This is a genomic window from Brevibacillus borstelensis (assembly GCF_037834415.1).
In the GTDB taxonomy this organism is placed as follows: domain Bacteria; phylum Bacillota; class Bacilli; order Brevibacillales; family Brevibacillaceae; genus Brevibacillus; species Brevibacillus borstelensis_A.
In genome coordinates this window covers 57672-115342 of sequence record NZ_JAUMSJ010000004.1, presented here as the reverse complement: position 1 = coordinate 115342, position 57671 = coordinate 57672, and the positions used below count along the sequence as shown (strand labels likewise).

At 53.2% G+C, this 57671-nt stretch carries 49 protein-coding genes and 1 pseudogene (1 of these 50 only partly in view); 40 read left to right on the top strand and 10 right to left on the bottom strand.

Going from position 1 to position 57671, the window contains the following annotated elements:
* Positions 1–86: 86 nt before the first annotated feature.
* The 21 genes from Q3F21_RS05935 (at position 87) to Q3F21_RS05835 (ending at position 26057) form a co-directional block, all read left to right on the top strand.
* A complete protein-coding gene (locus Q3F21_RS05935) occupies positions 87–779 on the top strand; it encodes a hypothetical protein (RefSeq protein ID WP_340250547.1) in 693 nt (230 codons plus the stop codon).
* Positions 780–805: 26 nt separating this feature from the next.
* Positions 806–1282: a DUF5590 domain-containing protein gene (locus Q3F21_RS05930; protein WP_340250546.1), complete on the top strand. Its 477-nt coding sequence runs from the start codon at positions 806–808 to the stop codon at positions 1280–1282.
* A gap of 160 nt (positions 1283–1442) precedes the next feature.
* Positions 1443–1964, top strand: a complete 522-nt coding sequence (locus Q3F21_RS05925) for a hypothetical protein (RefSeq protein WP_340250719.1) — start codon at positions 1443–1445, stop codon at positions 1962–1964.
* Entirely contained in the window at positions 1957–3468 is a 1512-nt protein-coding gene (locus tag Q3F21_RS05920; protein ID WP_340250544.1) for an AAA family ATPase, read from the top strand. Before Q3F21_RS05925 ends, Q3F21_RS05920 begins: the two co-directional genes overlap by 8 nt.
* A gap of 109 nt (positions 3469–3577) precedes the next feature.
* On the top strand, positions 3578–6385 hold the full coding sequence (locus Q3F21_RS05915) for a WIAG-tail domain (RefSeq protein ID WP_340250543.1): 2808 nt from the start codon (positions 3578–3580) through the stop codon (positions 6383–6385).
* Between the two features lie 268 nt (positions 6386–6653).
* Positions 6654–7943: an asparagine--tRNA ligase gene (gene asnS, locus Q3F21_RS05910; protein ID WP_340250542.1), complete on the top strand. Its 1290-nt coding sequence runs from the start codon at positions 6654–6656 to the stop codon at positions 7941–7943.
* 108 nt (positions 7944–8051) lie between these two features.
* The gene (locus tag Q3F21_RS05905) at positions 8052–8747 is read left to right on the top strand and encodes a DnaD domain-containing protein (protein WP_340250541.1); all 696 of its coding nucleotides are present in this window, start codon (positions 8052–8054) and stop codon (positions 8745–8747) included.
* 145 nt (positions 8748–8892) lie between these two features.
* On the top strand, positions 8893–9216 hold the full coding sequence (locus Q3F21_RS05900; protein WP_340250540.1) for a hypothetical protein: 324 nt from the start codon (positions 8893–8895) through the stop codon (positions 9214–9216).
* Complete coding sequence (locus Q3F21_RS05895) at positions 9197–10375, top strand: glycosyltransferase family 4 protein (protein ID WP_340250539.1); 1179 nt, start codon at positions 9197–9199, stop codon at positions 10373–10375. Before Q3F21_RS05900 ends, Q3F21_RS05895 begins: the two co-directional genes overlap by 20 nt.
* A gap of 124 nt (positions 10376–10499) precedes the next feature.
* Positions 10500–11546, top strand: coding sequence for a glucose-1-phosphate thymidylyltransferase (locus Q3F21_RS05890; RefSeq protein ID WP_340250537.1), 1047 nt, complete (start codon positions 10500–10502; stop codon positions 11544–11546).
* Positions 11543–12364, top strand: a complete 822-nt coding sequence (locus Q3F21_RS05885; protein WP_340250536.1) for a glycosyltransferase family 2 protein — start codon at positions 11543–11545, stop codon at positions 12362–12364. The genes Q3F21_RS05890 and Q3F21_RS05885 overlap by 4 nt, the downstream gene beginning before the upstream one ends.
* On the top strand, positions 12361–13311 hold the full coding sequence (locus tag Q3F21_RS05880; RefSeq protein WP_340250535.1) for an NAD-dependent epimerase/dehydratase family protein: 951 nt from the start codon (positions 12361–12363) through the stop codon (positions 13309–13311). Before Q3F21_RS05885 ends, Q3F21_RS05880 begins: the two co-directional genes overlap by 4 nt.
* 15 nt (positions 13312–13326) lie before the next feature.
* Entirely contained in the window at positions 13327–14403 is a 1077-nt protein-coding gene (locus tag Q3F21_RS05875) for a glycosyltransferase (RefSeq protein ID WP_340250534.1), read from the top strand.
* 9 nt (positions 14404–14412) lie between these two features.
* Complete coding sequence (locus Q3F21_RS05870) at positions 14413–15702, top strand: UDP-glucose dehydrogenase family protein (RefSeq protein ID WP_340250533.1); 1290 nt, start codon at positions 14413–14415, stop codon at positions 15700–15702.
* A gap of 121 nt (positions 15703–15823) precedes the next feature.
* A complete protein-coding gene (gene pepF, locus Q3F21_RS05865) occupies positions 15824–17635 on the top strand; it encodes an oligoendopeptidase F (RefSeq protein ID WP_340250532.1) in 1812 nt (603 codons plus the stop codon).
* Between the two features lie 284 nt (positions 17636–17919).
* Positions 17920–19143, top strand: a complete 1224-nt coding sequence (locus Q3F21_RS05860; RefSeq protein ID WP_340250531.1) for an efflux RND transporter periplasmic adaptor subunit — start codon at positions 17920–17922, stop codon at positions 19141–19143.
* Between the two features lie 2 nt (positions 19144–19145).
* Complete coding sequence (locus Q3F21_RS05855; protein ID WP_340250530.1) at positions 19146–22235, top strand: efflux RND transporter permease subunit; 3090 nt, start codon at positions 19146–19148, stop codon at positions 22233–22235.
* A 163-nt stretch (positions 22236–22398) separates the two neighbouring features.
* On the top strand, positions 22399–23187 hold the full coding sequence (locus tag Q3F21_RS05850; RefSeq protein WP_340250529.1) for an SDR family oxidoreductase: 789 nt from the start codon (positions 22399–22401) through the stop codon (positions 23185–23187).
* A 41-nt stretch (positions 23188–23228) separates the two neighbouring features.
* Positions 23229–23720, top strand: a complete 492-nt coding sequence (locus Q3F21_RS05845; protein ID WP_340250528.1) for a YajQ family cyclic di-GMP-binding protein — start codon at positions 23229–23231, stop codon at positions 23718–23720.
* Positions 23721–23804: 84 nt separating this feature from the next.
* Positions 23805–24278, top strand: coding sequence for a hypothetical protein (locus tag Q3F21_RS05840; protein WP_340250527.1), 474 nt, complete (start codon positions 23805–23807; stop codon positions 24276–24278).
* A gap of 99 nt (positions 24279–24377) precedes the next feature.
* The gene (locus Q3F21_RS05835; protein WP_340250718.1) at positions 24378–26057 is read left to right on the top strand and encodes a fatty acid CoA ligase family protein; all 1680 of its coding nucleotides are present in this window, start codon (positions 24378–24380) and stop codon (positions 26055–26057) included.
* A gap of 111 nt (positions 26058–26168) precedes the next feature.
* Here Q3F21_RS05835 and leuD read toward each other — a convergent pair whose 3' ends face one another.
* Together leuD and leuC are read right to left on the bottom strand one after the other, a co-directional pair.
* Positions 26169–26759, bottom strand: a complete 591-nt coding sequence (gene leuD, locus Q3F21_RS05830; protein ID WP_340250526.1) for a 3-isopropylmalate dehydratase small subunit — start codon at positions 26757–26759, stop codon at positions 26169–26171.
* The gene (leuC, locus tag Q3F21_RS05825) at positions 26756–28186 is read right to left on the bottom strand and encodes a 3-isopropylmalate dehydratase large subunit (protein WP_340250525.1); all 1431 of its coding nucleotides are present in this window, start codon (positions 28184–28186) and stop codon (positions 26756–26758) included. The genes leuD and leuC overlap by 4 nt, the downstream gene beginning before the upstream one ends.
* A gap of 115 nt (positions 28187–28301) precedes the next feature.
* Between leuC and Q3F21_RS05820 the strand changes: the two genes are divergently transcribed.
* The 5 genes and pseudogenes from Q3F21_RS05820 (at position 28302) to Q3F21_RS05800 (ending at position 32441) form a co-directional block, all read left to right on the top strand.
* Entirely contained in the window at positions 28302–29189 is an 888-nt protein-coding gene (locus tag Q3F21_RS05820) for a LysR family transcriptional regulator (RefSeq protein ID WP_340250524.1), read from the top strand.
* A gap of 83 nt (positions 29190–29272) precedes the next feature.
* A pseudogene (locus Q3F21_RS05815) lies at positions 29273–29623 on the top strand (thioredoxin family protein); the annotation flags it as partial.
* 31 nt (positions 29624–29654) lie between these two features.
* Complete coding sequence (locus tag Q3F21_RS05810) at positions 29655–30581, top strand: RluA family pseudouridine synthase (RefSeq protein ID WP_340250523.1); 927 nt, start codon at positions 29655–29657, stop codon at positions 30579–30581.
* Between the two features lie 41 nt (positions 30582–30622).
* Complete coding sequence (locus Q3F21_RS05805) at positions 30623–31732, top strand: YheC/YheD family protein (protein WP_340250522.1); 1110 nt, start codon at positions 30623–30625, stop codon at positions 31730–31732.
* Positions 31733–31991: 259 nt separating this feature from the next.
* On the top strand, positions 31992–32441 hold the full coding sequence (locus tag Q3F21_RS05800; RefSeq protein WP_340250521.1) for a hypothetical protein: 450 nt from the start codon (positions 31992–31994) through the stop codon (positions 32439–32441).
* 189 nt (positions 32442–32630) lie between these two features.
* Here the strand turns inward: Q3F21_RS05800 and Q3F21_RS05795 are convergent, their stop codons facing one another.
* Together Q3F21_RS05795 and Q3F21_RS05790 are read right to left on the bottom strand one after the other, a co-directional pair.
* Positions 32631–34079, bottom strand: coding sequence for an amidase family protein (locus Q3F21_RS05795; RefSeq protein ID WP_340250519.1), 1449 nt, complete (start codon positions 34077–34079; stop codon positions 32631–32633).
* Between the two features lie 148 nt (positions 34080–34227).
* On the bottom strand, positions 34228–35160 hold the full coding sequence (locus Q3F21_RS05790) for a rhodanese-related sulfurtransferase (RefSeq protein ID WP_340250518.1): 933 nt from the start codon (positions 35158–35160) through the stop codon (positions 34228–34230).
* Positions 35161–35434: 274 nt separating this feature from the next.
* On the opposite strand from Q3F21_RS05790, the gene Q3F21_RS05785 reads away from it, so the two are divergent.
* On the top strand, positions 35435–36073 hold the full coding sequence (locus Q3F21_RS05785; RefSeq protein ID WP_340250517.1) for a hypothetical protein: 639 nt from the start codon (positions 35435–35437) through the stop codon (positions 36071–36073).
* A 104-nt stretch (positions 36074–36177) separates the two neighbouring features.
* Here the strand turns inward: Q3F21_RS05785 and Q3F21_RS05780 are convergent, their stop codons facing one another.
* From Q3F21_RS05780 to Q3F21_RS05765, 4 genes are read right to left on the bottom strand one after another with little or no spacing between them, the layout of a single operon-like run.
* Positions 36178–36876 (bottom strand): TenA family transcriptional regulator, encoded by a 699-nt coding sequence (locus tag Q3F21_RS05780; protein ID WP_340250516.1) that lies wholly within the window; start codon positions 36874–36876, stop codon positions 36178–36180.
* Between the two features lie 9 nt (positions 36877–36885).
* The gene (locus Q3F21_RS05775; protein WP_340250515.1) at positions 36886–37890 is read right to left on the bottom strand and encodes a hypothetical protein; all 1005 of its coding nucleotides are present in this window, start codon (positions 37888–37890) and stop codon (positions 36886–36888) included.
* Positions 37887–38960 carry a DUF3419 family protein gene (locus Q3F21_RS05770; RefSeq protein WP_340250514.1) on the bottom strand — a complete coding sequence of 358 codons (1074 nt, stop codon included), beginning with the start codon at positions 38958–38960 and terminating at the stop codon, positions 37887–37889. Before Q3F21_RS05770 ends, Q3F21_RS05775 begins: the two co-directional genes overlap by 4 nt.
* The gene (locus tag Q3F21_RS05765) at positions 38953–39702 is read right to left on the bottom strand and encodes a hypothetical protein (protein WP_340250513.1); all 750 of its coding nucleotides are present in this window, start codon (positions 39700–39702) and stop codon (positions 38953–38955) included. Before Q3F21_RS05765 ends, Q3F21_RS05770 begins: the two co-directional genes overlap by 8 nt.
* 311 nt (positions 39703–40013) lie before the next feature.
* On the opposite strand from Q3F21_RS05765, the gene Q3F21_RS05760 reads away from it, so the two are divergent.
* The 3 genes from Q3F21_RS05760 to Q3F21_RS05750 all read left to right on the top strand — a co-directional run bounded on the left by Q3F21_RS05760 (position 40014) and on the right by Q3F21_RS05750 (position 43953).
* Entirely contained in the window at positions 40014–42263 is a 2250-nt protein-coding gene (locus Q3F21_RS05760) for a ribonucleoside-diphosphate reductase subunit alpha (RefSeq protein ID WP_340250511.1), read from the top strand.
* 89 nt (positions 42264–42352) lie between these two features.
* Positions 42353–43384 carry a ribonucleotide-diphosphate reductase subunit beta gene (locus Q3F21_RS05755; protein WP_340250510.1) on the top strand — a complete coding sequence of 344 codons (1032 nt, stop codon included), beginning with the start codon at positions 42353–42355 and terminating at the stop codon, positions 43382–43384.
* 32 nt (positions 43385–43416) lie between these two features.
* Positions 43417–43953 (top strand): deoxyuridine 5'-triphosphate nucleotidohydrolase, encoded by a 537-nt coding sequence (locus Q3F21_RS05750; RefSeq protein ID WP_340250509.1) that lies wholly within the window; start codon positions 43417–43419, stop codon positions 43951–43953.
* A gap of 88 nt (positions 43954–44041) precedes the next feature.
* Here the strand turns inward: Q3F21_RS05750 and Q3F21_RS05745 are convergent, their stop codons facing one another.
* Positions 44042–44344 carry a DUF3846 domain-containing protein gene (locus tag Q3F21_RS05745; protein WP_340250508.1) on the bottom strand — a complete coding sequence of 101 codons (303 nt, stop codon included), beginning with the start codon at positions 44342–44344 and terminating at the stop codon, positions 44042–44044.
* 142 nt (positions 44345–44486) lie between these two features.
* Between Q3F21_RS05745 and Q3F21_RS05740 the strand changes: the two genes are divergently transcribed.
* The 6 genes from Q3F21_RS05740 to Q3F21_RS05715 all read left to right on the top strand — a co-directional run bounded on the left by Q3F21_RS05740 (position 44487) and on the right by Q3F21_RS05715 (position 51434).
* On the top strand, positions 44487–45119 hold the full coding sequence (locus Q3F21_RS05740; protein ID WP_340250507.1) for an MOSC domain-containing protein: 633 nt from the start codon (positions 44487–44489) through the stop codon (positions 45117–45119).
* A 260-nt stretch (positions 45120–45379) separates the two neighbouring features.
* A complete protein-coding gene (locus Q3F21_RS05735; RefSeq protein ID WP_425341218.1) occupies positions 45380–46408 on the top strand; it encodes a sulfate ABC transporter substrate-binding protein in 1029 nt (342 codons plus the stop codon).
* Between the two features lie 140 nt (positions 46409–46548).
* The gene (gene cysT / locus Q3F21_RS05730) at positions 46549–47385 is read left to right on the top strand and encodes a sulfate ABC transporter permease subunit CysT (RefSeq protein WP_340250505.1); all 837 of its coding nucleotides are present in this window, start codon (positions 46549–46551) and stop codon (positions 47383–47385) included.
* A 12-nt stretch (positions 47386–47397) separates the two neighbouring features.
* Complete coding sequence (gene cysW / locus Q3F21_RS05725; protein WP_340250504.1) at positions 47398–48264, top strand: sulfate ABC transporter permease subunit CysW; 867 nt, start codon at positions 47398–47400, stop codon at positions 48262–48264.
* Entirely contained in the window at positions 48261–49337 is a 1077-nt protein-coding gene (locus tag Q3F21_RS05720; RefSeq protein WP_340250502.1) for a sulfate/molybdate ABC transporter ATP-binding protein, read from the top strand. The genes cysW and Q3F21_RS05720 overlap by 4 nt, the downstream gene beginning before the upstream one ends.
* 483 nt (positions 49338–49820) lie before the next feature.
* Positions 49821–51434, top strand: coding sequence for an ABC-F family ATP-binding cassette domain-containing protein (locus tag Q3F21_RS05715; protein ID WP_340250501.1), 1614 nt, complete (start codon positions 49821–49823; stop codon positions 51432–51434).
* 144 nt (positions 51435–51578) lie between these two features.
* Here Q3F21_RS05715 and Q3F21_RS05710 read toward each other — a convergent pair whose 3' ends face one another.
* Positions 51579–53216 carry a PucR family transcriptional regulator gene (locus Q3F21_RS05710; protein WP_340250500.1) on the bottom strand — a complete coding sequence of 546 codons (1638 nt, stop codon included), beginning with the start codon at positions 53214–53216 and terminating at the stop codon, positions 51579–51581.
* Between the two features lie 155 nt (positions 53217–53371).
* Between Q3F21_RS05710 and Q3F21_RS05705 the strand changes: the two genes are divergently transcribed.
* The 4 genes from Q3F21_RS05705 to Q3F21_RS05690 form a co-directional block, all read left to right on the top strand.
* Positions 53372–53572, top strand: coding sequence for a DUF3311 domain-containing protein (locus Q3F21_RS05705; protein ID WP_340250499.1), 201 nt, complete (start codon positions 53372–53374; stop codon positions 53570–53572).
* Positions 53569–55071: a sodium:solute symporter gene (locus Q3F21_RS05700; protein ID WP_340250498.1), complete on the top strand. Its 1503-nt coding sequence runs from the start codon at positions 53569–53571 to the stop codon at positions 55069–55071. The genes Q3F21_RS05705 and Q3F21_RS05700 overlap by 4 nt, the downstream gene beginning before the upstream one ends.
* Before the next feature lie 16 nt (positions 55072–55087).
* A complete protein-coding gene (locus tag Q3F21_RS05695) occupies positions 55088–56704 on the top strand; it encodes an amidohydrolase (RefSeq protein ID WP_425341216.1) in 1617 nt (538 codons plus the stop codon).
* A 73-nt stretch (positions 56705–56777) separates the two neighbouring features.
* Positions 56778–57671: the 5' portion of a hydantoinase/carbamoylase family amidase gene (locus Q3F21_RS05690; RefSeq protein WP_340250496.1), read on the top strand. It continues 366 nt past the right edge of the window; the window shows 894 of its 1260 coding nt (coding positions 1–894); the start codon lies at positions 56778–56780; its stop codon lies beyond the right edge, outside the window.

The window sequence follows — 57671 nt, the reverse complement described above, 5'->3', positions numbered from 1 at the left end:
TCGTATGTTTAGCAAGTTTTCCGTCCTGTTCTAAAACCTTCCCACCGTTCATACGCATAAGGAAAAAGGGACAGGGGTGAACGGACTTGTATATCAAGCCCAAACAGCTTTGGTGGCTTCCGTCTTTGTTTCTCGTCCTGTTTGCCTTGGGCACCTTGCTTGGCGAGCTTCACAATCGTTTGGACATAAAAGAAGCCCATGTGATATCGACGACGCAGCGGGAAGAAGCTGACCGGGCGATCGTTGCCAGTCTGCTGGATCAGGCAACCAAAGATACGGAGCGTCCTTTCTCCGTTTTCGTTAAGGATTACGTATTAAGCGGAAAATACAAGGGAGAAAATTTTCAGCTGGCCGGAGACATAGCCGGACATCGCTTTGAACTGCAAAAAGCAGACGAGCAGGTCAATGTGGCGATAGACGGTGAGCTCCAGGACCATATGGGACTGCCGTATTCGCTCTATACGCCCCATCAGCACGCGGCTATTCTGAAGAGCAAGCTTGAGCGCGTAGCGCCGCTGCCTGTCGCGGACGGCTCCGGTCAGGGCTGGCAAGGGTATCGTTTAAATGTGCCTCCGAATGAAATTACAGATCTGCTCTCGATGTGGCTGGGCCCATCCTTTCCGATCCAGGACATGACGCCGCGGCTGGCCAATCAGATTGCCGTCGAGTATCAATTATGGTACGATGGACCGACACGTGTACTGCGTCAATTGGAGGTTTATTTACAGATGCAGACAGCAGCCGGACTCAAGCAGGACCAGCTTCGTTTTCGGTTGTAATGTAAAGGGGAAAAGGAGTTAAACCCGTGTATGCGAGAATCATTACAGGAATAGTCGCAGTTATTCTGCTAATTGTGCTCGGCTCGGCCTATCACCTGGGGGCAACGGTTCGGGGAAAACAGAATGATTTCGAGGCCCAGGTACGACAATGGGTCAAAGATCGAACAACAATCGAACAAATCGATTCCATAGACGAGTATCGCGGAAACCAGTCATATGCGGTGGTGCTGGGCAAAAACCAGGCCGGAACCCCTGTAGTCGTCTGGTTGACAGCAGATACGATCGCTTTTGATTCCCTGGAGAAAGCCGTAACCCGCGAAAGTGTGGAAACTGCCGTAAAAAAAGGTTTTCCCGGTGGCACTGTACGTCATATTGTACCGGGAATTGACGAAAAAAACCGCTTTTGGGAGGTAACGCTGCAGGATGAAAAAGGGCGTTTTCACTACTTGCATTACCATCTGTTTACTGGCGCCCTCCTTACGTCCTACGTCGTTTCTCCATAGTCAGACGAGCTGCCCTTCCATGTCGGAAGGGCTTTTTTCTTTCCCAGCAACTGTAAGCAAAAAATGATATATCGATATGATATACTAAAACCGTTGACAAAAGAGATAAAGGCGACAGATCATAGACATTCTTTGATAGTTTGGGGGGAAAACTGTGCAAATGCGCAAAGGAGCGATTGGACTCTCACTGCTGGCGACGCTGCTTCTTTTGTTCGGCGGTTGGTTCTTGTATCAAAAAATAGAAGTGGAAGAGCCCATTCGCAGCCAGATCGGACAATTGCAATCAGCAAAGCTGGCTGACATACATGTTGGCAAGGAAAACATTCAAATAGATTTGAACGTAACGCATCCGGAGCTGTTTCCGCAGGAATATCGCAAGCTGATGCAGCAAGCAAAAGAAATGGCAGGGGGAAAAGAGATTCAAATCACCCTTGGCAACCAGTCGAAAGAGCTGGAAAAAGTCTGGATGAACGGTTTGTTTTCGTTTACGGAAGCGGTTGATTTGCATCAGTACAGCCGGATTCCGCAATTGGTGAGCGACTGGAAAGCAGCCTATCAATTGGACGAAGCGGCGGCCCAGATGGATGCAGACAATGTATACGTATACCTGAAACGGGGGGCGGACGACTACTATGCGATCGTCCCTCGTTCGTCCGGAAGTGAGGTGGCGATTCGTGGGTAAGGAAATTGTTTGCGGTGCGATACCGGCCATACTTGTTTTTCTGTGGTTCCTAGGCATTAATATAACGCCCCTGCTCGTTTTCGGGGTCGTGCTGCTTGCCCTCTACTTTTTGGTCGTCCGGCAAGGCCAAGGGAACATCTCGTTTGGCGGAAAGGGGAAGCAAACGAAAAACCTGGTTCCGAAGTCAACCGTTCAGTTTGCCGAGATCGGCGGTCAGGAGAGAGCAAAAAACGAGCTGAAGGAAGCGCTTGATTTTTTGAAGCACAGGGATCAAATCGCCCAGTACGGCATTCGTCCGCTGAAAGGCGTGCTGATGACAGGCCCGCCCGGGACAGGGAAGACATTGATGGCAAAAGCGGCGGCAAACTATACCAATTCTGCCTTTGTCGCTGCATCCGGTTCACAGTTTGTGGAGATGTACGTCGGTGTCGGGGCCCAGCGTGTCCGCGATCTGTTTAAAGAAGTAAAGGCGCTGGCTGAAAAGAACGGTCAGGACAGCGGCATCATCTTCATCGACGAGATCGATGTCATCGGCGGTAAGCGCGACGGGCAGCAGCAGCGCGAGTACGACCAGACCTTGAACCAGCTGCTGACCGAGATGGATGGCATCGGCACGAGCGAAAAGCCCCGCATTCTGATGATTGCGGCGACGAACCGAAAAGACATGCTCGATTCGGCGCTGCTTCGTCCCGGACGTTTCGACCGCCATATCAGTGTAGATTTGCCGGACAAGACGGCACGGGAGCAAATATTGGAGATTCATACAGCCAATAAACCGCTTGCGCCCGATGTTTCTCTGGAGCAAGTGGCTCAGGAGACATTCGGATTTTCGGGAGCGCAGCTTGAAAGTGTAGCCAATGAAGCGGCTATCTACGCCATGCGTGAGAAAAGCAAACAAATCGAAGCGCGTCATTTTGCCTTTGCCGTGGACAAAGTGATGATGGGGGAAAAAGTCGACCGGGAAGCTTCGGCAGAAGAGAAAAAGCGCGTCGCCCTGCACGAATTGGGCCATGCGATTGTAAGCGAGACGGTTCGACCCGGCTCGGTCTCCCAGGTGACACTCAGCCCTCGCGGAAAAGCATTGGGATACGTCCGGCAAAATCCGATGGAAGATCGGTACTTGTACACCAAGGAAGCTTTGGAAAAGCAGATCATGGTTTGCCTGGGCGGGGCCGTCGCTGAAGAGATTTACTACGGCGGACGCAGCACCGGTTCCAAAAACGATTTCGAGCAAGCGCTGAATATGGCGCAGGAAATTGTCCAGAGCGGCATGTCCAACCTGGGTATTGTTCACCTGCAGTTTGTAGCCAAGGAACGGATTCACGATGAGGTCGAACGCATACTGGAAGACCTTCTGGAGAAAACCCGAACGTTACTCAACAAGTACGACTCTGTTTTTCAAGAGGGTCTCCATACTTTGCTGAAGGCAGAAGTCCTGCATGGCGATGCATTCCGCGGCTTGCTTGCTTCTGTTTCCACCTCCAAAAAGGAGCTGGCGGTATAACGCCGGCTTCTTTTTTCTTTGCATTATTTTACGTAGACGGTGCCCAATTGGCCCTAAGGTGAATATCCTACAACAGGACATGGACGATTTCAGGAGGGAAGAATATACCATGGCGAAGGTGAACCGTCGAAAAACAAGCAAAACGTTGGGGAAAAGGTCTGACAGGCTGGAACTCCCTTTGCTGCAAACCGATATGGACGTGGACTGGCTGGAGGATTTGGAGGCCGACCGGCCAATAGCAAGCGGGGGACAAGAGGCATTCACAGTGTCAACCGTGAAAAAAGAGCCTGATGCTGTAAAGCCGCCGCTGCAAAAAATTCCGAAACAGCAAGTGAATTCAAATCAGACTACTTTTTCGAAAGTACTCAGGGAGCGCCGGGACGAGACGAACAATTCGGTTATCTATACGGATGATTTGACCGATCAGGCTGTCACAACCGAAAAAATCGCCAATCGGGCCGTAGACGCATCCAAAATCAAGCCGGGGACAATCGATAACAATTTGCTGAAGGATTACGCCGTAGACAGTTCCAAGCTGGCTGACCGGGCTGTAACCTCGAACAAGATTGCGCCGGAAGCGATCCAGGCTGCGCATATCGGCAAAAATGTGATCAATGGCGAAATGCTGCAGGATCGCTCCATTTCGGGCGACAAGCTGCAGAACAACAGCATTGCAGCCGACAAGCTTGCCGACAAGACGATTGACTCAATCAAATTTGCCGAAAATGCGATCCAGACAAAACACATACAGGAGCAAGCCATCACGACCGAACTTATCCAGGATCAGGCGATTACCGCAGAAAAAATCAAGATGGGAACCATTCAAAAAGGAAATTTGGCCAACTATATCATCAACTCCGTCAAATTGGAGGACAACGCGGTCAGCAATGAAAAAATTCGCGATGGAGCTGTGACCAGCAGCAAGATCGACGAGGATGCGATCGAGCCGCACCACATCAAGCGCGGTGCGATCCAGCACGAACATTTGAATGAGCGAGCCGTTGACGCCAGCAATATCATGCCGGGCAGCATTCAAGAGCAGCATCTGGGTTCATTCAGTGTCCAATCGCAGCACTTGTCGCCAGAGTCAGTGACGGGCCAAAAAGTGGCGCCGTATGCAATCACAACCGAACACCTCGACGAGAATAGCATCACCTCCAGTAAATTGGCCAAAGAGTCTGTAAGCGGCGTTCATCTGCAAGCATCAGCCATTCAGACGGCCCACTTGCAAGATAATTGCGTCACGCAAAAGAAAATCGGCGATGCGCAGGTCACGACCAGCAAGCTTGCCGACAAGGCTGTCAATGCCGACAAATTGGCTCCGCGTGCTGTCAACAGTCATCATTTGGGCGAGGGAACAGTTGATTCGAAACATTTGGCTGATGGCTCCGTGACCAAGGAAAAGCTGGCAAAGGGGGTCGTCGATGCTTCTCATCTCAGTGAGCGCGTTATCAGCAATGTCCATTTAAAGGACAATATCGTTCAAACCCATAATTTGGCCGACCACGTCATTACCACTTCCAAGCTTGCGGCAGAATCCGTTTCGACCGACAAGGTAACCGAACTGAGCATAACGACGACCAAATTGGCCGACGGAGCTGTCACCTCCGCCAAACTGGGCAGCGAGTCGATCAAAACAAGGCATCTTTCCCGAAATATCGTCACGGATGAGAAGCTGGCCGATAAATCTGTACATTCAAAACACCTGACCAACAACGCCGTCCAAACCGAACACTTGCAAAATCAGGCGGTCACTTCTGAAAAGCTTGCTCCCAGCAGCGTGACCCGTGAAAAACTGGTCGCGCGGAGTGTGGACGGCACGAGACTTGAGCTTCAATCGGTATCAGGCGGGCACGTGGAGAAAAACACGCTTACCGGAGAGCATCTGATCGCCGGTTCCATTACGACCGACCATCTGTCTCCCGGCAGCGTACAGGGCATTCACATCGCCAACAGAGCCGTCGACTCGCAGCATGTAAAACCGCTGTCTATTACAACAGAGAAGCTTTGCGAGGAGGCAATCGTCACCTCCAAAATAGCGATACGCAGCGTGACCAGCGAAAAAATCGGCTTGTTTGCCATCTCCACGGATCACATCGAGGATCGCTCGATCACAAGGGACAAAATTACTCCGGGAGCGATCAGGGCGGAACATCTCCTGGATAATTCGATCGGCAGCGGTCATCTGATGGAAAAAAGCGTGGGTGCCAAACATCTGATGCCTGACAGCGTAACGGGCGAACACATCGGCGAAGGAACAATCACCGCCGGCCATTTGGCGGATGGCGCGATCACAGCCGATAAACTGGCGTTTGCACCGGTCGAGGCCAGTCGGCCGCAAGGGGTGACGCTGCAGCAGTTCGGTTTCCTTTCCTTCCGGCTGCCTGCCAGCAAAAAGTCGGTTGACGTCACGATACGGCTCGACGCCCCGTTCGCAAATGCCGACTACTGCCTGGTGGCAATGACAAACCGGATGGGCTGTCAGGTTTCATTCAAATACGGAAATCGGACTTCGGCAGTCGTCACTGTGTACCGAACTCGTTCCGGACAAGAGGAAAAAGGAGTGATCCAGTGGATAGCAATCGGTGAAAAGGGTGGAGCCATCACAGGCGAGATGAGAGAATTTTTTGAACAAGATATTGATGAAGATCATCTGTTTGAAGGGGTCGAAGAGGAGAGCGACGCGGTGGATGGAGCAAATGCGGAAGATAATGACGATGATGAGAAGGCCGTGCTGTATGTGCATGAAGCCGGCGATCGGGAGGCAGACCTGGAGATCGATCAAGAGTTTCCAAATGAAAGTGCTGTCGAAACGAAAGGGGCTTCGGGAAAGAATAAGAACAGGACCGATGACCACGAGGAGCTCATCTTTGACGAAACCCTTGCAGAAGAATTTGATGAGGAGTACGAAGACTAGAAGCGGAAGTTGTGAGCAGGAAACAGCCCCCTTCTCGGTTCTCGGTAAACGGTACGTGAATAGACAGCTGTGCAAAGGCCTTCTCTCTCAGCGGAGCAAGGCCTTTCGCTTTGCATGGATGAAAGTGAATTTTGTTACCATAAAAAAATTACGGTAAACCTTTGCGTTCAGACTCTCATTGAATTCAGCTACGGTGGATAGTATAATTGATTCGGTATCAAGTAGTATGGATTTTGTGTTTTGATGGCAAATGGAGGGAAACTAGCCGATGATGACGACCATTGCCCAGTTGGGGCAGCATGTGGGACAAGAAGTACGTTTGGGCTGTTGGCTTTTTAACAAGCGAAGCAGCGGAAAAATACAGTTTTTGCAGCTGCGAGACGGATCCGGATTCGTTCAAGGGGTAGTCGTGAAAGCAGAAGTACCGGAAGACGTATGGGAAGCTGCAACCCAATTGACACAAGAAAGCTCTTTGTACATAAACGGTATCGTTCGTGCCGATGACCGCGCACCGAGTGGCTACGAATTGACTGTGACTGGTATTGAACTCATTCAAATCTCCCACGATTACCCGATTTCCTTGAAGGAGCACGGGGTTGACTTCCTGATGGATCACCGCCACCTGTGGTTGAGAAGCCCTCGCCAGCGAGCGGTAATGGCGATCCGTTCCGAGGTAATTCGTGCGATGAACGAATATTTTCACCAAAACGGATTCTACAAGGTGGATCCGCCCATTTTGACCCCTACCTCTGCGGAAGGAACGACAAACCTCTTCCACACGAAGTACTTTGATGAGGATGCCTACCTTTCCCAATCCGGGCAGCTGTATATGGAAGCTGTAGCAATGGCGCTCGGCCGGGTGTATTCCTTTGGACCGACCTTCCGTGCGGAAAAATCCAAAACGCGCCGCCATTTGATCGAGTTTTGGATGATTGAGCCTGAGATGGCGTTCGTCGACCACGAGGAGAATCTCCGCATCCAGGAAGCGTTTGTTTCCCACGTCGCTCAGTCAGTCTTGAAGAATTGCCAGCGCGAGCTGAAGACGCTGGAACGCGACACGACGAAGCTGCAAAATGTTGTCGGGCCTTTCCCGCGAATTTCTTATGACGATGCGATCAAAATGCTTCAGGAAAAAGGAAGCGAGATCAAGTGGGGCGACGATTTCGGAGCACCGGATGAGACGGCGATTGCCGAGCACTTCGACAAGCCGGTCTTCATTACCCACTATCCGACAGAAATCAAAGCGTTCTATATGAAGCCCGATCCGAATCGACCAGAGGTCGTTCTCTGTGCCGATTTGATCGCCCCGGAAGGATATGGAGAGATTATCGGCGGTAGCCAGCGCATCGACGATCCGGTCCTTTTGGAAGAGCGATTCAAGGAACACCAGCTTTCGGAAGAAGCGTATAAATGGTATCTTGATCTGCGCAAATACGGTACTGTGCCTCACTCCGGATTTGGTCTGGGACTGGAGCGCACAATCGCTTGGATTTGCGGTTTGGATCACGTCCGCGAAACGATTCCGTTCCCGCGCATGCTTTATCGTCTCTACCCGTAACCATTCCCAGTATCTTACACCCTGCTGCCGGAGGGCGGCAGGGTATTTCCGTTTTTTAAAACCAATGCGAACAGCACGCCAGTTATGGCGATGAGGTGAAAATGTCTCATGGAATCACAACTATTACAGATCTTGCAAGAGGGAGCCACATCGATTTCCAATCTCCTTTTGAAAATGTACAAGCAGACATCGCTATCTGATGAGGAAATGATTTTGATTATCCATTTATTATCCTTTCAGCAAGAGGGAAATCGCTTTCCGACCATTCAGGAGCTGGAAGATCGGATGTCCATGTCGCCGACCAGACTGATCCAGACATTGCAAAAGCTATTAAAGGAAGAATGGATCAGCATTGATGAGTACGTCGATCCTGAGACAGGAATGCGTCACGAACTGTACAACCTGACGCCCTTGTACCGCAAGCTCTATCAAAGCTGGCGCGAGCAGCGCAGCGTGTCCCGGATGATTGATCCGGTCGTAGAGCCTTTTGCCGAAAAGGCCAGTACGCTGGAAGGTGAGCAGACAGGATTGTACACCCGGTTTGAGCAGGCGTTTGGCCGTCCCTTATCGCCTTTTGAGGTAGAGATGCTCCACATCTGGACCAATAAGGACGGCTACACGGACGAATTGATTTTGACGGCATTGCGGGAAGCGGCAACCGTCGGTAAGCTGCATATCCGCTATATCGACCGAATCCTGTTGGAATGGCAAAAACAGAAGATTACGAGTGTAGAAGAAGCACGTCACTACAGTCTCCGCTTCAGGCGCCATATGCCTGTGAGCGATCAGCGTCAACCGTTGTGAGGGAATCCCTCGCAGCGGTTTTTCTTTTCCCCTGTACACGTACCTAAACAAAGTCTTGTTCATACGATAAAAAGAGCGAAAGCCGTCGGAAATATTGGCTTGGTCATGCGAATCTGATGTCGGATTGGTCTGGAGGTTATGTGACATGGAAAAGCGAAAAAAAGGCGAAAACACGCATTGGATTATGCCGGGAGTGTTTTCTGGCGAATTCGTGGTGGAAGAGGCTGTTGAACGCGTTCAATTGAAAAAACAGGAAGACCATCGGGCCGTCGTGGAGGCGTTGTGGCGGGAGCAGTCGGCAGAGATTCAACATGAATTGGCTGCTATCAAAGAGGAGCTTACACGCTGGGAGGAACGCTTCAAAGCCTTGCAGGAGGAGCAGAAGCGGGAACGCGAGTACCTCTACCAGGTCGTACTCTCTTTAAAACAGGAGTGGGAGCGGGAGCGAAATGAAAATCGCCATCATTAGTCCCGGGCCGTTTTCTGTCCCGCCGGTCAAAGGCAGCTCGGTGGAGCATGATATCGATGAAGTGAGCAAGATGTTCGGCCCGGAGCATGAAGTCACCATCTACACGAGAACGTGTCCGACTTACCCCCGATCCGGCTTTGAAGAGGGGAGGGACATTGTCCGTATTCCCTATAAAGGACCAGGTCCTTATCTGAAGCGGATCATCGGGGACCTGAAGAAGCGAAGCCCTGACGTGATTCTTGTGGAAAATCGCCCCAATTTCGTTCCTGCTTTGCGAAAAAGATTTCCGTTGGTACCGATCTATGTGAACATGCACTCTCATGTGTATGCAGCCAAATGGTTCATCAGTCCGGAAAAGATGAGACAAATCGGACGGCTTGCTGACGGTTTTATAACGAACAGCGAATACTTGCGTCGGCATTTTATCGAGAAGCACCAGATTTCGCCTGATAAAGTCCATGCTGTTCATCTGGGTGTAGACGTAACTCCTTATCAAGTGGCGAAAATCCATTACGGGGTGCGAAAGCTGAGGCGGCAACTGGGACTGAGGCACGATGACCGGGTCATGTTCTACGCAGGGAGACTGATCAAGGCGAAGGGCGTACACGTGCTGTTACAGGCATTTCGGAAAATAAGCGAACGGGATCCGAAGGCCAGGCTCATTATCGTAGGCGGAACCGGCTATGGCAGCAATCGGGTGAATCCGTATGTCCGGCACTTGCATCAGCTGGCGAAGCCGATGGGCGATCGGGTGAAATTTGTGAATTTCATCCCGAGCAAAGAGATGCCTCTGTACTACCAGATCGGAGATGTCGTGGCGACTCCTTCCGTTTGGCAGGAGCCGTTTTGCCGGGTCAATCTGGAGGCGATGGCTTCCGGAAAGCCGGTCATTACGACTCCGAGAGGGGGGATTGGCGAGGTGGTTTTGCACGAGGAATCAGGGTTCGTCATCCCGCCCAAAAACTGGCAATCGGAGCTGCCCAAAATATGGGATGCGCTGTGGAACATTCCCCATTTGCGCAATCAAATGGGCAAGCAGGCATTGGTGCGGGCGAAGGAGTTTTCCTGGTACGCAACGGCGCAAGGCTATTTGCAAGTTTTTGAAAAAGGAGCAGCCAAACGCTCCAAAGTCGCATCAGCCGTCAAAAAGGCTGGATAATCAAGAAAAAACTTAAATAGGTGGTCGCCTTTTCTGCCCCAGTTGTGGACTTCTGCCCTGTCCAGATTCGACAGGACGCATACCTTATAAGTATCGCTAGAAGCACAACTGGGGAGTGATATTTGTGAAAGGGTTAATTTTATGCGCCGGACGTGGTACGAGACTCCATCCTTTTTCCTATTCGCAACCCAAAACCCTCCTCCCTGTGGCTAATCAACCGGTTCTCTTCTACTGCATCCGCAAGCTGATTGAAGTGGGTGTTCGTGACATCGGAATTGTCATTCACCCTTCCCAAGTGCAGATTTCTGAATTCGTGGGCGATGGTAGTCGATTTGGGGCTACCATTACCTATATTGAGCAGGAATCGCCACTGGGGATTGCACATGCAGTGAATATTTCAAGGCCATTCCTCCAAGATGAACCGTTTATCCTTTTGCTAGGCGATAACTTGCTTATGGATTCCTTGCACAATCTCGTTCGCAGATTCCAGGACAATCGTGCAGACGGGGTCGTGATGCTGAGCGAGGTAGATAAGCCGCAGGACTACGGGATCGCAGAGGTACACGAGGGGCGTCTTGTCTCCGTGGTGGAAAAACCTGTCGTGCCAAAAAGCAATCTCGCAGTGATCGGTGCTTATTTGTTTACGAAGCCGATCTTTGAGGCAGTTGACTCGCTGAGCCCGTCCGCTCGGGGAGAATACGAAATCACGGACGCGATCCAGACGATGATTGATCATGGATATTTCATTGCGCATACGAAGACAAACGGGAAATACACCGACGTAGGAACGATAGAGCGTTGGCTGGAGGCGAATCGGTGGATGCTTACCCGGGAGTTGGGAGAAACATTGGGAGTAGGAGATGGCAGTGTCGTACAAAATTGCGAGATTGTCGGTCCGGTTCTGATAGGAAATGGTTGTCATATTGAAAATTGCCGATTAGGACCGTACGTGTCCATTCAAGATGGTGTTCGCTTATCGAATTGCGCCCATATCGAGAACAGTATTTTATTGGAGAACAGCACCATTCACGATGTGGATTGGAGAATGAAGGATAGTGTCTTCGGGCGCTCTTCTTTTCTCCAAGGGAGCTGCAATAAGAAAACAGGCATGGTCATTCTGAGCGACAAATCCGCGATCCAGCTTCCCTCCAAGGGAGGTGACGGCACATGACCAACCAAACACCGTTATTTACTGTGGTAATCCCTGCCTACAACCGCGCCAAGTATATCCGAAAGGCTATTTCCAGTGTCATGAAGCAGACCTGCAAGGACTGGAAGCTGCTGATCATGGATGATGCGTCGACCGATAAAACGAGACACAAGGTGGAGCGCTACCTGTTCAATCCAAACGTCCAATACTATTGCATGGAAGAGAACTCCGGAATATCCAAAGTGATGAACAAAGCACTCTCCATGGTCGACACACCTTTTCTCGTTCAGCTTGATTCAGATGACTGGCTCCCGAAACGCTCGCTTGCAACGTTGAAAAAGCATATTTTGCGCGACAAGAGGAACAAGTGCGCCCTTTTCTACGGTAACGTCAAGATTTGGCGGGTGAGAAGGGGGAGGTACGTCAATCCTTTTCTGGTCAAACACAAGCAATTCAAAACCAAATACCAATTTCTCAAATACAACCACTGGATGGTGGCTCCGCGGTGTTACCGCGTTTCGGCCCTGAAGAAAGTGGGAGGCTGGGACACCTCCGACAAATACGAAGGCAGAATCATGGAGGACAGAAGGATTATCCTCCGCCTGATCGAGCGGTATCGGGTGAAATGGATCAATAAAAAGCTGTACAATCGGACGAAGCACCGCGGCCAGCTGACAGACAACAAAATGAAGCGGAAACGCAACGAGCTGCGCCGAAAAACGTTCCGGTATTATCTGAAACGCTGGGGAAACAAGTACAAGGCCGTGTACAGCTATAAAAACGGGTACTTGGTTATAAAGCGACTGAAGAAGAAAAAGGGAAGGAGACGGCGGCGATGAGTAAAGCGCTGATTACGGGCTGTGCTGGATTTATCGGGTCTCATTTGACTCAGCGCCTGCTGCAGGAGGGGCATCAAGTCGTCGGAGTCGACGGTTTTATCGACAATTATGATGTAGCCTGCAAGTTACGCAATCTCTCGCTGATCGGTCAACATTCCCTGTTTGCGTTTCACTCCGCACTGCTTTCCGAAAAGCGCTGGGAGGAATGGCTGGATGGGGTTGATCTCGTCTTCCACCTTGCTGCTCTTCCCGGTGTTCGCACCAGCTGGGGCAAAGCATTTTCGGATTATCTTGCGCACAACGTGCTGGCTACCCAAGAATTGCTCGATGCCTGTACACGGCTCAAAACGGCTCCCAAGGTGATCATTTCCTCCTCCTCCTCCGTCTATGGGACGATGCGGGAAGGAATGACCGACGAGCAATCGCCGATTCAACCAATCTCCCCGTACGGTGTGACCAAGGCAGCCATGGAGCAGATTTGTCGCGTTTACGTCGAGGCGTACAGTCTTCCTGTCGTGCTGCTGAGATATTTTACCGTCTACGGCCCAAGACAGCGGCCGGACATGGCGTTTCACCGGTTTTTCAAGCAAATGCTGCATGGGGAGCCGATAACCGTTTACGGGGACGGCCTTCAGAGTCGCGACTTTACATTTGTCGCAGATGCGGTGGAGGCCAATTTGCTGGCGGCAAAACACGCGGGGCCCGGCGACGTGTACAACATCGGGGGAGACCGGGAAATCAAGCTGATGGAAGTGCTGGAGCTGATGGGCAAATTGACGAAAAGAGCCCCTGCTGTCGTACATTTGCCTGCGATCGCCGGAGATTCCCTGCGTACAAGCGCTGACATCCGACTGGCCCAAGCCAAATTGGGGTATCGCCCTCAGGTGAAGCTGGAAGAGGGGCTGAGGCTGCAGCTGGAAGACATTTGTGCCCAGATGAAAGGGTAATATGGGAGGGTTGACATGCAACGGGTTCTTGTGTACCGCCGCAAGTTTCTCCCGAAAAGCGAAACCTTTATCTATGAACAATTGATCGGACACAGGCGGGTACAGACAGCTGTATTGACTCGGCAAAAGCATTTTAATCGGAAACAGTTTCCCTTCTCGCCCGTATATGTTCGCAAGCGGTTCAATGGACTTGCAGGCTGGCTGAAAAAAAAGAAGTTCGGCTGCTTGCACGCCCGGTTCGGTCCGGCTGGAGTGGAGCTTCTCCCTTATGCTCGCAAGGCAAAACTGCCGCTGATCACCTCCTTTCACGGCTTCGATGCGACGAAGCGCGTCAGGGAAAGCAGCTCCTACCGCAGGAAGTTAAAAAAGTTGTTTCGCAAAGGAACGGCATTTACCGTTGTCAGCAACCACATGAAAAAGCGGCTTGTTCGGCTCGGTTGTCCGAAACACAAAATCACGTTGATTCGCTCCGGCATCGACCTCAATAAATTCCCGATGCAGCCGCAGCATCCGGTCAGGAATGGAGCCTTTCGCCTGTTGAGTGTTGGCCGTCTGACAGAAAAAAAGGGCATGGATACGCTGATCAAAGCGTTTTCCCGTGTACTGCGCCAATTTCCGAACGCTACGCTGACGATTGTCGGCGACGGCGAAGAGAAGCAGAAGCTGCGGCGGATGATTAAAAAGCGTCGTTTGGGAGAAAGTGTCAAGCTTCGCGGAGCGCTGACCCACCGGGATGTCCAGCGGGAACTGGCAATCTGTCACCTCTTTGTGATTGCGTGCAAGACAGCGAGAAACGGCAATCAGGAGGGAATTCCCAACGTCCTGATGGAAGCAATGGCAACCGGACGCCCGGTTATTTCAACCTATCACGCAGGTATTCCCGAATTGGTAGAGCATGAGGTCACGGGTTATCTGGTGCCGGAAAAGTCTCCGGGCCGACTGGCGAACATGATCGAACACGTACTGAAGAGGATGGAAGATTGGCCGACGGTCGCAGCGAGAGCCAGAGCCAAGGTGGAAAACAATCACGATATTCAAAAACAGCGCGTGCGGCTGGAAGATTTGTACGTAGACGTGCTGAATAGACGATGAGGTGAAGGAATGAATGTAGCCGTAATGGGAACGGGTTATGTCGGGTTAAACACGGCTGTTTCCCTTGCCTTGCACGGTCATCAGGTCGTTGGTATTGACGTGGACGAGGAAAAAGTGAAGCAACTAAAGCAAAGAATCTGTCCCATCTACGAGCCGGGGCTTGAAGAGGCCATGCGTTCCATGATGGATCAGGGATTTCTTCGTTTTGACCATACGTTGAACGGAGAAGCCAAGGACGCGGAAATTTTGTTTATTTGCGTGGGGACGCCGGAAGCGGAAGACGGTTCGGCAAATCTTGCCTACCTGTTTGCTGCGGTAGAAGAAGTGCGGGAGGCGTACAAAAGAAAACCGTCGAAACGAGGAGTCGTGATCAAAAGCACGGTGCCGGTGGGGACAGGAGATCGCGTGGCCGGGCTTCTCGGAGACTGCAAGGAGCTTCACGTCATATCCAATCCGGAGTTTTTGCGTGAAGGAAGCGCCCTGCAGGATGCGTTGAACCCGTCGCGCATCGTCATCGGAGCAGAGTCGCCCGAGGCTTTTTCCTTGCTGGATGAACTTTACAAGGGCTTTGCGGCTCCGGTAGTAAAGACGACCCGCCAAACTGCCGAACTGATCAAATACGCGTCCAACGCGTTTCTGGCGACGAGAATCTCTTTCATGAACGAACTGGCGCGTCTCAGCACCGTATTGGGCACAAACATACAGACGGTCGCCCGCGGAATGGGGCTGGATAGCCGGATCGGTCCTGAATTTTTACGAGCCGGGCTCGGTTATGGCGGATCATGCTTTCCGAAAGACACCATTGCTCTCCTGCATGTCGGCAAACAGCATGGAGTGGCATTGAATATCCTCGAACAGGTCAGAGAAGTGAATCGCACGCAGCCGGCATGGTGCGTTCAGCTTATTTCCGAGCGGTTGTCGGGCTTGCGAGGAAAGCGAGTAGCCGTTCTGGGCCTTGCTTTCAAGCCGGATACGGACGACATACGCGAATCGAGGTCACTGGCTGTTTTGCACCAGCTACTGCAAGAGGGGGCCATTGTGTCGGCGTATGACCCGATCTCCACGGAGACTGTGAAAAAGTTGTATCCGCAGGTCGAATATGCACGCGACATCTACGATGCGTTGACGGATGCAGACGCGGCACTGCTCGCTACCGAATGGAAGGAATGCGTGAACCTCGACTGGCAAAAAGCAAAAGCTGCAATGGCACAGCCTGTGCTGTTTGACGGCAGAAACGCCTGGTCGTCGGATCTCGTCAAGCAATACGGTTTTTCCTATCAGGGAGTAGGCAGAAGCTGACTTTTCCTCCATGGAAAGTCGGCTTCTTGCTCGTATATTGATTTGAACCCGGTGAAAGAATACGCTACGATACGTATATGGATTGTTTTCCCACCGAAACGAATGCGAGGAGTGAGTGATCTTGAATAAAACCAAAACGTTGCCAAAGCGTAGTGATGTGCCTGCGGAATACAAATGGCGTTTAGAAGATATGTACGCAAGCGACAGCGATTGGGAAAAGGATGTGCAAACCGTAAAACAGCTGTCCGAGGAGATTGCTGCGAAAAAAGGCAAGCTGGTTCAGTCGGAAGAGCTGCTGCTGGAGACGCTGCGTTTGCAGGATGAGCTGCTGAAGACGCTTGACCAGGTGTACGTCTACGCCCGGATGCGCCGCGACGAAGACAACGCAAACAGCACCTACCAGGCACTCACGGATCGGGCGACGACACTCAGCACACAAGTTTATGGCTCCATTTCATACATACAGCCGGAGATATTGGGCATTCCGCAAGAAGAGCTGGAAAAATGGCTGAAAGAAGTTGCAGGTCTTGCGCATTACCGGATTCTTCTGGAGGAAATCACCCGCTTCAAACCGCACACGCTCTCAGCGGAGGAAGAGGCGATCCTGGCCAATGTAAGCGAGCTGGCTTCCGCGCCTTCCAAAATTTTTGGCATGCTGAACAATGCGGACATCAAATTCCCGATGATTACGGACGAAAACGGGGAAGAGGTCGAGCTGACCAAAGGCCGCTATGTCCATTTTATGGAAAGCAAGGACCGCCGCGTTCGCCGCGAAGCATTTGAGGCTCTCTATGCCACCTACGGAAAGCATCGCAATACAATCGCCGCCTCTCTCACATCCGCAGTCAAGGCTGACGTGTTTTACGCCCGCACGCGCAAGTACCCGTCGGCAATCTACTCCGCCCTGTTTGCGGACAACGTCGATCTGTCCGTCTACGACAATCTGATTGCTACGATTCGCGAGCATCTCCCGCTCATGCATCGCTACATCGCGCTGAGAAAGAAAATGCTGGCCGTCGATGAGCTGCACATGTACGATCTGTATGTCCCGATCGTCCCTGAAGTGGACATGAAAATACCGTACGACCAGGCCGTAGAGACGATCAAGACAGCGTTGAAGCCGCTTGGCGACGAGTACGGCAGCGTGCTGGCCGAAGGCTTTTCAAACGGCTGGATCGACGTCTACGAGAACGAAGGAAAGACGAGCGGCGCATACTCCTGGGGGGCGTACACATCTCACCCTTACGTCCTGATGAACTACCAGGACAATGTCAACAACATGTTCACGCTGGCCCACGAAATGGGGCATGCCCTGCACAGCTACTATTCCCATAAGGAACAGCCGTACACCTATGCGGACTACAAGATTTTTGTCGCAGAAGTGGCTTCCACGCTGAATGAAGCCTTGCTCATGGATCATCTCCTGGAAACGACGACCGACAAGCAGCAGCGGATGTATTTGCTCAACTACTACCTGGAGCAGTTCCGCGGGACTGTGTTCCGTCAGACGATGTTTGCCGAATTTGAAAAGCTCGTCCATGCCAAGACAGAACAGGAAGAACCGCTCACCGCAGACAGCTTGAGCGACATGTACAGAGAGCTGAATGTCGCTTACCACGGCCCGGAGATGGTTGTAGACAAAGAAATCGATCTGGAGTGGGCGAGAATCCCGCACTTCTATCGCAATTTCTATGTTTACAAGTATGCTACGGGGTTCTCGGCAGCGACTTCCCTCGCCAAGCAAATTCTCGAGGAGGGACAGCCAGCCGTGGAGCGCTATCTGCAATTCCTCAAGAGCGGAAGCTCCGACTATCCGCTGGAATTGTTGAAGAAAGCCGGCGTGGACATGGCTTCTCCAGAACCGATTCGTGAAGCGTTGGCGGTGTTCGCGGACAGACTGGCGGAGATGGAAAAGCTGATCGGGCAGGCATAAAACGCTATTTGCAATCGAACCGTATAGACACGAAAAAGCCAGGGAATTTCAATTTCGCCCTGGTTTTTTTATTTCGAAACACGAAGTGACACAGATTTGACACATTTTTGGATCATTGAGGTAATTATTCAAGGATCTATTCCGTAATGACTAGAGGAAAGAAGGAGAATGGGGCCATCCGTCTCAAGGCGGAGACGAAGTTCCATCCGCTGGCTGTTTTGAAAAGGATGGAAAAACTGGCACAATACCTTTGGAAATGATTGTTACGATATGGAGGAATTTTCGTGAAGAAACGCGCATCCATTCTACTGGCCCTCGTTGTTCTAACGACAGCCGGGTGCGGGCCGGGAGCTTCCGAGCCGGCAGCACAGCAAGAGACAAAAGCAAAAGTGGTGGAAGTATTCACAGTAAACAAGTCAGGCGATCCCGTGCTGTTGACGACGACGGGGCTGGTGGAGGCCAAACGGGAAGCGATCCTGCAATTTGGCACTTCCGGGACGGTTTCTTCGCTGTCTGTGGCAAAGGGGAGCAAGGTATCGCAAGGACAGCTGCTGGCCAGCCTCGATACACGCTATTACCAGAAGGAAGTGGAAGCCGCAGCAGGCCAGGTGGAAGAGGCAACAGCCCGCAAGGTGAAAACACTGAAAGGTGCATCTGAAGAATCCATTCAGAAACACCGGCTGCAAGTCCAAAGCTCCCAACAGGATTTTGACAAGGCTAACCAGGATGTCGTCCTCGGAGAAAAGCTGTTTGCGGGAGGAGCGATTTCCCAAAGCGAGCTTGACGATCGCCGACGGCAAAAAGACCAGGCACAGATCCAACTGGAGAACGACAAGCTTGCTTTGGAAGAGCTTCTGCGCGGCGCACTGCCGGAGGACGTGACTGTCGCCAATGCCTCCATCAAACAGGCTGCAGGGCAAGTGGAGCGGGCGAAGAAGACGCTGAACGAGACGAAAATTGTCGCGCCTTTCGCGGGTATGGTGGTGGATGTCTCCAAGCAGGTCGGCGAGCTGGCGTCCCCGGGCGATCAGGTGATTCAAATCGTAGACTTGTCTGATGTGAAAGTCACGCTCGATGTCACCAACGACGTCATCGGACAGTATCAGGAACAAGCGAAGGTCCAGGTCGTGGGCGAGGACGGCAAGAAGAGCGAGGGCACGATCAGCTTCGTATCGCCAGTCGTCGATAAACAGACGGGAAAATACCGTGTCGAGGTAACTGTTCCCAATCCGCAGGGCCAATGGAAGGGCGGAATGGTAGCAACGGTTGAGCTGCCCCGCAACCTGAACGGCTTTCTCGTACCGCTTGAAAGCGTCGGTGTCGCTCAATCCGAAAATTACGTAATGGCTGTTGAAGATGGCTTGACTGTCAAGCGGCCGGTCAAAACGGGGCAGATGGTAGGGGATCAAATCGAGGTGCTCTCGGGTATCAAGGAAGGCGATCAGCTTTTGCGCTCCGGCATCACGTTTTATGTTGAGGGGCAAAAAGTGGAGGCGAAAGGGGAATAGGCATGGAAAAGATCATTCTCTTTTTGCTGAAACGCCGGCTGATTGTCTATCTGTTCACCTTTCTCATCACCATTGCCGGTCTCGGCGCGCTGCTTAGCTTTAACATTGAGCTCGTGCCAAAAACCAATTTGCCGCAGATCTCCGTCCAGATTTCCGGCGGCTCGCTGCCTCCTGAAGAAATGGAGGAAAAGATCACCAAGAAAGTCGAGCAGGAAATCAAGTCAATGGCAGGCATTAAAGAGTACTCCTCGACGACCGGCACGGGCTCCGTCAGAATCAGAGTCACCGCCGAGGAAGGAGAAGGAGAACGCGTCAAGCAGGACGTTCAGAACGCCGTTAACAGGCTGCGCAATAATTTTCCCAAAAGCATCGATACAGTCAATGTGGTGCAAGACAACTTAGGTGACGAGATGCTGATTGAATACGCCATGGTCGGAGCAGAGCCAAAGGCGATGCTCAGTTTGGCAAAAACGTCTATCAAAGACCGGATCGAAGATGTTCCCGGTGTAAAGGAAGTAGAAATATCCGACCGAAGCTTTGAGAACAAGATTTCGATTACGCTGCGACCGGAGCGCCTGGCTGCCTATCATGCTACTCCGTCGGGGGTGATCGAGCAGCTCCAGGCGACAAACTGGAAGCAAGCGGTGGGAACTCTCGAAAATACCGGGTTTGATACGGTCGTGATGATCGACAACTCGTACGCGACAGCCCAGGAATTGAGCCAGCTTGCGATCGATACTCCCAAAGGAACGGTTACGCTCGATCAATTGGCGACAATTGATGACATGCGGGGAAAAGTCAAAGACTCCGTTGCCTTGACTGATGGACAGGTATTCGTAAGCCTCAGCGTCAAACGTTCAGCGGGCAGCGACTTGATTTCCACGCAGGCAAAAGTGGAAGAGGTCGTCAAACAGATCAACGCCGAGGCGAACGGGAAATATCAATTGAAGGTGATGATCGAGGCCGTCTCCTATATCGACCACGCCGTCTCCAACTTGAGCCGCGACGTCATCATCGGCGGCGCACTCGCGATTTTGATCTTGCTCGTATTTCTGCGCAATTGGCGGGTGACATTGGTGATCGCCACCACCTTGCCCTTGTCGGCGATGATGACATTTATCGCGATGAAGGCGGGCGGCTACAACATCGACATGATCAGCCTGCTGTCCCTCAGCCTGTCAGTAGGCTTAATCGTAGACGCCGCGATCGTGGTTCTGGAATCGATTTATCAGTTTCGGGAAAAAGGGGAGCCGATTACCCAGGCGATTGTAAAAGGGACCCGCGAGGTTATGACTCCCGTGTTTACCTCCCAGCTTACGATAATTGTGGTCTTTCTGCCGCTCGTGCTGGCGGATTTTGAAAGCTGGCTGAAGCCGATTTTGGGTGCGATCGCGTTTACGGTCACGGCCGCGATCACAGCTTCGACATTGGCCGCGTTTTTCTTCGTTCCCGTCTTCTCCGACCGGTTTCTGAAGAACGACAAAAAGGTCTCTTTGGAAGGAGATGGAGAAGGCAAAGAGCACTTCATTGTCAAAGCGTTTACCAATCTGTTAAAAAAAGCGCTGCGTCATCGAATCATGACGATTATGCTTGCGGTGTCTCTTTTCGTCGGCTCCTTTTTCCTTATGCCGTTTATGAAGATGGGCCAAGGCATTAACGCGAATGAAAATATGGTGTTTGCTACGATCACCATGCCGACAGGCTCGACGCTGGAGAATACCCAGCGGGCCGCTCTAGATGCCGAAAATTCGCTTCGCGAGCTGCCGGACATAAAGGATGTCTTCTTTTTCGCCGGAAAAGAACAGGCAGAGCTGTTCTTGATGCTGAAGGGAAAAAAAGAGAGGCAGCATGGGAAAGACGAGCTGACTCTGGAGCTTAATCAGCGTCTTCAAGCGATTCCGGGAATCGAGCGCATCACCACCTCGTTTGGCAGCCAAGGAGGAGATGCCCCGGTACAGCTCGATATTACCGGCGAAGATATGGAGAAGATGCGTCAAATCGCCGGCGAAGTGGAAGGGATGCTTGCCACAATACCAGGCCTCTCCAATATCCGCAATGACTTTAAGGAAGGCAAAGAAAAAGTCACCCTGCTTCCGAAGCAGGAGGCGTTGGCTCGCATGCAGGTCGATCACCGCTCGCTTCTGCAGCAGATCAGCATGTTGATCGGAGACCAGCAGGTGACGACAATTACGACAGATGGCATTGAAGTAAATGTCGTGGCAAAAATGCCGGAGGGCTGGCTAAAGCATCCGGAGCAGCTCCATCAAATCATGATTACGTCCAAAACAGGCGCCCAGGTGCCTTTGGGCGATCTGGTAGAATGGCGGTACAGCAAATCTCCAGTCACCATCACCCATGAAAAGGGCGAACGGATCGTCACTGTCTCCGCAGAGCTTTTGGGCAGCGACCTGGGTACAGTTGGCCGGCTCGTCAACGAAAAGCTCCCGCAGCTTGCCGTTCCTGCTGGGTATCAAGTGGAGATTGCCGGTAAACTCAAGGAACAAAGCTCTACGATGACCCAGGGTATCTTCGTCTTCCTCGGTGTTGTCGCGTTGATTTACGTGATCATGGTTGCCCAGTTCGGCCGCATGTCTCAACCGTTAATCATTATGTTGACCATTCCAATGGCTTTAGTAGGTGTGGTGCTTGGGTTCGTCTTGACCCAGCGCATCTTTGGCGAGATGGCGATGATCGGCATGATCATGCTGGTCGGTATCGTGGTTTCCAACGCCATCCTGCTCATTGACCGGATCAACCTGCTTCGCGACCGGGGAATGGAATTGGGCGAAGCGATTGTTCAAGGGACAAAAGACAGGGTGCGTCCAGTCATCATGACCAAGCTGACAGCGATTTTAGGAATGCTGCCCATGGGGCTTGCTGTCGCAGAGGGCTCCGATCTGGAGGCTCCGCTCGCCACGGCGGTTATTTCCGGGTTGGTCTTTCATACGATCGTGACACTTGTGCTGGTACCGGTGCTCTATTCCCTGTTTGAAAACGCAAAAGCGCGGCGACTGGCACGCAAACAGACCCGTGAAGCGAAGCGGCTGGCCAAACGCCTGGCAAAGGCGGAGATTCAGCCGTCAGACATGTAAGTTTTCTTGATCAACAAAAGAAGCGGGGAGAAATCCTTCGCTTCTTTTGCTATCTGGATGTACAGTTCCCTCCCTTCGCGTACTAGGATTTTGTCAGATATTTCTGTAGAATAAGGAAAGAAAAAGGCAGCATGCCAATTGAAGCTGGAAGGGGAGAGAGTAGATGGATTTGCATTTGAAAGGAAAAACAGCCATCGTGTTGGCTTCTACGAAAGGCTTGGGCAAAGCCACGGCGCTGTGTTTTGCCGCGGAAGGCGCCAATGTCACTGTCTGCGGACGGGACGAAGCGGCGCTGTCTGCTGCAAAAGAAGAAATTCGAAAGGCAACCGGAATAGAAGCGCTGGCGATCGCGGCAGATGTAACCAAGCCCGAAGATATCAAGCGCTTGGTAGACGAGACAGTGGCTCGCTTTGGAACGGTGGACATATTGATCAACAACGCAGGCGGACCTGTCTCCGGAACGTTTGATCAAGTGAGCGATGAGCATTGGCAAGCGGCCTTTGAATTGAACCTGCTCAGCTTTGTTCGCGCCATCAGAGCCGTTTTGCCGCATATGCGCCGGCAGCAATTCGGAAGGATCGTCAATTTCGCCTCATCCTCGTTTAAACAGCCGTTGGAGAATTTGATTTTGTCCAACACATTCCGTACAGGTGTCCTTGGGTTGTCCAAAAGCTTGGCCGCCGAGCTCGGGCCGGACGGCATTCTCATCAATACGATCGGCCCTGGTCGAATTGCCACCGATCGGGTCGCTTCCCTGGATAAGCTGCGAGCGGAGTCGCTGCAAATCGACGTGGAAGACGTAAAAAAGAGCATGGAAGCGATGATTCCGCTGGGCCGCTACGGCGAACCGGATGAATTCGCGCGGATGGCCGCGTTCCTCGCTTCCCCCGCCAACAGCTATGTGACCGGACAGGCGTTCCTCGTCGATGGGGGCTTGGTAAAAGCGATTTGACAGGCATTTCGTTTGGGGAATCATGAAAGAGGAGGATCCTGATGAGCAAAGAGAGCTCTTTTGATATTGTTTCCAAAGTAGATCTGACAGAAGTGACGAATGCGATCAATATCGCGGTGAAGGAAATCGAAACGCGTTTCGATTTTAAAGGAAGCAAAAGCAGAATCAGCTTGGAGAAAGAAGAGATCGTCCTACTCTCTGACGACGAGTTCAAGCTCGGCCAAGTCAAGGATATTCTCATCGGTAAGCTGGTGAAGCGAAGTGTACCGGTGAAAAATCTTCAGTACGGAAAAATGGAACCGGCTGCAGGGGGGACGGTTCGCCAGCGTGTCAGGCTTGTGCAGGGCATCGATAAGGACAATGCCAAGAAAATCGCGACCATTATCAAAGAAACGGGCGTAAAGGTCAAGTCCCAGATTCAGGATGACCAGGTCCGCGTCATCGGAAAAAGCAAGGACGAGCTTCAACTGGTGATCGCCGCGATTCGGAAAGCCGATCTGCCGATTGAGGTGCAATTTATTAATTACCGCTAAAAGTTTCGCTTCTATCTCTCTTTCTTTCTGCGTATGCATGTACTAATTGGTGGTGACAAGCATTTGCGAAAGGGAGAGTAGAATATGAAGGTCGTTATCGTCAGTTTGCGAAACCTGATTTTGGGCGGCATTGTATTTTTGATCGTACTGGTTGCCGGCATTGTACTGTTGGTGAAGGACCCGCTGAATGTTTCGGACTCCTACAGGCTGCAAGATCCTGGTGTCCCTGCTTCCGTCATGCCCATGACTCAGCCTGCAGGAACAGAAAAGCCATCGCTCAATCTGGATATCCAGGTAGAGGGCAACACAGCGGAAGTCTCGCTCCTGACGCAAAACTTCCAATTTGTGAATGATAAAGGGGAGCTGGAGCCGCAGGCAGTCTATGGTCAAGGTCATGCTCACCTCTATCTGAACGGAGAAGCCAAGGGAATGATTTATGAGCCGGAATTCATTCTGAAAAAGCTCCCCAAAGGAAAGCACGAGCTGCGGGTTGAGCTGAATTACAGCAATCACTTGCCTTACAAGATCGAAGCCGTAAAAACAATCGAGGTCAAATGAGGGAGCGTTCCGCCAGGGGACGCTTTTCTTTTTGCGCCTGAGAAGGAATAAGCTGAGAGGAGAGCGAATCAAATGAAAAATGATACAGAATAGTCAGAAATAAAGAATGGGGGGCTACGAATGCTGCGTTCCATCACGATTGGCGACCTGTTGGACGAAACGGCAGGACGGTTTCCGCAAAAGGATGCCGTTGTGTACCGAGAGAGGGGGATCCGATACTCCTACGCCCAGTTTCAGGATATTTGCAACCAGGCGGCCAGAGGTTTTCTCTCTCTCGGGATCAACAAAGGGGAGAACATTGCGATTTGGGCGACCAATGTGCCGGAATGGGTCATCTCTCAATTTGCTACGGCGAAAATAGGCGGTGTCCTGGTAACGGTAAACACCAGCTATCGGGTGCATGAGCTGGAATATCTGCTGCACCAATCGGAGGCCACCACCCTGCTGTTGATCGACTCATACCACGATGCCAGCTATTTGGAAATGATCAAGGAAATATGTCCGGAGCTGGAGAGTTGCAAGCCGGGGCAACTGCAGTCGGAACGCCTGCCCCATCTTCGAAACGTCATCTATTTGGGTGAGGAGCGCCAGCCAGGCATGTTTCTGTGGAGCGACATCCTCCGTCTCGGAGCCGAAGCCTCTGACGAGGAAAGGGCATTCCGCCAGCAGTCGCTCCATCCTGATGACGTGGTCAATATGCAGTATACCTCGGGAACAACAGGTTTTCCGAAGGGCGTCATGCTGTCTCACGTGAATATTGTCAACAATGCGATCAAGGTGGCGGAATGCCAGCGATTGGATGAAACAGATCGGATCTGCATTCCTGTGCCTTTTTTCCATTGCTTCGGATGCGTGATGGGAACGCTTGCCAGCGTAGCGACAGGGGGGACGATGGTTCCGGTGATCTCGTTTGATCCGGAAATCGTGCTCGATGTCGTGGAGCAGGAGCGGTGCACGGCGCTGTACGGGGTTCCTACGATGTTCATTGCCGAGCTGAATCATCCCTCTTTTTCCGGGCGTGACTTGAGCTCGCTGCGAACAGGCATTATGGCAGGCTCGCCATGTCCGATCGAAGTGATGAAAAATGTGGTGGAAAAAATGGGGATCCGCGAAATTACCATTGCCTATGGACAGACCGAGTCATCGCCGGTCATTACGCAGACGAGGCCGGATGATTCAATAGAGCGGCGCGTTACGACGGTGGGGCGTGCCCATGATGAAGTAGAGGTCAAAATCATTGACCCGCTCACGGGAGAGACTGTGCCGCCTGGCGTGCAGGGAGAGCTTTGCACGAGGGGCTATCTGGTCATGAAGGGGTATTACAACATGCCCGAGTATACCGCAAAAGCGATAGACCACGAAGGCTGGCTGCATACAGGAGATTTGGCGACCGTGGATGAAGACGGATACTACCGGATCACTGGCAGATTGAAGGATATGATTATCCGCGGGGGTGAAAACATTTATCCACGGGAAATCGAGGAGTTTCTGTATACGAATCCGAAGGTGCTGGATGTGCAGGTCGTCGGGGTACCGGATGCCAAGTACGGAGAGCAGGTGCTAGCCTGCATCAAGGTGAAGCCGGGAGAGGAATTGACAGAGGAAGAGCTTCTCGCCTATTGCGAGGGGAAAATTGCCCGTTTCAAGGTCCCGCGCTATATCCAGTTTGTGTCGGAATACCCGATGACGGCGTCAGGCAAAATTCAGAAGTATAAGCTGCGCGAGCAGGCGATTTCCGCATTCGGCCTGGAAGCGGAGAACGGGATCGAGACAGCCTGACGGGGGAGGGGGAGCGACTTTACTTTCTCGCGAGACTCTTCTATGATGATGATGGTAAAAAAACAGCGAAGGCAAGGAGCATCCCCTGCCTTCGCGCTGTTTTTTGTGCGATTATGCGCGCTTTTTCGCTTCGTAAGCGGCAATCTTGTCTTCGTATTGAAGCGTGATGCCGATATCGTCAAGGCCGTTCAGCAAGCAGTAACGGCGATAGGAGTCCACCTCGAATGGATAGGAGAGACCGTCGCTATCCTTGATCACTTGCTCTTGCAGGTCAATTGTCAGCTCGTAGTTGTCTTTGCTTTGTACACGCGAGAACAGTTCTTGCACTTGTTCTTCACTCAGTTTGATCGGCAAAATGCCGTTTTTGAAGCAGTTGTTGTAGAAAATATCGGCGAACGACGGCGCGATGACAACGCGGAAGCCGTAGTCGAGCAAGGCCCAAGGAGCATGCTCCCGGGAAGAGCCGCAGCCGAAGTTGTTCCGGGCCAAAAGCACAGTAGAGTTTGCGTATCTCGGTTGATTGAGTACAAAGGAGTCAATGGTTTGGCCGTCAGCAGTAAAGCGCCATTCGTAGAAGAGGAATTGGCCAAAGCCGGTACGTTCGATGCGTTTCAGAAATTGTTTCGGGATGATCGCATCTGTGTCTACGTTCACGCGATCCAACGGTGCTACCAGTCCTGTTTGGATGACAAAAGGGTTCATTGGAATACCTCCTTGTTCACGCCTTCACGCTTCCATTCGCGTACGTCTACGAAGTGGCCGGCAATAGCCGCAGCGGCAGCCATTTCCGGACTGACCAGGTGGGTGCGTCCGCCGCGTCCCTGACGCCCCTCGAAGTTGCGGTTGGAGGTGGAAGCGCAGCGCTCGCCTTCTTGCAAAATGTCCGGGTTCATCGCGAGGCACATCGAGCAGCCGGACTCCCGCCATTCAAAGCCGGCTTCCTGAAAAATCAGGTGAAGGCCTTCTTGCTCGGCCGCTTGCTTGACGGCCTGGGAGCCGGGGACTACCATCGCGTGCACGTGCGAAGAGACTTTGCGGCCTTTCGCCACTTCAGCGGCACGGCGCAGGTCTTCAATCCGGCCATTCGTACAGGAACCGATAAAGACGCGGTCGATCTTGATTTCACTCATCGGCGTTCCCGGAACAAGGCCCATGTAGGAGAGGGCGTCCTGAGCAGCCTTGCGCTGCGCGGCCGTTTCAAAAGAGTCAGGATGCGGCACGGTGCTGGTGATGTCCGTACCCATTCCCGGGCTGGTTCCCCAAGTGACCTGCGGGGCGATCTGGCTCGCATCGATTTCCACGCAGTGGTCGTAAGCCGCTCCCGGATCTGTGCAGAGCTGTTTCCACTCTTCGACTGCAGCCAGGAAATCTTCTCCCTGCGGTACATGGCGCTTGCCTTTCAGATAGGCAAAAGTGGTTTCGTCAGGAGCGATCAGACCGGCGCGGGCACCAGCCTCAATCGACATGTTGCATACAGTCATGCGCTCTTCCATGGTCAGCTTGCGGATGGCGTCTCCGGTATATTCGATGACGTATCCGGTAGCGAAGTCTGTGCCGTATTTTGCGATGATGGCCAAAATTAAGTCTTTTGCGCTCACCCCAAAAGGCAGGTCGCCTACTATGCGGACTTCAAGCGTCTTCGGTTTGGACTGCTGCAAGCATTGCGTCGCCAGCACGTGCTCTACTTCGCTTGTCCCAATCCCGAAGGCAAGCGCACCGAATGCACCGTGTGTGGACGTATGGCTATCGCCGCAGACAATTGTTTTTCCCGGATGCGTCAGGCCAAGCTCTGGGCCGATGACGTGGACGATACCTTGATCCGGGCTGTTCAGGTCGGCAAGCGTAATGCCGAATTCTTTACAGTTTGCGGTCAGCGTTTCCATTTGCTGGCGGGAGATCGGATCTTTGACATTGAAGCGGTCCGCTGTCGGGACGTTGTGGTCCATCGTGGCGAATGTCAGGTCAGGGCGGCGGATTTTGCGTCCGGCCAGTCGGAGACCTTCGAACGCCTGGGGCGAAGTGACTTCGTGCACGAGGTGCAAATCGATGTACAGAAGACTTGGTTTGCCGGCTTCTTCATAGATCACATGAGAATCCCAGATTTTCTCAAACATAGTGCGAGGTTTCATAAAGGGTAATCCTCCTTCGTTCAAAACTCTTATCAAGGTTGTATCATGGCAATAGAAATAGTTCAAAGATATAATTATTATGAGATGGATAGTTTTTGCCTATTGGGAGGTTCTCATGGAGTTACGACAGATACGTTACGTGCTCGCGGTAGCGGAAGAGCGGAGCTTTTCCCGCGCTGCCAGCCGTTTGCATTTGGCACAGCCATCGCTTAGCCAACAGATCGCCAAATTGGAAAAAATACTGGGAGTCCCCCTATTTCACCGCCTGCCCCAGTACGTGGAGCTGACCGACGCTGGCCAGCGGTTTGTGCAGGTCGCCCAAACGCTGGTCGATCTGGCGGAAGGCTTGGAGAGGGAAATGCGCTCCTATGCGGTAGGGGAAAGCGGGAAGCTGTTGGTCGGGAGCCTGCCGATCACGGGAGCGTATGTACTGCCGAGGGTCATTCCCGATTTTGCCCGCCAGTTTCCCGGCGTCGAGCTGCAGCTGATCGAAGACACCTCCAGCCATCTCGAGCATTTGCTGGTGCGCGGAAAAATAGATATCAGCCTGCTAACCATGCCGATCTCGGATCCTACACTGGAAACGATTCCGGCGATTCACGAAGAGATTTTTCTCGCTGTGCCGCCGCAGCATCCGATCGCCAAGCAAAAGGAAGTGGACTTGGCCGAGCTTGCGGGGCAGCCGTTTATCCTGTTGAAAGAAGGCCAAGGCTTTCGCACGATATCGCTGAGGCTCTGCGAAGAGGCGGGATTCCGGCCGCGCATTGTATTTGAAAGCAGCAATATCCAGACTGTACAGTCGCTTGTCGCAGCCGGAATGGGATTCTCGTTTGCGCCGAGGATGATCTCGCTTGCTCCCGGAACGACAGAGCATCCTGTTTACGTGCGGATGGCGAGAAGGCCGTTTCGCACCCTCGTCGTCGCGTACCGCAAGGACAGACCGCTATCGCGACCGGCGGAGGCCTTTGTGAAATGCCTGGTCGAACAAAAGAACAATTTTTAACCGCCATTTCACTGTTCGAGAAAACAGACAAACATGTTTACCTGTGCTACACTATAGCCAAATGAAACCAGAGGAGGGCCCGTTCCATGAAAGAAATCAAGACAGAAGCTGAATTCCATGAACAGATTGCTCAGGAAAAACCGGTTGTGGTGAAATTTTTTACAGATTGGTGCCCGGATTGCCATCGGATCGATCCGTTCATGCCTGCTGTGGAAGAGGCGTATAAGGAAAAACTGGATATGGTAGCGGTCAATCGGGATACATTACCTGAGCTGTCACAGCAGCTGGAGGTGTTTGGCATCCCGAGCTTTATCGCGTTTTCCAAAGGAAAAGAACTGGTGCGGTTTGTAAGCAAGCTGGGCAAAAGCCGCGAAGAGATCGAGCATTTCCTCGACCGGGCGATTCAGGTGAGCGAGACGCTGGGACAAGAGTAACGACGAGAACGGCAGTGGGAGATCACCTCTGATGATAGCAATGGAAAAACAAGGAGAATGGCTGATCGGGACGATCCCCGATGAAGCCGATGGACTCCCGGCAGGCAGCTTGCTTCGGGAGCGGTGGAAATGGCCGAAAAAGCAGGTTCATCTGCTTTTTCAGCATAAAGAAGTATGGCTTGCGGGAAGACCGGCGGCCCAGCATGTCAAAGTGGCCGCGGGCCAGGAAATCAAGGTCAGAGCCTGTGCGCCGGAACCGTTTGGTCTGGATCCCTCGCCTGAAAAGCTGCAGGTATTGTATGAAGACGACCACTTGCTGATCGCTAGCAAGCCGGCCGGCATGCTGCTGCACCCGACGGAGAAATCCCATAAAAAAACGTTGGATCACCTCGTCGCCGGACATTTTGCACGGACCGGCGTGTTTTCGCGTGTCCGGCATGTGCATCGGCTCGATCAAGAGACGTCCGGGGTCGTCATGTACGCGAAGCATGCGCTCGCATCGGCGCTGCTGGACGAACATCTGCGCGAGCGAAAAATCAAGCGGCACTACGTTGCCTACGTTCACGGCAGTATGCCAAAAGACCGCGGGACCATTTCCGAGCCGATCGGGAAAGATCGCTTTCATTCCAGCCGCAGAAGAGTGACTCCCACGGGGGATGCTGCTGTCACTCATTTTCGGGTGACCGAGCGCTATGGAAATGCGACAAGGCTGGAATGCGAGCTGGAGACGGGACGAACCCACCAGATCAGGGTTCACCTCAGTTATTTGGGCTTTCCGTTGATCGGCGATGTTCTTTACGGAGGAAAGGACCTGTTCGTCAAACGTCAGGCGCTGCATGCAGCGATCCTGCGGTTTTCCCACCCGTTCGGAATGGAGTCGCTTGAAGTATCGGCGCCGCTGCCTGCCGATCTGCAGCAGCTGGAAAGCAGGCTCCGCGATTCGCCAATACACGGGTAACTGAATAAACTGCCAGGAAAGGAACCAGAGAGGGTGTTGAGATGAAACGACCCATCATTGGCATACTGACCTGGCGGGAGGGCAAGTCTTTCGCGGAACCGAGCTATTTTCGCAAAATGATACGGGCAGGGGAGGAACTCGGATGTACCGTGTTCTTGTTTTCGCCTGCGGACGTATCGGCAAACGGAAGGCAAGTTCGCGGATACATCCCCGCGGCTCGCGGCTGGCAGGCGCGCGTCTTTCCCCGGCCGGATGCTGTCATCGACCGGTATCGGTACACGCCGACAGAAGCATTCAGAAAGTACGTAGCGTTTCGCAAGGCAAGCGACCTGGTGTATACCAACAACCGGCTCGCGAACAAGTGGAAGGTGCACGAGGTTTTGGTGAAAGACAGCAGGATGCATCGGTGGCTGCCGGAGACGGCGCTGTACAATCGGCTTGCCTTGCAAAAGATGCTGGCCCGCCATTCGCTGCTCTATGTGAAGCCGGTAAATGGGACAGGAGGGCGGAATATCCTGTCGGTTGAAAAAACCCCGCAAGGCTATCATTTGCTGGGAAGGGATAAGCAGAGGGCGAAGGTGTCCACAGTGATCAGGCAGCTGGAGTCGGTTCAAAACAGGGTGAAAAAGTGGGCAACCCGCGACAAGTATATCGTGCAGCAGGGCCTGCATCTCAACCTGGTCCCCGGCAGGGCTGTCGACATGCGGCTGTTGATTCAGAAAAACGGCGAGGGGCAGTGGAGCATTACCGGTGCGGGGATGAGAGTCGGCGGAGTAAAGAGCGCCACCTCCAATCTTCACGGGGGAGGGAAGGCTGTCCCTGTAAAGGCGTTCCTTTCGGCGCGGTTTGGCGAGCAAAAGACCGGCGAGATCATTCAGGACTGCGAGCAGTTGGCCTATCAAACAGTCGAGACGCTGGAAAATCATTTCGGGCGCTTGATGGAAATGGGCTTGGACATCGGGATCGACGTAAAGGGACGCCCGTGGTTGATCGAGGTTAATCCGAAGCCGGGCAGAGAAATTTTTCGCGAAATGGGCTCGCTTGGGCAATACAGGGAGGCAATCAAAAGACCGATCCAATATGCCATGTATCTCGCGAGGTCCGGGACGGGAAAGAATGCGGTGCGGCCATCTGACAAAGCGGCGCGATAACAGCGCCGTTTTTGCTTTGCATGGATGACCTTGGCGTCAAGGTTCATTATATTGGGGAGAGGACGGTCTTTCCGGAATCATCCGGCCGGTCCTCGCCAGAAATCGGAATCATCCGGAATATTTTTGTAACAAACGGGCCTTTTATTCGTATTTGATTACAGAAACGCGCGAATAGAGCGCGTTTTTGGCGGCAGGGGCCTTGAAAGATGATTGAGCCATGCTCCCTTTTGGTCAGAATGGGAATGAAGGAGTTGATGACATGGAGCAGCTGATCCATTTGGCAACAGATTACTGGCCGATCGCAGTAGGCGCTGTACTGCTTATCTTGATCCTGCAAATGATTGTGAAGAGCTTGTTTCGGATCGTTACGGTAGTGGTCGCGATCGGCGTTATACTTGTACTGGTCTTTGAGTTTTCCCCCGAACAGGTGATCAACATGGGGCGTTCTGCGGTTCAGACGACGCAGGAAGCCTTGGAGAAGACGGTCGTTCCGTTGCTGGAAAAGGAAGTAAAGGATGCGGCGATCACGTTCCACGAGGACGGAAGCTATGAGATGAAGACAAAGAGCATCCAGATTACCGGGAAAAAGGGCGATCCGAAAGCGACGATCCGTTACGGGGACAACAGCTGGGAGGCTGATGTAAGCATTTTGGGGGAATTGTTCCAGGAGAAGCTGAACAAGGCGGAAGCCTCTATGAAAACGATGTAGATGGGGAAGGAGCAAATCTTCCGGAAAGCAGACAGGGCTGGCATGGACAAGGGTCAAAAGACCTTCCAGGCTAGCCCTGTTTGCTTATGGTATGGAACGAACGGGAGAGGAAGAGAGGTGGCTTGTCACTAGGTGCCAGTCAAGCACTGCAGTGGGGGGAACCAATTTCGCTCTGCCTTGAGCGTACGTCTACAAGCTCAACTGAGGTGGGACGCGCAGCAAGCTCGCCTGCTCAAACGAATACCCGACGCGAATCAGGAGAGGCTCGCTGTACGCTCTGCCTGTAAACATGATCCCGAACGGTTTTCCCGATGGCTCATAGCCGGCAGGCAAGGTGATGGAAGGGTATCCCGCCTTGGCTGCGATATCCGCCCCAAAATCATGGGGGAAGAGCAGGCAGTCCAGCTGGTGCTGGCCAAAAGCAGCGTCCAGACCTTCTGTTCGGGATCGCCTCAAATCGCACAGGCGGCTTTGCAGGTACTCCGGTTCAGTCAAACTGCCGCTCGTCAGCTCCGCTTTTTCCAGGATCTCTTGGCCAAAGCCCAAGGCCGAAGGGGCATTCGCCTTGTTCCATGCGATGACATCCTTGAGCGTACGTATCGGAAAGGAGGCTGGAAGCCGGGACAAATAAGCGTTTACGCCGGATTTGAACTCATAGTATAGAACGCTTGAGTCCCATGATTCCTGCTCGGAGGGGATGCGAATATTTTCGACCAATATCGCTCCCTGTTCCCGCAAAATTCGGAGCGCTGCCTCAAATAACGGCTGTTGTTCTTCCGTCATCACATCATCGATGAAAGAGCGAACGACCCCGATACGAGCGCCTCGCAGCCCGTTCTTATCCAGAAACGGGGTGTAATCCGTAAACGACACTCCGTTTCTTGCCCCGGTGGCCGGATCGTCGGCGTCCGCTCCTGTCATAGCACCGAGCAGGATCGCCGCGTCTTCTACGGAACGTGCCATCGGTCCTGCCGTATCCTGGCTGTATGCAATAGGAATAATCCCTGTCCGGCTGACAAGGCCGACTGTCGGCTTGATCCCGACAAGAGAGTGATTCGCAGATGGATTCAGAATCGAACCGGAGGTTTCTGTCCCAACCGCTGCGGCGGCAAAGCCTGCCGCTGCTGCCGCTCCCGAACCAGAGCTGGAGCCTCCCGCGTCGAACCGGCCGGGGCCGTATGGATTGCGGACCTGTCCACCGCGTGAGCTGTAGCCATTGGGCATTGAATCAGCCATGAAATTGGCCCACTCGGTCATGTTTGTCTTGCCGAGAATAATCGCCCCGGCTTTTCTCAACTGCTGAACGACGAAGGCATCCCGTCCGGCATAGGAGTCGGCGAGAGCAAGCGAGCCTGCTGACGTATGCATGTGATCGGCGGTTGCCACGTTGTCCTTGATCAAAACGGGGATGCCATGCAGCGGGCCGCGCTCTCCCTGGACCTGCCGCTCTCTGTCCAAGGCATCGGCGATATGTACAGCATCGGGATTGAGCTCCGATATGGCATTCAGCCCCGCTCCCTGTTTATCGTGCGCCGCGATGTGCTCCAAATAGGCGAGGGTCAGCTCTCTGCTGGTCGTAAGGCCTTCTTGAAGCGATTTTTGCAGCGTGAGAATCCCGGCTTCCCGCATCTCATTCATTGGCGCTGCTCCTTTCTTTGGCAAGATTGGTTTGGATGAAACTTCGCGAGGAGGAGTAGAAACCCTGCTATGGAGGCTGCAGAAAGCAGGCTCGGCGAAAAAGAGAAGAGGCTGATCATCGTTTCGATCATCAGCCTCGCAAGTGTATTTATTGGCCAGCTGGTTGCAGATTGTTTTCTTCTTCTACGTAACGGTTGCGTGGATGCTCGCGGCATTCGTCGGAGCAGGAGCGCTTGTATTTCCGTTCACACTCGGTGCAGCAGAAGTGCTGCTTGTTGCAGAACGGGTTGGCGCAGTTTACGTAGCGGTCTTCCGGCTTCCCGCAGTAGTAGCAGGTGCTGATGACGACATCTTCCTCCGTGTGGTTGATCTTCACGGAAATGCGCTCGTCAAAGACATAGCATTTGCCGTCCCACAGACGTCCGCGTACTTCCGGGTCTTTGCCGTAAGTGACGATTCCGCCGTGAAGCTGATAGACTTCTTCAAAACCTTCTTTCAGAAGGACGCCGGTCAATTTTTCGCAGCGGATTCCACCCGTGCAGTAGGTAAGGACCTTCTTGTCCTTGAATTGGCTTATGTTCTCGCGAATCCACTCGGGAAATTCTCTGGAAGACTCGACTCCCGGGCGAATGGCTCCACGGAAATGGCCAAGCTCGTATTCGTAGTCATTGCGGCCGTCCAGCACGACCACGTCCTGGCGCTGGAGCATTTCGTAAAATTCTTTTGGACTCAAGTATTTTCCGGTCAGCTCAGTCGGATGGAAGTCATCCTCCAGACGCCAGGTTACCAATTCTTTTTTGGGGCGGACGAACATCTTTTTGAATGCGTGTCCGTCGGCTTCATCTATTTTAAACCAGATGTCCGCAAAACGCGGATCTTTTCGGACGAATTCCATGTAGGCATCGGTTTGTTCCACGGTTCCGGAGACGGTCCCGTTCAATCCCTCGGGAGCGACGATGATGCGTCCCTTCAGGCCGAGTTCTTTGCAGAAGGCGAGATGCTCAGCGGCGTACTCCTCGTAATTGTCGAGATGGACATACTTGTAGTAAAGCAAAATACGGTACGGTTTTTGTACTTGCAATGTACAATTCACCCTTTCTACCTTATTAGATTTTAATGGTGCAACCGTGATTATAGCACAGGTAAAAAGATTTTGCCGAGAAAAAGGCTGGATGGAAATGATATTTTTTTGACAATCCGTTCCGTTTGTGAATCGAAAAAGGAAAAGTTTGGCGCGTATGGAAACAGAACAAGGGCGGAGCGCGTCAAAACTCATGAAGTGGATCACAGGCTTGATTGGATCAGTCTGGGATTCAACGGCAATCTATTTTTGCTGTAGGCAAGGGGGTATGTGAATGAAGACAGACAAGTCCGGAAAATCGGAAAATACGAGAGTTGCAACGGGACAAGCCGAGCCGGAATCAGCGGCAAAGCGAAGGACGATAAAGCCGATCCTCTGGGCACTCGGGATTATCGTCGTGGTGGCGCTGGCGAATCTCGCTTTTTCATCGATGGCAAACAAGGAGGGAGAAGCGAAGGCGACAAATGCTCCACCAACCGATGTTCCGTCTTTTGCAGTCGACTTTCTGAACGCCAAGGGATATAAGATCGAATCCAGCGAAGGCTTTGTCTCCTCGTACACATTGACGAAGGAATACCTGGCCAATGACGGGAGCCACGCGTGGGCTTATCAGGCAGTAAACCCCGATGTTTATCTGGGAAAAGAAATCAGTCTGTACAAGTTCATCGTATCCAACCATCCGCTCGATCTGGAATCTCCAACAGACGAATACGACAAAACGGTCATTGTCCTGATGACAAGCGGCACGGAAGTAATCGGAGGCACATCCGCCCCTCATTCAAAAGAACTGTTGCTAGGCGGACCCTACAGCCTTGATGGGAAGACCCTGGAGGAAGTGACCGGGCTGTCGTTCCAGGTATGGAGGGAACAGTGGGTAGAGAAGTACGGAGCCGGAAAGAAGGTCACTGAGTAAAACAAAAAACCGCTTCTACTTTTTTGGTAGCGGCGGTTTTTTTATCTGTTTCTGAAACAAAGCGGATGAAACGATGCAGCTCAGGGGTGCACGATGGCGGACTTTTACTGGTTTTGGAAAGCCTTGCCTTCGATATGATCCAGAATATCCGCATACAGACGAGTGTGGTAATACATGCCAAGCTGCATGCCTTGTTCGACAAGCCGCTTGTTTTCGCCTGCATAGACGCAGGAGACCACCTCGTAGATTTCATTGGCGTGAGTAACATCGAGGGTTTCGTGGTCTGTGAAATGGGCCAGATCGGTCTTGTTGCCGTATTCCGCAGAAGCGTAGGCACCGACCAAAGGGGAAACGCGGGCGACAATTTCTTCGATGACACCGAGCGCAGCCAATCCCTCTGGATACGGATAATGGAGACAAAGGTCAGTGACGGCCCGGTTGTACGCGATCACGCCTATGCAGGGCTGGCTCTGCGCCAATTCCTCTTCGCTGACCCCGATTCCGCGGAGAAACTGCTTGTAGGTTTCCAAATGAACGTGTGCGGTGTTCATGCGGCCATGCTCTTCAAACAGGTTCTCGACAAGCGGCATCCTCAGCCTGTAGTCCGGCATCTTCGTCAAAATGGCCGAGAGAAATCGGGGAAAATGGTGCACGACGTGATAAGTTTGCAGGGCAGCCTCTTTTGCCTGATCAGGGCCAAGCTCTCTGGAACGCAATGCTTCAAACAGCGGATGCAGTTCCACGGCAGCCTGGGAAAAGAGATTCGCTGCCAGCTGTTTTATATGGCGATAGGATTCTGTCATGGGTACCTCCTACATCAAAGTTAGTTCGTGCGAAGACAATGTCAAGCCATTCGGGGCATCTCCGTATACGTACGTGGTTGAGCCCAGCCTGATGGCCAACGGATGCCGGTAACGGGCCGCCTCCTCAGCGGATAGGCCGGAAAATGCGTAAGCGTACTGGTCGTGAAAATGCCGCGACAGATAAGAAAAGATCGCAGGACGACGATCCAGCCGATCGGCACTCGCATAATGAGCGATGTAAGCATGAGGAAGCGCTTGGCCCTTTGCGGGCAGACGCACCGCTCCGCGCAACCGGAACGGGGAATGGATTAGCCGCAAAGCGAGCGGGAGCGCCCGGGATGCCACCAGTTTGCGGACAGGGGATTGGTCCGCCACTTTGCATACCGCGACAATACGTCCCTGCTCGGCCACCCCGAGAAAACGGCCGTTATCCCGGATGAACCGTTCCTGGTCCGCGAAGGCAAACATACATGCTGGCGCCCATTTTTCGTAGTGCTGCCAAGCGGTTTCCCCGTCCATGTCCTGCACGTTCGTCCAGGAGCCTTGCAGCGGCAAAAAAAGCGGCAGGCCGAGATGAACGGTTTGCCCGATGGCTGCCGCAGCCGGAAACAGTCTTGCGCCGCGGACCAATGATGGCCTGTGCAGATTGCTGTCCCAAACGATGCTGTAGACCCATTGGTGCTCTTTCCGCAATGCGAAAACAACCTCTGTCACAAGGCGGTAAAACGCACGGGTCACAGTATATTCGGGGTGGAGCCGGAAATCGTGCAGGTAGGCAGCCTGCGTTTTTTGTCCGCCGATGAAGCGGAGCAGACTCGTAACCCCCAGACAGCCGATCAGCCGATCTCTTTTCCACAATCCGTAGTAGCGGGATTCCCCCCACGTCGCGCCAAGCGCGAAAAAATCAGGGGACCGATCCACGGTAAACAGATCGCTGCCGGTATCAGAGGTCGCGGCCAGTTCAAGCAGCGCCTGGTTATGTTCGGTTGACAGCAAGGATACCCGATAATTCACGACAACACCCCGACGGTCATTTGCTTGTACATCATCGAGCGCTCCAGCGCAGACATTTCGCGGGAAAGCTGCTGATCCTCGGAAAAACGCGAGCGCAGCTCTTCCGGGAGCGGGGGAGAGGCGAGCATGTTCCGGTAGAGGAGCACCGCCTGTCCGTTTTTTGCCTGAAGCAGAGCGCGGCCTATTTCTTCCCGCTGCGGCGGGGTTGCCCAATCGAAGACATTGGAGAGGAAAAATGCGTCGATCCCGGCCAAACGAGGGACAGCTTCCTGCAGGGAGCACGGGCAGACATGCAGCTTGTGCAGGTTGCGTCTGGCCAGCTCGTAGCCTGATTTACTGAGGTACCAGGGCGTTCCTTCGGGGTGATCCGGCCCATAGGAAGAAAACAGGAGCTGGGTAAAAAAGTAGTTGCCGGCCATAAGCCGGGTGCGCAGCTCTCGCTGAAACATGGCTTCAAAGAAGGTGCCGAAGTCATGCTCGCTGGCGTTTGCGAACATAAACGCCGGGAAAAACTGCAGGTGTGTCGTTTTGCTGAGCAGTATTTTTATCGCAGTCTGCCACGCTTCGGTTTGCAAATAGCGCGCGGCGAAAGCGATTTGTTCGTCCACGCTGCGAGAGTTCAAAAGCTTTTTCCACACCTCGTCGCCATAGACGTTATTGCGAATGTTCTGACCGACAAACCGGTAAAACCGCTCGGTCACCCCGCATTGGTTCAAGCCGAGGGCGATAAGCTCGGGATGCTTGTCCCAAAACGCCCGGGCCCAGTCTGGCAGCTGCGGCGCCAGCAGTCGGTAGGTTTCCAGACGGTCCGATCCGTCTGCCTCGCCGATGAAGGCAAGATACTCTTCCCGGCTGAGCTGCGCGATCGCAGCCCTTTTGCACTCGATCAGCGCCGCTTGGGCCGGATTTTGGTCGATTGCGTAGACGATTTCCGCATCGTCGCTTAAGAGAGAGAATGCCGTGCATCCACCGGAGCCGATCATCACGATCCGCCGCGGGCGGAAACGGCTTGCCAGTGAACGTTCTACCAGACTGTCTTCTCGTATTTGGGCAAAGTAGATGTCAGCCAACGGGAAGTGCCTCCTTGAATTTTTTCAGCATGAACGGGCGGAATCTGGACCAGTGCCTGAGCATCAGCAGTCCTCTCTTCAAGTCATGGTCAATGGCGGACCGCGCTTCGGTGCAAGGAGGGCAGGAGAGCAGCAGCATCTGGCTCCCGCCTTTTTCCGGCTCGATTCCGCGGGCGTGCAGCCAGGAGATGACAGCTTCCGGCCCGCTGCCCGGGCGGTACAAGGTTTCCGCGTGATGACTGGAGAGAGAAGACGGTTGAAAATGGGTAATGTGTGCCAGGCGGTTTGCGTAGATCTGCGCGGTCTTCTGAACGGGTGCAGGCGCCTTTAGAGCGTCAAGCGCGGGATAGGACGTCCGCCGGAATAAAGTCTTGAACGTCAACAACAGGTCGGGATTTTGCAGCTCTGCAAGCATGTGGAATGTTTCATGTGAATGCTTTTGCCAGGTCGAGCGGAAATATTCGAGGAACATCGGCAGGTAAGCCCGGCGCCGGGAAAAGAGCGGCCCCATGTAATAGAAGTGCTCGCCAATGTCGGGAAAGGCGTCGATCAGCTGGAAAGCGGCCAATCCCATATCGTCTTGTGCGTGTAAAATGAACGGATAAGACTGAAACCGCTCGTGAAGATAGTCAGCCATGTCTGTCGATTCCGCCAAAGGCAACGCCGTTTCGGCCAATGCCTGGCACGCGTCCCGCTGCAGCTCGGTCAAGCTGGAGACTGGCTGAAAGGCAATCTGGATCATGCTGGAGGGTCCTTTCCAGTATTGGTGAAAAACTACCTGTTATTGTAATCGTCAGACAAAGCAATGACAAGTCTGCCAGAAATGAGACTCTTGTCCTGTTTCTTTTTCCCCCGGCTTGTGGTACATACACGCAGAAATGGATGTGATCAATATATAGTATTGGATTTGTCGAAAAATTTAATCCCTTGCTATATATAGTGGTGTCTTGTACACTGATAAAAGGTTTTGAGACTCAAAATCTACCAATATAGATCCCGTCATTATGCCTAATCTGCCAGAGAGAAAATCACGGGGGAATAAGGAGTTGCGGCATGAACGCTGTTAGCACCATTCAAATAGTGAAACGAAACGGAGAGCGGGAAGACCTCCGCATCGACAAGCTGAAAAAAGTCATCGGCTATGCTTGCAAGGACTATCCAGCATGCGATCCGCTTGAGCTGGAGATGGACGCTTGCATTCAATTTCGCGATGGGATGACGACCAAGGAAATTCAGCGGATCGTGATGCAGACCGCTGTGGAAAAGACCAGCGTGGAAACGCCGGAGTGGCAATTCGTCGCTGCCAGGCTGCTCGCTTACGATCTGTACAAGGACGCTGCGATCAATCGCGGATACCGCGGCCATTTTGGCTACGGCGACTTTACCCAATTGGTGCATACATTGACTGAAAAAGGACTGTATGGTTCGTATTTGCTGGGAACGTACAGCGATCAAGATATTCAGGAGCTGCAGGCGTATCTCAAGCCGGAGAGGGACGAGCTGTTCAACTACGCGGGACTTCGCCTGCTGGCTGACCGCTATTTGATCAAGGACTACGACAAAGGGGTAATGGAGCTGCCCCAGGAACGGTTCATGATCATTGCGATGCACCTGGCGATGAAGGAGCAGGACAAGCTGAAACACGCCAAAGACTTTTACGACATCCTGTCCAAACTGGAGATCACTGTCGCTACGCCGACGCTCGCCAATGCGGGAACGCCGCATCACCAGCTGTCGTCTTGCTTTATCGACACGGTGGATGACTCCCTCACCGGGATCATGAATACGGCCGGAGCGACCTCCATGGTCTCCAAATTCGGCGGCGGTGTCGGCATCTATCTGGGGAAAGTGCGCAGCCGCGGCTCGTCTATTCGCGGGCACAAGGGTGCTTCCGGCGGCATTGTGCCGTGGACAAGGCTCTACAACCAGATTGCGATCAGCGTCGATCAGCTCGGTACGCGGGCGGGAGCATTTGCCATCTATCTGGATGTGTGGCATGCGGACATCCTCGATTTCCTGCTGCTGAAAACAAACAACGGGGACGACCGAATGAAGGCTCATGATATTTTCCCGGGCGTGTGCATTCCCGACCTGTTCATGGAGCGCGTAAAAGAGCGGAGCATGTGGTACTTGTTCGATCCGCATGAGGTCCGCGAGGTGATGGGCTTCTCCCTGGAGGATTCTTACGGTGAAGAGTTTGCCCGCCGCTACGAGCTGTGCGTCCAGGAAGAGAAACTGACGATCAAGACGGAAATCCCGGCGATCGAGATTATGAAGCGAATCATGGCCAGCGCCTTTGAAACGGGAACGCCGTTCATCTTTTTCCGCGACACGGTAAACAGAGCGAATCCGAATAAGCATGCGGGCATGGTGTACTCCTCCAACCTCTGCACGGAAATCATGCAAAATATGAGCCCGACCGTGTTTGTCAGCGAAGAGCTGGAGGACGGAGAAGTCGTTTACCGCTACAGACCGGGCGATTTCGTCGTCTGCAACCTTTCCTCGCTAAATTTGGGCCGTGTGCAGTCGAACGAGGACATCGCCAGAATCGTTCCGATTCAGATGCGGATGCTGGACAATGTCATCGATTTGAACTATTATCCGGTAAAGCAGGCGGAAGCCACCAACCAGAAATACCGCGCGGTGGGCCTCGGAACGAGCGGCTACCACCAGTACCTGGCGCAAAACGGGATCAGGTGGGAGAGCGAGGAGCACGTCGAGGCGGCGGACAAGCTGTACGAGGAAATCGCCTACCACGCGATTAAAACGTCGATGGAGCTTGCCCGTGAAAAAGGCTCGTACCACGTGTTTGAAGGCAGCGAGTGGCAGACCGGAGAGTACTTCGAGCGGCGCAACTACACGGATGAACGGTGGACTGCGCTGAAAGAGGATGTCGCCCGGCACGGTATGCGCAATGCCTGGACCTTCGCCGTGGCCCCGACGGGCACGACCAGCCTGATCGCCGGCTCCACCGCTTCTACCGATCCGGTTTACGCGAAGTTTTTCGTAGAGGAAAAGCGCAGCGGAAATATTCCGCAAACGGCGCCCAATCTAAACGAGAAAACGTTCTTTTACTACAAAGAGGCCCATCGCATCGATCAGCAGTGGTCGATCCGTGCTGCCGGAGCGCGACAGGTTCATATCGATCAGGCTCAATCGTTCAACCTGTACATCACGCCTCAGATCACAGCGCCGGAATTTCTCGACCTGTACATCCAGGCGTGGGAACATGGCTTGAAGACGATTTACTACGTCCGCAATCAATCTGTAGAGGTAGAGGACTGCGTAAGCTGCTCGGCATAACGGACAACAGCGAAAGAGCGACAAGCAAACCTGGCTTCCCCGGTCTGACAGGCCGGGGACGTTACTTGCTCATAGGAGTGTGAACACGCATGCAACTGGAAAAAAAGCGTTTATTCAATGAAGAAGGACAGCGCGGCACGCAGCGAATGATCGGCGGAAACACCACCAACCTAAGAGAGTGGAACCGGATCAAGTATCCGTGGGCTGCCAAGCTGTATCGGACGATGCTGAACAACTTCTGGATTCCGGAAGAGGTGCCGCTGGCAAACGATGCCAAGCAATTCGATTCGCTCTCTCCGGCAGAGCGGAGGGCGTTTGACAAGACGATCTCGTTTTTGAACTTTTTGGATTCGCTCCAATCGGTCAATTTGCCGAACATCTCCGACTATGTGACGGCGCCGGAGGTCTGCTCCCTGCTGAATATCCAGACGTTCCAGGAGGAGATTCACGCGCAGTCGTACAGCTATGTGCTGGATTCGGTATGTTCTCCGCAAACGCGGGACAATATTTACGACGAATGGCGCAATGACGCGCATCTGCTGGAACGGAACAAATTCATCGCCGACCTGTACCAGCAGTTTGTCGACAATCCCAATGACGTGAACTTCGTCAAAACGGTGATTGCCAACTACTTGCTTGAATCGCTCTATTTTTACTCCGGCTTTTCTTTCTTCTATACGCTGGCGCGTCAAGGAAAGATGACCGGAACTGCGACAATGATCAAATACATCCAGCGGGACGAGCTTACCCACGTGGTATTGTTCCAGAACATGTTCCGCGAGCTTCGGGCGGAAAACCCGGATATCTTTACGCCCGAATTGATCGAGGAGCTCCGCGGCATGTTCCATACAGCTGCCTCCCACGAAATCCGCTGGGGCCAGTACGTGACCAACAATGAAATTCTCGGCATCAACAACGACATCCTGGAACGCTACATCAAGTATTTGGCCAACCAGCGGCTAAAAGGACTCGATCTGGAAATTCTGTACCCTGATCATTTGGAGCACCCGATGAAGTGGGTAGACAGCTTCGCAAACCTGAACCAAACGAAGACCGACTTTTTCGAGCAAAAGGTGACCAACTACACAAAATCGAGCGGATTGAACCTGGGCGACCTTTAATCCGCAGCAGTCAGCAAAGGAGAAGACGAGAAATGACGAACAGCACCTTTACACGGCCCGTGGCTCCCGTGAAGATCAAACAGCTGCATGCAGATGCGGTCATTCCGAAATACGCCCGTGCGTTCGACGCGGGTTTTGACCTTGTATCCGTCGAGGATGTGATCATTTTGCCGGGAGAGACAGCCAAAATCCCGACCGGGCTCGCCTTTGCGCTGCCGGACGGATACGAGCTGCAGGTTCGGCCGCGCTCCGGAATCAGCGCGAAATCAAAGCTGCGCATCAGCAATTCGCCGGGGACCGTTGATGCCGGCTATCGCGGGGAGGTTTGCGTCCTGATCGACAATATCCGCACACCGGCGGGCGAGAGCGGAAAAACATGCCTGGACGTCAGCGACAAGCAAGTTGAGGTCGAACGGGAAGTGGACCGCCACGCCTATCTCATCCGCAAGGGAGATCGGATCGCGCAGGGGGTGCTGGCGATTGTGCCGGCAGCTGACTTCGAGGTAGTCGAGGAGCTGGACGAAACCGAACGCGGAGCAGGCGGTTTCGGCAGCAGCGGCGTTCAGTAAAAGAATAGAATCGTAACGAAGAAAAAGACCCTGGAGCTTTGGCAAAGACGTCCGAATGGCATCTTTTTTGTCCGCAGGGTCTTTTCTTCTATACTTGCGAGGCGAGGTACTTCCGGACTTTCTCCATATCTTCGTCCGTCAGAGAGGTGCCGTCCGCTTTTACAAATACGCAGGGACCGTACACCCAATCGAGGAAACCGTCTGCCGTGACCGGAAAATTATTCGCTTCCACGCCGCGCAGCTCCTCATTGACGAGCAGAGATATTCCGTCAAGGCGATCATCCGAGAGCAGCTCGAAGTCGCCCCCGACCAGCCGGGCGACATCGTCGGTATCGCTGATTTGCAGCGGGGCGGCATCCTCATGGGGACGTTTGAGCAATACGGTAATCACAGGCCATCACTCCTTCTTTTTCATCATAAACGATACGGCCGATGGAAGCGAGAACTAGCAATAGTCGGTAGATTCAGATAAAAAGCAGAGGCATTCATCTGTGGTACAATGGTTGAAAATAATGGAAGGACGAGCGAGAGAGATGCAACTGGTATCCATCAATGCGGGCAAGCCGCAAACGGTTATGCACAAGGGAAAAGAAGTAAGCACCGCGATATGGAAATATCCCGTCACAGAGCGAAGATTTCTGGACTGGGAACAGCTCGACGGGGACGGACAGGCCGATCGCCGCTTTCACGGCGGAAAAGACAAAGCATTGATGGTGTACAGCTACGATCATTATCCGTTCTGGGAAGAGAAGCTCGGTCAGAAGCTGGCTCCCGCGGCGTTTGGAGAAAATCTGACGGTTAGCGGGCTGGACGAGTCCACCGTCGCGATCGGCGACATTTTTCAATTGGGGGAAGCCGTTGTACAGGTAAGCCAGCCGAGACAGCCCTGTTTCAAACTCGATGTGCGTCTGCAAAGAAGCGACATGGTCTCGCTCATTCAACAGACTGGATACAGCGGCTTTTATCTGCGAGTGCTGGAGACGGGATTCATCGGTCAGGATATGGAGTTTCGCCTGCTGGAAAAAAGCAGCCATAACGTGACGGTCGCTTTTATCAATCAAATCAAGTACCATGAGAAGGACAATCTGGAGGCCATTCGGCGGATTCTTGCGGCCAAAGAGCTGGCTGACAGCTGGCGGCCGTCGCTGGAAGCGCGTTTAAAATAAATGGATCGCAAAGGAAAAAAGCTGGCAGCTGCCGGCTTTTTTTATTTTTCGATGAGGCAAGGCGAACAGCGCCCAAGCGTCAGACATACGGTAACATTGGCGAGCCGCAAGCATAAGATTGGGCACTTGAACCAAAACAAATCGGCACAAAATAGGCAGTTGCCACAATACAATGAATTATATTCCGATGTAATTACTTAGAATTTAGAAAAGGAGAAACGGAGATGTATCGACGTTATTGGCTTTATCGACCCGTGTTCATGCATGCAGCAGCAATTGTTTTGTGCCTCAGTCTGATCGGATGCTCGGCGACAGCCTCCAATTCGACACCCGATGGCAAGCAAAGGGAACAGGTAGAGCTCCTCAATGTGTCTTACGATCCGACGCGGGAGCTGTATCAGGAGGTCAACCAGAGATTTGCCGAGTACTGGAAGAAAAAGGCGGGGCAAACCGTCACCATCAAGCAATCGCATGGCGGCTCGGGCAAACAGTCGAGGTCTGTCATCGACGGGCTGGAAGCGGATGTGGTCACTCTGGCGCTTGCCTTTGATATCGATGCCATCGCCGAGAGGGGGTACTTGCCGAAGGACTGGCAAAGCAGGCTGCCGGACAACAGCTCTCCATACACCTCCACGATCGTGTTTCTCGTGCGAAAAGGAAATCCAAAGCAGATCAAGGATTGGGATGATCTGATCAAGCAGGACGTGTCCGTGATCACTCCCAATCCAAAGACTTCAGGCGGGGCCCGCTGGAATTATTTGGCGGCCTGGGGGTATGCCTTGAAGAAAAACAACGGAGATGAAAACAAGGCCCGGGAATTCGTTACCCGTCTGTTTCAAAACGTTCCGGTACTGGACTCCGGCGCACGCGGCTCGACGACCACCTTTGTCGAGAGGGGGATCGGGGACGTCCTCATCGCCTGGGAAAACGAAGCGTATCTGGCCATCAATGAACTGGGGAAGGACAAATTTGACATCGTCAATCCTACGCTCAGCATTCTGGCCGAACCACCCGTCGCCATTGTCGACAAGAACGTCGACAAGCGCAAGACACGGGAGCTGGCGACGGAATACCTTCAGTTTCTGTATACAAAAGAGGCACAGGAAATTGCCGCCAAGCATTACTACCGTCCGCGTTCAGCCGAGGTGAGAGCGGCTCACCAGCCTCCGTTTCCCGAGATCGAACTGTTTACCATCCAGGAAGTATTCGGAGGTTGGGCTAAAGCACAGCAGGTTCATTTTGCCGACGGAGGAATGTTTGATCAGATCTATCAGGCAAAAAAGCAGTGACAACAAGCTCCAAGCGGGAGGGTTCGTGCCCGCAAACGGACTAGAAGGGCCATCTGTGAGCCTTTGATTTTTCGCTTCCCCTACAGTATGGGGGCGGCTTTGCCAAGCAAACAAACTGTCAACCTGCGGGAGAGCTGTCCATGGGAAAAAAATTCAGTTCGAAAGGCATTTTGCCAGGCTTTGGGCTGACTATGGGGTATACGCTCATTTATTTAAGCTTGCTCGTCTTGATACCTCTATCCATCCTGTTTTTGCAAACAACGAGCATGACCTGGGAGCAGTTTTGGCTGACGGTAACCGATCAGCGCGTCCTTGCTTCCTTTCAGGTCAGCTTTCTAACCGCCTTTCTTGCGGCTTGCATGAATGCCGTTTTTGGGGTGTTGGTCGCGTGGGTCCTGGAGAGGTACCGCTTTCCGGGGAAACGGTTTATCGACGGTATCGTCGATTTGCCGTTTGCCCTGCCGACAGCGGTTGCCGGGATTGCCCTGGCCTCCATTTATTCGGAGAACGGCTGGATCGGCCAGCTGTTTGCCACTTGGGGAATGAAGATCGCATATACGCCTGTCGGGATTTTCATTGCCTTGACCTTTATCGGTCTTCCCTTTGTCGTCCGAACGGTACAGCCTGTCCTGCAGGATTGGGACCGTCAGGTGGAGGAGGCAGCAGCGATTTTGGGAGCATCCCGGCTGCAAACGTTTTTGCGCGTGATTCTCCCGCATCTGCTGCCGGCGATCTTGACCGGCTTTGCTCTGGCCTTTGCCCGGGCGTTGGGCGAGTACGGCTCCGTCGTTTTCATCTCCGGGAACATGCCGTTCCAGACGGAAATCGTTCCTTTGCTGATCATGACAAAGCTGGAGCAATTCGACTATGCAGGAGCGACGGCGGTCGCTTCGGTCATGCTCGTCGCGTCCTTTTTGATGCTGCTTATGATCAACCTTTTGCAATGGAAAACAAACAAAATGAATGCGGCACGTTAGGAGGGATGAGGATTGACTGATACGGGCGAACCCGGGTACGTTCGCTGGCTTTTGATTTTGGTCGCCTTGGTCTTTATGGGATTGTTTCTGATCGTTCCACTGGTCGCCGTCTTTTCGCAGGCATTCAGCGAGGGGATCGGCTTGTTTTTCCAGGCGATAAAGGAGCCGGATACGCTTTCTGCCGTCAAGCTTACACTTTTGACTGCGGCGATCAGCGTTCCCGCCAATGTCGTTTTCGGCGTGGCCGCAGCGTGGGCCATAGCGAAATTTTCCTTTCGAGGCAAAAACCTGCTGTTGACGTTGATTGATCTGCCGTTTGCCGTCTCTCCGGTCATTTCCGGCCTGATTTTTGTCCTGCTGTTCGGCAGTCAGGGAATTCTCGGTCCTTGGCTGGAGGCTCATGATATCAAGATCATTTTCGCAGTTCCGGGAATCGTTTTGGCGACCACCTTTGTGACCTTTCCCTTTGTGGCGAGAGAATTGATCCCCGTGATGGAAGCGCAGGGGAAGGACGAGGAGGAAGCGGCGATCTCCCTGGGCGCAAGCGGTTGGCAGACCTTTTGGCGGATCACCCTGCCCAATATAAAATGGGGGCTTTTATATGGAGTCATTTTGTGCAATGCGAGGGCGATGGGGGAATTTGGCGCGGTATCGGTCGTCTCGGGGCACATCAGGGGGATGACCAATACGCTGCCGCTCCACGTGGAAATTTTGTACAACGAGTATCAGTTTGTGGCCGCGTTTGGCGCTGCCACTTTGTTGGCCGTTCTGGCGTTGGTGACGCTCATTCTGAAAAGTCTGATCGAATGGAAAACCGAAAGGCAGCAGGAACAAGAAAAGACGATGCCGGAAGTCATCAGGGAGGAGGTTAGTGCATGAGTATTGAAATTTGCGGCATCAGCAAGTCATACGGAAGCTTTACTGCACTCCGGGATGTACAGTTGGAAATTCCGACAGGTCAGCTGGTGGCTCTCTTGGGGCCTTCGGGCTCCGGCAAAACAACGTTGCTGCGGCTGATTGCCGGGCTGGAGCCCGCCGACACAGGCCAGGTGTTTTTTAACGGGGAAGACAATACAAACCGCGACGTACGGGAGCGGGAAGTGGGCTTTGTCTTTCAGCATTACGCCCTGTTCCGGCACATGAATATTTTTGACAATATCGCGTTTGGGCTGTCTGTTCGTCCGCGAAAGCTGAGGCCGACCAAAGCGGAAATCAGAGAACGGGTTCACTCGCTGCTGCGTTTGGTCCAGCTGGAAGGGCTTGCGCATCGGTATCCTTCCCAACTGTCCGGGGGGCAGAGACAGCGGGTGGCGCTGGCCAGAGCGCTAGCTGTGGAGCCGAAATTTTTGCTCCTTGACGAGCCGTTTGGCGCTCTCGATGCGAAAGTGCGGCAGGAGCTCAGGCGCTGGCTGAGGCGGCTGCACGAAAAGCTGGGACTGACCATCGTCTTTGTCACGCACGATCAGGAAGAGGCGCTAGAGCTCGCGGACCGGGTCGTGGTGATGAATGAAGGGAGAGTGGAGCAGACCGGCTCGCCCCAAGAGGTATACAATCATCCGGCGAATCCGTTTGTGTACAGCTTTCTCGGCCGCGTCAACTTCTTTCGCGGGCGGATTGCCGATGGAAAGGTGAAGCTGGGGGAGGCGGAATTCGCTGCCCAGTGGGCGTCCGAGGCTGACAATATGCCTGCGGTCGGCTATGTGAGGCCGCACGATGTAGATGTAAGCCGGTCGCCGCAAAATCCACAGTCCGTACTGTCGGAGCTGTGCTATGTATACGATCTGGGCTTTGTCGTCCGCCTTGAGCTACGGCGGATGGATACAGGCGAAATTTTCGAAGCCGAAGTCAGCCGGCGCCGCTACGCAGACCTTTCACTCCAGCTCGGCGATTTGCTGTATGTCCATCTTCGGCATGTTGCCTTTTACGTGGACGGCCAGTTGATCCGAGCTTAGAAAAAGCGGAGCGGGACAGACAAATAAATGAGTGTTACCGACTTCCCGAATGATGAAATGATAACACCAGAACAAGAACAGCCGGTCAGCATTCACGGACCGGCTGTTCTTGTTCTGGCCGAACATGTCGAGAGACAAACTTTGCAAAGCTCATTACTCTCCGCGCTGCTTGGAGCGAGTCTCTTCTTTGCTGATCGTATTGGAAGCTCTTGTCTGAGAAGGGTTTTCCTTGCTTCCCATTTCATTTTTTACGCCGCTTTTCTTCGACATGGCCTGGTCCTCCTTTCGAAAAACCGTTGTGCATCCGTGCATAGCTTTCCCGAAAAGGACTTTTTCTATCAGCTGCAAACGGCTTTCATTGCCGACCGAAATCGCATCCAGCTGCCGCAGACAACAGCATCATCTCAACTTGCGATATTTTGCGAAAAGTCTTCTTTTCTGATATGATTAATGTTTGAATGAGTGAAAAAGGCAGGTATTGAGATGATAAGTACTCAGAATATTACATTGCGCTACGGAAAACGCGCATTGTTCGAAGATGTCACCATCAAGTTTACGCCCGGCAACTGCTATGGTCTCATCGGCGCCAATGGTGCCGGCAAATCGACATTTGTAAAAATCCTCTCCGGTGAAATCGAGCCAACCAGCGGCCATGTTTCCATCACCCCAGGAGAGCGGATCGCCGTTTTGAAGCAAAACCACTTTGAGTTCGATGAATTTGAAGTACTCAAAACAGTGATCATGGGCCACCGCCGCCTGTATGAAATCATGGAAGAGAAGAACGCGCTGTACATGAAAGAGGACTTCTCTGAAGCGGACGGCATGCGTGCGTCCCAGCTGGAAGGCGAGTTCGAAGAGCTGAATGGCTGGATGGCCGAAGCAGATGCGGCCGAATTGCTGACAGGACTTGGAATCCCCGCGGAATTGCACGACAAGCAGATGAAGGATCTGCAGGGGAACGAGAAAGTACGGGTTCTGCTTGCCCAGGCTCTGTTTGGCAATCCGCACGTCCTGCTCCTGGACGAGCCGACGAACCATCTGGACATTGAATCGATCCGCTGGCTGGAGAACTTCCTGGCCGACTATGAAAACACCGTCATCGTCGTATCCCATGACCGTCACTTCCTGAACAAGGTATGTACACACATCGCCGATATCGATTTCGGTAAAATCCAGCTGTACGTCGGTAACTACGACTTCTGGTACGAATCCAGCCAGTTGGCGCTGAAAATGGCGCGTGAACAGAACAAGAAAAAAGAAGAGAAAATCAAGGAGCTGCAGGAGTTTATTGCTCGCTTCAGTGCGAATGCGTCCAAGTCGAAGCAGGCTACTTCTCGGAAGAAATTATTGGAAAAAATTTCCTTGGAAGACATCAAACCTTCCAGCCGCCGTTATCCGTACATCAATTTCAAGCCGGAGCGGGAAGCGGGCAAGAATTTGCTGATGATCGAAGGCCTCAGCAAAACGCTTGAGGGCGAGAAGCTGTTTGACAATCTGAATCTGACCATCAACAAAGGGGATAAAGTCGCGTTCGTCGGACCGAATGAGCTGGCAAAAACCACTTTGTTCCGCATCCTGATGGGAGAAATCGAAGCGGACAGCGGTACTTTTGAGTGGGGAGTGACGACCTCCCAGGCGTACTTCCCGAAGGACAACTCAGAGTATTTCAATTCTAACCTGTCGTTGGTGGATTGGCTGCGCCAGTACTCCAAGGAGCAGGATGAGACGTTTATCCGCAGCTATTTGGGCCGGATGCTCTTCTCCGGCGACGAGTCGCTGAAGAAGGCGAACGTCCTGTCCGGTGGCGAAAAAGTGCGCTGCATGCTGGCGAAAATGATGCTGGCGCAGGCCAATGTTCTCATTATGGATGAGCCGACCAACCACTTGGATCTGGAATCGATCACGGCTTTGAACAACGGCTTGATCGAATACGACGGTACTCTGCTGTTTGTCTCCCACGACCATCAATTCGTGCAGACCATCGCAAACCGGATTATCGAGTTTACGCCTAAAGGCATCATTGACAAGATGATCACCTATGATGAGTACCTGGAAAGCGATGAAATCCAGCGGCTTCGCGAGCAACACTACGCGTAAGGCGATTGTGCAAAATGTAAAAACCTCTGGTCTGAGAAAAAGGCCAGAGGTTTTTTTATTTGCCGCAAGGCTTTCATCGCGTAAGCCTGTCATTCCATCGCGTGAACCTGTCAGTTATTTTTGACCGCTGAACGGACGGCAGCTTTACGCCACCGGGCTGTCTTTGTAAGTGGTCAAAGCGATGCGGAATAACAGCTGATCATGCCCTTTCTCCGGCTGTAGTCCCGTCAAATCCCGGATGATCTGCAGCCTGTATTTGACTGTGTTTTTATGTACGTACAATCGTTGGGCCGCCTCGGCGTGATTGCCATCACAGGCCAGAAACAGCCGAAGAGTGTCTATCAATTGACCATTGCGCTCCCGGTCGTAAGCAGCCAGCGCGGACAGACATTCATCAGCCAGCTGGCGAGCCTCTTCATCGGGACGCTCGGCAAACAAAATACGCTCGATGCCGAGTGAGGAGAATGGTCGAATGGTCAGGTCGGGCTTCGCAAGCGCGGTGGAATTTGATTTAGCCCCTTCTCTTGCGGCCCTGCAGCTGATCACAGCCTCATGGTAGCTCTGGGCAATTCCACCAAAGCCAGGATAAGAGCGGCCAAGACCGATAGACAAGGAGCGCTTCATGTTTTTCCGAATCAAGGCCTCCAGACCGGCGAGAAGCTTTTCGGCAGGCTGCATAGCCGTATCAGACTGCACCGGGAAGAGCAGCAGGATGCGATTTTCGCGATCCAGTCCGCATAAGATCGGCGGCTGGAAAGTTTCCCAATGGCTCCGCAGTGTTTCAAGCAGGGCTTCATGTTCGCTCCAGGCCTTCATGTCGATTGGGGAGCCGGCTGTGACTTGCATGACTGCTGCTGCATAGCGGTCCGCAAGCTCCCAGCCGAGCTCCTCCGCCTTGCGTTTGAGCAGGTCGGGGGATCGTTCTTTTCCGGACACAAGAAGCTGGAGAAAATCGTTGCGAAAACGCTGGTATGTCGACACGACGGTGTAGTGACGCTCGATTTCCAGTGAAAGCAGGGCAGCTGTCTGTTCCAGCGCAACGTTTTCCCAGGGAAACAGCTCCCTCGTGATGTTCCACAGGACGATGGCCCCCACCCGATGATTGTTATGTGCAAGCCAGCGAATGAGATGCTGGCTGCGATAATGGGACAGATGCGAGTGCATGCGGGCGCTTCGGGAGACTGACAGCAATTCATCCAGTACGGGCGGGTGTTCGATTGGGGCAGGCACGTGCAAATTCCATTTGGGTGTTCTCGCGTAAATGCTGACAGAGGTTTGCAAAATGTCGGAGAGCAGCTCGGCCAAATTTTGTACGCTGCCGTTTCTAGTCAGATGGCGATGAAATACCTCGTAGATGGCGTGAGTCCGATCCAACTCCTCACGCTGCTTGGCGTTTATGTAATGGGCAACGGGAATGATAATGTCCGACCAGGCCTTGTCCATCGGAAAAGAGAGGATGGGCATTTGCCTTTCATTGGCTCGCTCAATGACGCGGGCGGGGAGCTCGTCGATGTAGCGGCCCAGCTTGATCGCAAACCCGGGGGTGCCGATCTCGGCCAGTTCGTCAATCAGTCGCAGCAGCCTGGCCTCGCGTGTCTGCTGATCTGTGACAAACGGATAGCCGGTCGTCAGGACAAATTCGCCTTTGTGGAGCCACTTGTATCCATCGGGAGAGTCAAACGACGTAACAGCCACGAGCTCTTTGTCCAAATAGGATTCACCCGCCAGCACGGCATCCGGCTCCCAGCCGACGACAGAGATGAGTTCACGTACGGTTATCATGCGATCCCTCCACTTTTTTTAGTAAATGGAACAAAAAATCCGCTCGCTTTCTGGAAACCTGGACAAAGGAAAAGATTGAATCTTTCGATAATAATACCATACAAGTTCGATCGGCCGATCGGCAAGCAACATCCATTTGATTGGGGGTAGGGAGAGTGAAAGCGAAGGATTGGCTGGGGTTCGTACCGTTCTTAGGGATGCTCGGCGGGATCCCGTTTGTGAACCGTGTCGAGCCCTATGTTTTCGGGATGCCTTTCGTTCTTTTCTGGATTGTGATGTGGGTAGTATTGACCTCGGGCATCATGGCGCTTGTCAACAAGCTTGACCCGGTCAACAGAGAGGAGGAAGAGGGATGAATCATGCGCTGTTGATCATCTTTATTTCCCTGCTTGCCGCTCTTTACTTCGGCATTCGCGCCCAAAAGGGAAAAGACATGAACATGGAGCAGTGGACCGTAGGCGGACGCGGCTTCGGCACGATCTTTATCTTTTTGCTGGTCGCAGGCGAAATCTATACGACCTTCACCTTTCTCGGGGGAAGCGGGTGGGCCTACTCCAAGGGCGCTCCGGCTTACTACGTGCTGGCCTACATCTCGCTCGCATACGTCCTCTCGTATTGGCTGCTCCCTCCCATCTGGCGGTACGCCAAAGAGCACAAGCTCGTTTCCCAGTCCGATTTTTTCGTAAGCAAATACAAAAGCCCCGTACTCGGCATCCTCGTTTCGACTGTCGGCGTACTCGCGATCATCCCTTACCTGATTCTTCAGTTTAAGGGCTTGGGCATCATTGTCTCGGAAGCGTCATACGGTTCCGTCTCTCCGACTGCCGCCATCTGGATTGGCGTGATCGCTGTCACCGTCTACGTCATGATCTCCGGCATCCACGGCTCCGCCTGGACAGCGGCTATCAAGGACATCATGATATTTTTCGTCGTGGTCTTTCTCGGGCTGTACCTTCCGTATCATTACTATGGAGGCATCAGGCCGATGTTCGAAGCCGTGCACGCAGCCAATCCCGATTTCCTTGCCTTTCCCAAGGAAGGGATGAGCATTTCCTGGTTTATCTCGACCGTCCTCTTGACAGTGCTGGGCTTTTACATGTGGCCGCATACGTTCGGCTCTGTGTTTTCGGCAAAAAGCGCCCGTGTATTTCGGAAGAATACTGTCATGCTTCCGCTCTATACACTGATGCTGCTATTCGTCTTTTTCGTCGGCTTCACCGCAATCTTGCAGGTGCCCGGTCTGAAAGGAGCAGACGGCGATTTGTCGCTTCTCAGGCTTTCGATCCAGACCTTTGACCCGTGGATCGTCGGTTTGATCGGCGCTGCCGGATTGCTGACAGCGCTTGTACCGGGCTCGATGCTTTTGATGACGGCAGCGACCCTGCTTTCGAAAAACGTGATCAAGGTTCTGCTTCCGAGCGTAAGCGAAAAGCAGCTTCCGTGGCTTGCGAAAAGCCTGGTGCCTGTTTTATCGCTGATCAGCCTGTACTTTACGCTCAGCGGAGGAGATACGCTCGTGACCCTGCTGCTGATGGGGTACAGCCTCGTTACACAGTTGTTTCCCGCCCTGTTGTTCTGTGTGCCTGCGCGTCCGCTCGTTAATAAATACGGGGCTTTCGCCGGTATAGTTAGCGGGGTGTTGACCGTCGCTTATGTAACCATCGAGCAGGTCAGTGTCGGAACGCTGTTTCCCTCGCTGCCCTCTGTCGTCAAAGACCTGAATGTAGGAGTAATCGCCCTCATTATCAACCTAATCGCCATGTTCACGGTTCACGTGATTACGCAGCGTATGTTCCAGGCGAGAGAAAAGGATTCCATGGCCGGAGACGAAACACACCAGCCGGTAAAGGCGTAGAGGAGGAGAGTTTATTATGGCAGATACAGTTTTTCTCAATGGACAGGTGATCACGGTCGATCGGCAAAACCGGATCGCGGAGGCGGTGGCTGTCAGCGGCAACCGTATTACGGCAGTGGGTACAAATGAAGAAATCGGGAAATACATTGGCCCCCGTACAGAGGTGATCGATCTGGTGGGCAAAAGCTTGCTGCCCGGCTTTATCGATTCGCATCTGCACATCACCATTTACGGGACCAACAAGCTCGGGGTAGACTGCAAGGCCAGAGGAATCGACTCGGTAGAAGGGCTGCTGGAAGCCTTGCGGGAGCAAGCCGCGCGGACGCCGGAAGGAAAGTGGGTGCGGGCATGCGGCTTTGACGAAAACCGCATGCGCGAAAAGCGGTTCCCGACTCGCCGAGAGCTGGACAGCGTTTCCGGGAAGCATCCGGTTTTTGTCATGCGGACCTGTGCCCATCATTCCATCGTCAACACGGAAGCACTGAAGCGGGCGGGATTTGACGAACGTACGCCCGACCCCCAGGGAGGCAGATTGGACCGCGATGAGCAAGGAGTGCTTACCGGACTGCTTGTGGAAACGGCGCATATGCAGATGTTTGACGCTGCAGCCTTTTCGGAAGAGGAATATCGGGAAGGACTTCGTCTCGCCTCCGAGGACTTTGTCGCCGCAGGAATAACGAGCGTGCACGATGCCGGCGGGTACGGGCCGGACAATTTGCGTGCGATGCAAAAGGCGGTACAGGCCGGAGATGTCAAGGTGCGAATCTACGCGATGATTTGCGCGCTCAATCAATCCGAGGCCTTTGTCCGCAAACTGATCGACGCCGGGATCGTCACCGGTCTTGGGCACGAGCGTTTTCGTATCGGGCCGGCGAAAGTGTTTGTCGACGGCGCAAGCATCGCGCCGACCATGGCGATGCGCGAGCCGTTCACGAGCAGGCCGCAGGACAGTGGAATTCTCTACTATTCCCGGGACGAGTTGAATAGGATTTTGGGAGAAGCGCATGAAAAGGGATTCCAGATTACAGCCCACGCACAGGGAGACCGGGCCATCGAGCTGCTGCTTGCCTGCTTTGAAGAAGCGCTCGAAAAGCATCCTCGCCAGAACCATCGCCACCGGATCGAGCATGCGGGAGTATCCGCCCCCGACCTGGTGCAGCGGATGGCGAAGCTAGGTGTCATCCCGACGCCGAATCCTGCTTTTTTGTACGAGTACGGGGAGAGCTATCTGAAAAATCTCGGGGAACGCTCGGCATACATGTATCCGGTCGGCGATTTTTTCCGGAATGGCATCGTCGCGGCGGGAGCATCCGATTGTCCGGTAACCGGCTATTCTCCGCTCATCGGCATCCATGCCGCTGTCAACCGCAAGAGCAGAAACGGGGCAGTGGTAGGCGAGCAACAAGCTGTCAGTGTCATGGATGCGATCCGAATGTTCACCATTCACGGCGCGTACGCCAGCTTTGAAGAAGGGCTGAAAGGGAGCGTCGAAGCGGGAAAGCTGGCCGATCTGGTCGTCGTCAACGGGAGAATGCTGGATGTGCCGAAGGAAGCCATCAAGGATTTGCAGGTAGGCCTTACGATGATTGATGGAGAGGTCGTGTATTCCAGTCAGGAAGCCATGGCGAAGTAGCACCTCTTTGTCCATTCCTTTCGTGAAAAACGCAAACTGTTTATTACAAAAATCCTAAGGAGGTCGCGGGAAAATGAGCGTTGAGACCAGGCAGCTCCAGATCAATCAGGAGCGCTTGAAGAAAAGGATTGAAGCGTTGGCGCAGATCGGAAAGATCGGTGAAACCGGGGTATGCCGTCTGGCCCTCTCCCCGGAGGATCGAGCGGGAGTGGAATTGGTCAAAAGCTGGATGGAGGAAGCAGGACTTTCCGCCCGAATCGACCAGTTCGGCAACCTGATCGGCCGTCTTGAGGGAGAAAACCCGTCTGCGCCCGTGCTGATGATCGGTTCCCATATCGACTCGCAGCCGTATGGGGGAAGGTTCGACGGGACGATCGGCGTATTGGGCGGGCTGGAGGCTGTTCAGACGCTCAAGGAACGGGGCCAAAAGCCAGAGCAGACGATTGAAGTAGTCGCCTTCTGCGATGAGGAGGGCTGCCGCTTTCAAAAGGGCTTGTTCGGGTCGCGAGGAATACTCGGCAAGCTGGAGGAAGGCGAGCTTGCGCGGACGGACAAAAACGGCGTGTCCCGCAGACAGGCGCTTCAGGAGTTCGGCTGTGATCCGGAGCGCCTGCAGGAGTCGGTCTATCCCGAAGGCAGCATTGGCGCTTTTTTGGAGCTCCATATCGAGCAAGGGCCGATTCTGGATCAGCTGCAGGAGCCGGTCGGCATCGTCAGCGGCATCTCCGGCCCGCTCTGGTGGACGGTCGAGTTTGAAGGCTTTGCCGGTCACGCCGGTTCGGTTCCGATGCGGATGAGAAGGGATGCTTTGGTTGGGGCGGCCAAAGTCATCACGGCCTTGCATGAAATCGCCAAATCCGACCCGGACGCTCCCACAGTAGGCACTGTCGGCCATTTGGAGGTGTTTCCCGACTCGCGCAATATCATCCCCGAGCGCGTCCGCTTTTCCATCGATCTCAGGGACATC

Coding starts and splice junctions, on each gene's coding strand:
- Q3F21_RS05925 (WP_340250719.1), top strand. CDS start 1,443: ATGCGCAAAGGAGCGATTGGACTCTCACTGCTGGCGACGCTGCTTCTT.
- Q3F21_RS05735 (WP_425341218.1), top strand. CDS start 45,380: ATGCATGCAGCAGCAATTGTTTTGTGCCTCAGTCTGATCGGATGCTCG.
- Q3F21_RS05750 (WP_340250509.1), top strand. CDS start 43,417: ATGACGAACAGCACCTTTACACGGCCCGTGGCTCCCGTGAAGATCAAA.
- leuD (WP_340250526.1), bottom strand. CDS start 26,759: ATGAACCCTTTTGTCATCCAAACAGGACTGGTAGCACCGTTGGATCGC.
- Q3F21_RS05780 (WP_340250516.1), bottom strand. CDS start 36,876: ATGACAGAATCCTATCGCCATATAAAACAGCTGGCAGCGAATCTCTTT.
- Q3F21_RS05900 (WP_340250540.1), top strand. CDS start 8,893: ATGGAAAAGCGAAAAAAAGGCGAAAACACGCATTGGATTATGCCGGGA.
- Q3F21_RS05805 (WP_340250522.1), top strand. CDS start 30,623: ATGAAACGACCCATCATTGGCATACTGACCTGGCGGGAGGGCAAGTCT.
- Q3F21_RS05740 (WP_340250507.1), top strand. CDS start 44,487: ATGCAACTGGTATCCATCAATGCGGGCAAGCCGCAAACGGTTATGCAC.
- leuC (WP_340250525.1), bottom strand. CDS start 28,186: ATGAAACCTCGCACTATGTTTGAGAAAATCTGGGATTCTCATGTGATC.
- cysT (WP_340250505.1), top strand. CDS start 46,549: ATGGGAAAAAAATTCAGTTCGAAAGGCATTTTGCCAGGCTTTGGGCTG.
- Q3F21_RS05710 (WP_340250500.1), bottom strand. CDS start 53,216: ATGATAACCGTACGTGAACTCATCTCTGTCGTCGGCTGGGAGCCGGAT.
- Q3F21_RS05695 (WP_425341216.1), top strand. CDS start 55,088: ATGGCAGATACAGTTTTTCTCAATGGACAGGTGATCACGGTCGATCGG.
- Q3F21_RS05875 (WP_340250534.1), top strand. CDS start 13,327: ATGCAACGGGTTCTTGTGTACCGCCGCAAGTTTCTCCCGAAAAGCGAA.
- Q3F21_RS05755 (WP_340250510.1), top strand. CDS start 42,353: ATGCAACTGGAAAAAAAGCGTTTATTCAATGAAGAAGGACAGCGCGGC.
- Q3F21_RS05765 (WP_340250513.1), bottom strand. CDS start 39,702: ATGATCCAGATTGCCTTTCAGCCAGTCTCCAGCTTGACCGAGCTGCAG.
- asnS (WP_340250542.1), top strand. CDS start 6,654: ATGATGACGACCATTGCCCAGTTGGGGCAGCATGTGGGACAAGAAGTA.
- Q3F21_RS05880 (WP_340250535.1), top strand. CDS start 12,361: ATGAGTAAAGCGCTGATTACGGGCTGTGCTGGATTTATCGGGTCTCAT.
- Q3F21_RS05905 (WP_340250541.1), top strand. CDS start 8,052: ATGGAATCACAACTATTACAGATCTTGCAAGAGGGAGCCACATCGATT.
- Q3F21_RS05885 (WP_340250536.1), top strand. CDS start 11,543: ATGACCAACCAAACACCGTTATTTACTGTGGTAATCCCTGCCTACAAC.
- Q3F21_RS05895 (WP_340250539.1), top strand. CDS start 9,197: ATGAAAATCGCCATCATTAGTCCCGGGCCGTTTTCTGTCCCGCCGGTC.
- Q3F21_RS05855 (WP_340250530.1), top strand. CDS start 19,146: ATGGAAAAGATCATTCTCTTTTTGCTGAAACGCCGGCTGATTGTCTAT.
- Q3F21_RS05715 (WP_340250501.1), top strand. CDS start 49,821: ATGATAAGTACTCAGAATATTACATTGCGCTACGGAAAACGCGCATTG.
- Q3F21_RS05720 (WP_340250502.1), top strand. CDS start 48,261: ATGAGTATTGAAATTTGCGGCATCAGCAAGTCATACGGAAGCTTTACT.
- Q3F21_RS05915 (WP_340250543.1), top strand. CDS start 3,578: ATGGCGAAGGTGAACCGTCGAAAAACAAGCAAAACGTTGGGGAAAAGG.
- Q3F21_RS05810 (WP_340250523.1), top strand. CDS start 29,655: ATGATAGCAATGGAAAAACAAGGAGAATGGCTGATCGGGACGATCCCC.
- Q3F21_RS05845 (WP_340250528.1), top strand. CDS start 23,229: ATGAGCAAAGAGAGCTCTTTTGATATTGTTTCCAAAGTAGATCTGACA.
- Q3F21_RS05700 (WP_340250498.1), top strand. CDS start 53,569: ATGAATCATGCGCTGTTGATCATCTTTATTTCCCTGCTTGCCGCTCTT.
- Q3F21_RS05760 (WP_340250511.1), top strand. CDS start 40,014: ATGAACGCTGTTAGCACCATTCAAATAGTGAAACGAAACGGAGAGCGG.
- Q3F21_RS05785 (WP_340250517.1), top strand. CDS start 35,435: ATGAAGACAGACAAGTCCGGAAAATCGGAAAATACGAGAGTTGCAACG.
- Q3F21_RS05870 (WP_340250533.1), top strand. CDS start 14,413: ATGAATGTAGCCGTAATGGGAACGGGTTATGTCGGGTTAAACACGGCT.
- Q3F21_RS05795 (WP_340250519.1), bottom strand. CDS start 34,079: ATGAATGAGATGCGGGAAGCCGGGATTCTCACGCTGCAAAAATCGCTT.
- Q3F21_RS05820 (WP_340250524.1), top strand. CDS start 28,302: ATGGAGTTACGACAGATACGTTACGTGCTCGCGGTAGCGGAAGAGCGG.
- Q3F21_RS05850 (WP_340250529.1), top strand. CDS start 22,399: ATGGATTTGCATTTGAAAGGAAAAACAGCCATCGTGTTGGCTTCTACG.
- Q3F21_RS05840 (WP_340250527.1), top strand. CDS start 23,805: ATGAAGGTCGTTATCGTCAGTTTGCGAAACCTGATTTTGGGCGGCATT.
- Q3F21_RS05800 (WP_340250521.1), top strand. CDS start 31,992: ATGGAGCAGCTGATCCATTTGGCAACAGATTACTGGCCGATCGCAGTA.